Below are 57,671 nucleotides of genomic sequence, written 5' to 3' on the forward strand. Positions count from 1 at the left end.
CGCGTTTTGAAGCGTCAATACCAAGTTCTGCCATCTCATCGGCACTAAGCAGATTAGATAAGCTATTACGCAAGGTTTTGCGGCGTTGGTTAAAGGCTTCTAAACACACTGTGTTCAAGATTTTAGTGCTTTTAGCGGAAGGTTGCTCCGGCTTTTTGGGGATCAAACGAATAACTGCTGAATCGACCTTTGGAGCTGGTTTAAAACACTCTGGTGGCACGTCGATCACTGGCATTGCATGGCAGTAATATTGCGTCATAACACTTAAACGGCCAAATGCTTTCGAATCAGGGCCTGCAACCATGCGTTTAACCACTTCTTTTTGAAGCATAAAGTGCATATGCTCAACGTGATCCGCAAATTCAAATAAATGAAATAACAGCGGGGTTGAAACGTTGTATGGTAAGTTACCAAATATTTTAAGCTTTTCATCGCCATTGATTAGGCTTGAAAAGTCAAATTTCATGGCATCTCCCTGATGCACAGTCAGTTTTGGTCCCATAAATGGGTGGTGCACAAGGCGCTCAGCAAGATCTTTATCTAGCTCAACAACTGTCAGGTGACCACTTAAATCAACAACAGGTTCGGTGATTGCACCAAGGCCCGGACCAATCTCAACTAGATTGTCGCTCGGTTTTGGGTCTATGGCTGTGACTATCTTATCGATGATCATATCATCGTTTAAAAAGTTTTGGCCAAAACGTTTACGGGCTCGATGTCCCAAATGTACTTTGTCTGTCATGAACTCTGTGCTTTTTCAGTGGCGAGCTTAATCGCTTCGCGTATCGCTAAATCAAAACTACCCACCTCAATCTTATTTGTTGCCGCTAAATCTAATGCGGTACCATGATCAACTGAGGTGCGAATAAAGGGTAATCCAAGGGTTATGTTTACTGAATTACCAAATCCTTTATATTTTAACACAGGTAAGCCTTGATCGTGATACATAGCGAGCACAGCGTCGGCATTATCTAAATATTTTGCTTGAAATAGGGTGTCGGCAGGTAATGGGCCAATAAAGTTCATGCCTTTTTGGTTAAGTGCATTGAGGGTTGGCGTAATGGTATCGATTTCTTCTCGACCCAAATGCCCATCTTCACCAGCATGAGGATTAAGGCCGCATACAAGTACTTTCGGATGTTCGATCCCAAACTTGTTTTTCAAATCATCATGCAAAATAGAAGCGACTTTGCTCAAGCGTTCTTTGGTTACCGCTCTAGAAACATACTCAAGTGGTATATGTGTCGTAACGAGTGCCACTCGTAGCCCTTCTGTAGCCAGCATCATCACGACATCAGATGTACCCGATTGCTGCGCAAAATATTCAGTGTGGCCGCTAAAGGATATACCAGCTCGGTTAATAATGCCTTTGTGTACAGGCCCAGTAACAACGGCATCGAACGTACCGTCCATGTTTTTTTCTGAGGCTAAACGCAGAGTTTCTAGTACGTAATGGCCATTTTTTTCATCCAGTACGCCAGGGGTTACATCAACCTCTTTATCTACTTGTAAGTAGTATAAACAACCTGCGGGAGCAGGTTGTGGCGCTTCATCTGGATTAAACGCCAGCAAAGTGATACTGAGTCCAAGTTCTTTGGCTCGTTGCTCCATCACGGTTTTATCAACAACCGCGATGAGCTGTACAGGCCAACTTTTCTGCGCCAACTTAATCACAAGATCTGGGCCTATGCCTGCCGGTTCACCGGGTGTTATTGCAATTCTTAAACTCATAATATGTCTACTTACTCGGCCGCAAAAATATCAATATGGGCCTGCTCTCTAATCTCACTTTGCCATTTAAAGGCTTCTTCTTTAAATTTGCGATTATACAGTAGGCCGTGAGCTCTATTTAATTTTGCTTGCTCAGTTTTATCAGCAACACGTTTACCTAGCAGCTGTACAATATGCCAACCGTAGTTTGTTCTAAACGGTTCGCTAATTTCATCTATTTCTAGTGACATTAATGTGTCTTTGAATGCAGGAACATAGGTCGTAGGATCCGTCCAGTCGTATTCACCGCCTTTTAATGCAGAACCTGGGTCTTCAGAATGCTCTTTGGCTAACTCACCAAAATCAGCTTTGCCATCACGTAAGTCTTTGGCAAAGCCTGCCAGCATTTCTCTGGCTTTCTCTTCACTGAGAATAATTGAAGGTTTAATAAGAATGTGTCTTGAGCGAACTTCTGTTGTCTCAACAACTTGACGACCACGTATATCTTGAACTTTCAAAATGTGGAAGCCCGCACCTGAGCGTACAGGGCCAATAATCTCATCTTTTTTCTTACCCTTTACGGCCTCTGCAAATAGCGATGGCATTTCATTAATGCTCATCCAACCTAATTGTCCACCTTCCAGGGCTTTAGGGCCACTTGATGATGCTATTGCGATACGCTTAAACTCTTTACCTTCGTTTAAAAATTCGATTACTTTGTTGGCTCTGATACGCGCATCTTCGATTTCTTCAGGGGTCGCCTTACTTGGGATCTTAACTAAAATATGACCTAAATCGAACTCTTCTGCACTTCCTGTTTGTTCAGCAAGAATCTTTTGTAAGTTAGTAATTTCACGAGGGCTGATGTACACGCGGCGGTCGACATTAGCGCGCCTAACTTGGCTGATAGTAATTTCTTTACGAATTTGCTCACGGTACTCTTGGAAATTTTCTCCGCTTGCTTCGATTGTCTTTCTTAAATCAGCGATAGTACCACCTTGCTCAGCGGCAATACTGGCTAAGGTTTGATCCAACTGCGCATCAGAAATTTCCATGCCCATACGTCCAGCAAGCTGTAACATTAATGTCTGGTCAACCAAGCGATCAATCGCCTGAATACGTAAAGTTTGATCTGACGGCAGTTCAGTATTTTGTTGTTTGGCTTGCTCTTTTACACGGTTAATTATCTGGTCAACTTCGCTTTGCAAAATAACGCCGTCGTTTACCGTGGCGACAACTTTATCGATAAGCATTCGCTCTGCGAAGGCATTTTGGTGGATACTTAGCCCCAGTAGGGCAACCCATAACAGCTTTTTAAAATTCATAATGTTCTAATATTTATTAATTATTCAAAAAATAAGGTCGACGATAATTAAACAAACCCTGTTGCAGCACTTGTTCAATATCATAATTTGATTTTCCGCCTAAGCCTTTCAATACAAAACTAATGCCTATGCTTGAATCAAATTGCGCGTCATCTTGGTGTATTGTGCGATTTAAGTCGGTTTCTATTTGTCTTTTACCGGTTAACTGAATAGCCCAACAGCAGCTCTCATAACGTACTCCGGCGAATACTTCAACGCTGCGCCCTGTGGTCAAATCACGGTGATAGCTGGCAACCATTTGCCAGTTGTCGTTAATTGGTAAACTACTGAATAAGCCGACTTGATCGATTTCATACCCTGAGACATCGTTTGCATAACGATGGTTCAATTGTACGAGCTTATTGTTGTCACCTTTGTAATCAAGTGTGGTGTGTGATTCAATTAATTCTTTCGCATCTGCGTCATACTGTATGCCAGCAGAGAAGTACCAACGTCTGTGCCAATGTACCATGGTTTGTGCCGCAAACAAGGCATTATAGTTTGTTCTGTTATCAAAACTTTGTGCACTGGGTTTTACATCATCTTCAAGATAAATAATTTGTCCGGCACTAAAATTAAAGCGTTCTTGGTTTTTGCTATCAAAAAGCCGAGTTGTAGCACCCAAAGTGATTTGATTCGCTTGGGCTATTCTATCTACACCTGAAAAGCGCTGCTCTCTAAATAAACCATAAAAGTCATCTTGCATTTTGGTGGTATCAAACAAGCCAATGCTTTTTTGGTCGCGCTCAGGAGTATATAAATATTGAACTTGGGGCTCTAAGGTTTGTGTACCACCCAGTGCAAAAAATTGTGTATCTCGCTCAAAGTTCAGTTGCCCGTGCAAACGTACTTTGGGTAAGGTGCGTGATACGTCTGATTGATAATCGGTGCCTGCAAAGTCGCCTTTTTGCTCATAACGCGTATGCAGCAAGCTTATTTCACTCAAAAATGACCATGCGTAGTTATTAATACTGACACTGGCTTTTGGCTCAACATGGAAACGAGTCGCTTCAGTTATCACTAAAGTATCATTACTAAAATGACTAAACTCGCCTTGTAAATTAAAATCGATTCCCAGTGCAGAGTAAGCTTTGCGGTTGCGCCAAGTAATCTGTGGCAGTGCCGCATAGGACTCTGTGTGGTCGCCGAGAACTTCAAAATTTTGCAACTTAATGTCTGATATCCAATACTCTCCGAGGTAACTGAGCACTGCGGTTCTATCAAGTTGAGTGCCTGTTTCATTGGCATAGCTAGAATTCAGATCAGTCAGGTAGTTATCATCACTGACGTTAGTTATATCAAAACTTAAACGCCAGTTATCACTGAGATAACTTTGTTGGTTCCAGTGAACGAGGTATCGCTCTTTAAGCTGTGGTTCTGAATCATCTTTTTCTAAAAATTCAACCCCGAGTAAACCTGAGTGTTGCTCGGTTAAATAGCGAAACTCAGTGATTAATTGTAAGCCTTGGTTTGACATATAACGCGGAGAGAAGGTTGCGTCATAATTAGGTGCAATATTCCAATAATAAGGAATGACCACTTCCAAGCCATAACGACTTGAAGGTTCAATTTTTGGCATCAACATCCCAGACTTGCGCCTATCGTCGATAGGAAAAGTAAAGTATGGGATATATAAAACGGGTGTATTCAGTATTTTTAACACCGCGTTATGGGTTTCTCCCCATCCTTCATGCTTGGACAGGGTGATATTATCAGCTTCAAGTGCCCAAAAAGGTTGCTCTGTGGGGCAAGTGGTAAAGCTGGAATTTATCAACGATATTTCGCTGTCCGATGCCGAGAGCTTTTCTGCGCCGCCATGACCCAGCTGTTGTGTTAACTGATAGTCAGCGCCGAGTAAGTTGATTTCAGTATTATCGAGGTCTGCGTATAGTGCGTTAGCATTTACGTCGCTAAAGTGGTCTTGATAGCGTAAGGGGCCAGTCGCATTAAGTAGACTCTGCTTTTTATCAATCAGAGCGCTACTGGCAAAGAGCGACATTTTATTGGTATTGATGACAACATTGCCTGAAAACTCAGCGCTATCTTTGCCTTGCATCTCAACATCATCAGCTTGAATATCGATGGCATTTTTAGGTAATGAGCTCAGAGGTTGCCACGATATAGGTTGTAGGTACTGGCTACATAGCTTTGGTGTAGACTCTGATGCAGCTATCGCGTTGCTACTGATCAGTGTGGCTGCGATAACCCCCCATGTTTTGCTCATTTATTAACCTTGAACGCCGTTGTTTATATATAAGCAATACATGATAAAGTAAAACTTAGTGAAATACAGTAATTAAGAGTGGAATTTTGTGACAAACAAGCAAAATAGACAAAGCTTATTTGAGGGCTTTTTGCGATCGTATTTCGGTGACGAAGATATCAAATACAATGCCATTACAAGCGACGCGAGTTTTCGTTGTTACTATCGAGTCATGGTCGCTCAAAAAAGCTATATTTTAATGGACTCAGACCCAAATAAGCTAGATAACCAACCCTTTATTGAGCTTAACACCAGCTTTGCTAAACAGGGTTTAAGAGTGCCAAAAATTCTGCTGTTTAGTGAATCAAAAGGCCTAATACTGCTAGAAGACTTAGGTGGTGAGCATTTGGCGGATAGATTGAGTTCAGACTCTCGGTATCAAGACTATCGCGAAATATTGGCTCTTTTACCTAATATTGCTCACACCCCCGTGTCAGCATATATGAAACCCTATGACGCTGATTTTATTGCAATGGAAATGGATATTTTCTGGCAATGGTTGATTGTTGAGTGGTTAAAGCTGGAAAATGAGCAATTGCCCAAGCAGCAATGGCAAACGATGAAGTCTTTGTTGGTTGAAGCGATGACATCTCAGCCGCAAGTGACTATGCATCGCGATTTTCACAGTCGCAATATAATGCGAACACAAGGGCAGTGGGCGCTCATTGACTATCAAGATGCCGTACAAGGTCCGGTTACTTATGACGCGGTGTCGTTACTTCGTGATTGTTATTTTAATCTACCTAGCGAAGAGTTTACTCGGCTACGCCTGCACAGCTTTGAAATATTAAAAGAGGCTGATTTGTTATCGGGTATGTCTTATGAACAGTACTGTTATTATTTTGACTTAACTGGATTGCAACGTCATTTGAAAGCTGCGGGTATATTTTGTCGATTGTTGCTGCGAGATAATAAGGCTGGGTATTTAAATAACATTATGCCGACACTGCAATATATTGAGGATGTGGCAAATTGTTACGAGCCATTTCAGTGGCTTGCAACTTGGTTAAGGCATGACATAATGCCAAAAGTTGAAGCTAAGTTGAGTTGTAGTACACGATGAAAGCCATGATCCTTGCAGCTGGTAGAGGCAAAAGAATGATGCCACTTACCGCTAATTTACCCAAGCCGATGCTTAAAGTGGCTCAACGCCCTTTGCTTGAATATCACATTTTGCGACTCAAACAAGCTGGTATAGTCGATATTGTGATTAATCTTGCATGGCAGGGGGAGAAAATAGCAAATCACTTTGGTGATGGTTCTCAATATGGAGTTAATATTCACTATAGTCGAGAGCCCGAAGGTGGATTAGAAACAGCGGGTGGGATCATTCAAGCGTTAGAACATTTGTGTGACAGTGACGAGCGGTTTATTGTCATCAATGGCGATATATATACTGATTATGATGTGAGTGCACTGACGCAATTAATGCTGAACCCTGGCGAAGCACATATTGTTTTAGTGGAAAATCCTTCTCACAATCCGCAGGGAGACTTTCGTCTCGCACATCAAACGATAAATGAACAATGTTATACGTTTGCTGGAATTGGGCTGTACCACAAAAACTTTTTTGAATCTTATGAATCAGGGTTTATTCCCTTAGGACCTATGCTCAGAAGTGGCTTAGAGCAAGGTGTTGTATCAACCGAACTTTACTTAGGTGTGTGGAGTGATATCGGCACTCCTGAACGTCTAGCAGAAATAAACCATAAGCAGGAGCAATAAGTATGTGGGGTAAGTTACTTGGAATCTGCTTTGGGTTTATGTTTGGCCGCTGGATTGGGGCGATACTCGGCTTTTGGCTTGGACACATGTTTGATAAAAGTCTCAAGCAGAATTTTGACAAGGTAGGTGGCTTTCAAGGCTTTTTTAGTGGAGATGACTTACATCAACGCCAAGCATTGTTTTTTTCCAGTTGCTTTGCCGTGATGGGGCATATTGCCAAGTCGAATGGCCGAGTAAGCGAAATACATATTCAAGCTGCTACTGCGTTTATGGACGAAATGGGCTTGCATGGAGAAAATAGGCAAGAAGCGCAAAATGCGTTCCGAGCAGGTAAAGAGCCTGAGTTCAAATTAAAAGAAGCGATTGTTGATTTTAAAGAGGTGTTTGCACGCCGTTATGATCTGTTGCAGTTGTTTTTGGAAATTCAAATACAGATGGCATTTTCTGATGGTCACTTAGCTGCACAGGAAAAACAGTTATTACAAAAAGTCAGCCAATATTTAGGGATTTCTGCAACCCACTTTCGCTTTATTCTTAAGCGCTATCAAGCAGAGTTTAGTTTTCGCCAACAGCAGCAGCGTTTTCAACAAAGCCAACAAAATCACTATCAGCGAAAAGAGCGTGCACAACCTGAGCCTGAATTTTCTAAAACTCAAGCGCTTGCGGTATTGGGGTTGCAAAGTGATGCCAGTGAAAAGGATATTAAACGTGCTTATCGAAAATTAATGGCGCAGCACCATCCAGATAAGCTGGTGTCTCAAGGTTTACCTGAACATATGATGGAAGTGGCTAAGCGTAAAAGCCAAGACATTCAATCGGCCTATGAGTTTTTAAAAAAGGCCAGTTAAAGGCTTTATTAACGACCAAGTACATTGTTCATTTTTGGCGTTAGCTTTAAAACCCAAGTGCGTTGTTTTAAAGCTGCCGTAAAAAGCCATCTAATTCTTTTCTTAAACGTTCATGCTGCCTAGGTTCTGTACTTAGCCCAAACAACTCTCTTTGACGATAGTCATATTTATTATTACGTAAAACCCAACGTTTTCTTTGCTTAGCATTGTGATGAATAGTGGGATTGTCTAATGAGTAGATAATGTCCAGCAGCGGTGGACTGACTAATGATAAAACGGCTGGTAAATGTTTGTTTCTGCTTATATTTGGTAACTGTGCACTAATGGCAATAAAGGCATCAATATTGATTTTAGGTAAAGACGCTAAATATTCAGAAAATACGCCAGCACTGACACCTTGTGCAACGACAACAACTTGGTCTTGATTGGTAATGACTAATTGCTGATACAAAGCATCGAAACTTGAGAGCAGTTGTTCTTTATAATCATCTAGCATTGCTTCAGACCAAGGACCTTCATAAACTTGTTCCTTATCTGGTGTTGCTGGTTCGATATTAAATAAGTCTGCTTGCCAATTTAACTCTGGCGTTTGCAGTGCATAAGTATCAAAACCATCGTCTGTGAGAGCTTGAGATAAATAACTTAAACCATGTACAGACAAGGGACCATGACCTGCACTTGGAAGCAGGATCACGACGCCTCTTTTGCTGCTACTCATGTAGGGAGAAAAAAGCGTAGTGACTTTACCATTATCTGTCTCTAACTCAATTAACTTATCCGAAAAGTATTTGGCTAAGTCTTGCTGCTCTATCTTAGTACGTGGTTCTGGCATTATAAAAGGCGCAGAGGCTGCCAAGCTATTAAGGCTAAAGATCAATAACACACAGTACAGAACAACTCTTAAAAAATGCATGGCGACTTAATCATTAAATGGAACGATACTCCGTTATCGGCAACTAGCGACTTTTTTTTAATAAAAACTTACTTTTAGGAGGTGAAGGTGCTTGCAATGCTGTTTGCGAGAAATCAATTAAGTTAAACTAGCCGAAAGTGATAAATGGAGTAAAAATAGTGACGCACCAGTGTGATTCAAAGCGAGACTACATATGGTTCTTTTTAAAAGGAGCAGGCATGGGAGCAGCCGATGTTGTGCCTGGGGTCTCAGGGGGAACCATCGCATTTATAACAGGGATATATTCGCGTTTTTTACATGCACTTAAAAGCTTTGATTTGGATGCATTGGCTATTTTAAAAAACAATGGTTTTAAAGCTTTTTGGTCGCATGTTGATGGATATTTTTTATTGTCGGTATTTGCGGGTTTGGTGACAAGCGCTGCATCGCTCGCTAAATTAATCACCTACCTATTAGCGCACCATCAAATTTTAGTGTGGTCATTTTTCTTTGGTTTAATCGTTGCGTCATTTATTCATGTTGCAAAACAAGTAAAGCGATGGCGCTGGCAAACGATACTTAGCTGTATCGTCGGCGCATTCATGGCTTTTGTCATCACGACCATAGCACCTTCTGAAGCAGTCCCTCACTGGTGGATGTTTTTTGTCGCCGGCGCGATAGCGGTTTGTGCAATGATTTTACCAGGTATTTCTGGAAGCTTTATATTGTTGTTACTGGGAATGTATGGACATGTCCTCAACGCGGTGACAGTACGAGACTTTGCACTCGTTGGTCTGTTTTTAGCTGGTTGTGTGGTTGGTTTAATGGTTTTCTCGCGGTTTTTATCATGGCTATTAGATAAATATGAACAAGTGACGTTTTCTTTGTTAGCCGGCTTTTTGATTGGGTCTTTAAATTTACTATGGCCTTGGAAAACGGTGGTTTCAACGTATATAAATTCACATGGCGTTGAAAAGCCACTCATACAGCAAAACGTTACCCCTATGGAGTTCGCCAGTGTGACGGGGATCTCACCTCAGACAGGTTTATGCATCGCTTTGGCATTGGCTGGTTTACTACTTATTTTGGCGGTAGAAAAACTCACCGAAAGCAAATAGCGTGTCATAGCAACAAATCTACACTCGCAACTAAGGGGAGTACCCCTTAGTTGCTGATAGCCACAGCTGTTTAATCTGGTAATTTCCTGCCTGTATCCGTGGAATTATTAACTGGCTTCACGTAACAACTCCCCCCGCGAGTATGCAACTCACCAAAACCTTTCAATTAGGTTATCGACCTTCATTGTTTGCACGTATCAAATTTTAATTTATATGATTACAAAGTGTGCTATGTTTTTTATATGTATCGAAAACCCTTGAGTTATAACAATAAAATATTAAGGTAAAAATATGGGTGCACTTAACAGCAAGCTTGGCTTGTTTATTCTACTTTTAATGGGGTTTACCGCGCCAGCATTGGCCAGTGAAGAAAAAATAGACTTAACAACTTCTACTGTAGGGATAATTTGTGTAGCCATTTTTGTTGTTGCATATGCGCTCGTTATGCTTGAAGAAAAACTACACCTGAGAAAGTCCAAACCGGTATTGGTGGCGGCAGGGATAATCTGGGCCCTCATAAGTCTCTATTATGTCACCCATGATATTTCTCACGTTACAGAGCATGCATTTAGACACAATTTACTTGAATACGCGGAGTTGATGCTCTTTTTGCTTGTTGCAATGACATATATCAATGCCTTAGAAGAGCGCAAAGTATTCGATAGGTTACGAGCGTGGATGATTCAAAGAGGTTTTAGCTACCAAAGTTTGTTTTGGATAACAGGTTTCCTCGCATTTTTTATCTCTCCGATAGCAGATAACTTAACCACCGCATTGCTGATGTGTGCGGTAGTAATGAAAGTTGCTGAAGGTGATAAACGCTTTATCAACATCAGCTGTATTAATGTTGTCATAGCGGCTAACGCTGGCGGTGCATTTAGTCCTTTTGGCGATATTACTACGCTGATGGTCTGGCAGGCGGGACTGGTACAGTTTAACGAGTTTCTGTCTTTATTTTTCCCTTCACTTGTAAATTATATGGTGCCAGCGGCCATAATGAGTTTGTTTATAGAAAAGAAAAATCCTTCTGCGGTGTTTGCTCCTGTTACTATGCAGCGAGGTGCTAGACGTATTCTCATCTTGTTCTTGTTGACGGTGTTAACGGCTGTTTTGTGTCATAGCCTGTTACACATGCCACCTGTGATGGGAATGATGATGGGGCTTGGTTATCTGCAGTTCTTTGGTTATTACTTAAGAGTCACTTTGAAACGGCGTCAAACGAAGGCGCAAAGAGAAGGAGACCGTCGGCGTATCGATATGTTAGGAAGCATGGTGCCATTTGATATTTTCAATAAAGTGGCTCGCGCTGAGTGGGATACGCTGCTGTTCTTTTATGGGATTGTAATGTGCGTTGGTGGTTTGGGCTTTTTAGGTTATTTAAGCTTACTATCAGAAGTGCTTTACGGACAATGGAGCGCCACAAGCGCAAATGTGTTTTTAGGTATTTTATCGTCGGTGATTGATAATATTCCAGTGATGTTTGCTGTGTTGTCTATGCAACCTGAGATGTCGCATGGCCAGTGGTTACTGATCACATTAACCGCAGGGGTAGGTGGTAGCTTGCTGTCAATTGGTTCTGCAGCTGGTGTTGCTCTGATGGGCCAAGCGCGAGGGTATTATACATTTTTTGGCCACTTAAAATGGGCGCCTGTTATTGCGTTAGGATATATTGCAAGTGTCCTAACGCATCTTTGGCTAAACGCAGAGTTATTTTAAGTAATGTGTTAATTGCCTTTGGTGAGCTTTCACCCAGTGACTGCTCACCGGTTTTGGCGTGTTAATCACGTCCTCTAATGCAGTGGCAACAACAGTGCCAGATAATTTGCCAATCATCACATTGTCTTGGCCATCTAAGATCGCCTCAATTGACGCAATTCCCAGTTCTGTCGCGAGGTTTCTGTCTTCAGGCACTGGACTCCCTCCACGTTGAATATGGCCTAAAATACACAAAGCACTGTCAACTTGACCTTGTTCGCTTAAACTTGCTTTTAATGCATGAGCACCGCCAGGCCACAAGTTTTCAGCCAATACGATTAAAAAGCTGCCATGAGTGCGTTTTTGTTTTTCAACACCTTTGAGTATTTCTGCGACTTTGCTGCTGGCTTGATCTGGAGTGAAGTTTTCGAAAGAAATGATGGCTTCTGCGCCTGTCGCAATACCGACATTAAATGCGATATGGCCACTGTGTCTACCCATTACTTCTACAATAAAAATTCGTTCGAATGCATTGGCAGTATCGCGAATCTTATCAATAGCATGTGTTGCTGTTGTCACAGCGGTGGCAAAGCCTATGGTAGAGTCGGTACCGCTTAAATCATTATCAATGGTACCGGGTAAGCCGATTACAGGTTTTTCCCAGTGTTGTTTGATCTCTTTTAGACCTTTTAAGGAGCCATCACCGCCAATCACTATCAGTGCATCGATATCATGCTTTCTTAATGTATTACAAGCTTGCATGACGCCTTCTTCAGTGAGCATAGCTTGGCATCGTGCGCTTTTTAAAATTGTTCCACCTTGTTGTAGCGCAGAGTTAATATCAAATTGATGCATATCGACATGTTGATCATTAATAAGTCCATTATAACCGTGGTAAAAGCCTGTACATTGTAATTGGTGATAGTGACAACTTAAAACGATTGCTCGAATTGCTGCATTCATTGCTGGTGAGTCACCACCGCTTGTGAGTACTGCGACTTTTTTCATGATATTCCCTCTTTAAGACATGTATTTTTGATTATAGATACAATCACGTATAACTTAATCAATTTCAAGGTGCTTTTGGAGTGTAAGGGAGGGGAGGTAGATATGAAAATAAAGAAATGGCCCCCACTTTTGAGTGGGGGAGGCCAAACTTTACCAAATTATTTGTTTAGTGTACTTGCAATTTTTGCAAGTTCTTCTTTTTGTGCAGTTGGTAAGTTATCAACAACGATATCATATGATTTATCAATCATTTCTTTGATTTTATCATCAGGCACTGAGCCATCTAAGATAATCGTGTTCCATAAACGTTTGTTCATATGGTAACCGGGCACAATAGCAGGAAACTCATCTCGAAGTAGCAATGCTTCATCAGGATCGCACTTCAAATTAAGCCACCAGACTAACTCACCGTTAGCATCAACCTGACCTTCTTTACCCTCTGAAAGGGTAGCGAACATCTTATGTTGCACTTTGTATACATCAGTATCTTGTGCAAATGGTTGTGTAATAAACGTTGCAGGTTTACTCTGCAAATAGTCGTGTACGCTTTTATGATCCATTGATCGTGTCCTTGACGTAACTAAATAATTTAAAACAACATGATTTAATTTTAGCAGCTATTGTAAAAATACGATAATCACCGAGCTTTAAATGCACAGCTAAAGTGCATCATAACTCAAACTTCCAAACAAAGAGTTTACCTTAACCAAGGTATTAAACTTAAATAAGTTCAATTTGTTTGTTCAAGAGTACAAAACACTAATGATATGTATCACTCCATTTGTTCTTAAGTATGAACATTCCGGAGTTTTGTCATGATGCATCATGGCAACGCTAACAGCGCTGAGTAATGCAAAAGACATTCTGCTAAGAAAAACCATACCTCGTAGTTTCAATTTACAACACAGTGTAGATAACAATTAAATAAATTATTTAATAATCAACTGAGTATCAAAAAAGTATGAATTTTTTTACTTATCAAACACTGAATTGTGGTGCTATTAAATTAAATAATGCAATATTTTGCAACAATTAATGTTTGATTGTACAAAAAACATTCTTTTTGTTATGATGCGCAACCTTTCAATAGGCCTCTAGGTTTGCTTTAGATATGGTGTGGTTTTTGTTGTCGTTGTTAAGTGCTGTGATTCTTTATGTGGAAGCCGTGCGTAAAGGTATGCCGATTAAGCGTTGGGTATTTGCGGGCCTTATGTGTGGTCCTGGAGCTTGGTATTTATTTAACGTGCATCATCGTAGAGCGTGGCTTCGCAGCCAAGTGACAACGTACTGCATTTGGAAAGCATAGCCCTACCTAATTAACAACTTTTAATTGTGGCTGGTTATTATTTTCGCGCTGTTTTTGTGCTTTTAGAAAAGCAGTAAATTCACTGGCTGATAGTGGCTTCGAGTAAAAGTACCCTTGAATGGTTTGACAGTTAAGCTGCTCTAACGCGGCTAATTGCTCTGCTTTTTCTACGCCTTCGGCCACAACATGTAGGTCTAGGTTGTGAGCAATTGTGACAATAGAGTCAACCATATTTCGACCTCTTTCAGATACCATGTCATCCACAAACGCTTTATCAACCTTAAGCGTGTTAAGAGGAAATTGTTTTAAATAGGCGAGTGAGGAATATCCTGTACCAAAGTCATCAATGGCAAGGTGTATTCCACGAGCACTGAGAGAGCGCATGATTGAAATGGCTTCTTTGGGATCATCCATGATGGTCCCTTCTGTGATTTCTAGCTCAAGAAAATAAGAAGGTAGCTGATTTTTTTGTAAGATAATATCAATTCTAGTCGTCAAATCTGGCAGACTGAATTGTTTGGCGGATAAATTCACGGCAACACGACCATCAAACAGATCTTGGTCTATCCAACGTTTTACGTCTTTACATGCCTTATCTAAAACAACTTCTCCAATTTCTATAATCTGTCCTGTTTCTTCGGCAATAGGAATGAAAACGCCAGGACTAATTATGCCTTTTTTCGGCGTTATAAAACGAACCAATGCTTCCATGCCAACTAAGCGGCCCGTTTTTATATCCATTTTAGGTTGGTAATACACAACAAAATGGTCTTCTTTGAGGCCAAAGCGCATCAAGTTTTCTATTTGTAATCTTTTTACTGCTTGTGCATTCATTGAATCATTGAAAAACAAGTAGTGGTTACCCTTTTGCTTGGCGTGATACATTGCTGTATCGGCATTTTTTAGCAATATTTCAGGAGTGGAGCCATCTTCTGGAAACAGTACAATACCGACCGATGAGGTAATAACAAGCTCATGATTTGCCATTTTAAAAGGCGTCGCAATCGCAGCGAGAAACTGTTTCGCAGTACGGGTAATAGTATGAATATCATTGGTGCCAGACATCACTAACGCAAATTCGTCTCCGCCAAGACGATATAATGTATCTTTTTGCCGTACTAATTTATTTAGCCGCATTGCCAACTTCGCCAGTAAACTGTCTCCAAGTTGGTGACCTAGGGAATCATTAATTTTTTTAAAGTTGTCTAAGTCGAACACCAACAGTGCGTGATGGGTATCTTGGCGTGCTAGCTTTTTTAGATTAGTAAAAAACAAGTTGCGATTGGGCAGGCCGGTTGTTCTATCTCTATTCGACAGGTTGTGTAATTGTGATTCAGCTTTCTTCCGTTCAGTTAGATCAGAATAAACAACAACATAGTTTGTAATTTGCCCATGAGAGTTCTTGATTTCATCTATGGTAACTTCAATTGGGAGCAGAACGTCGTTGTGGTTGCGAAGTCGCAGCTCTTCTTGCCAATGATCGGTTTCTCTAAGACTTGTTTTGACCTGATTAATATAACGCTCATCATAGCCCGGCAAGCTAAACATTTTGCCAATATATTGACCTCTATTACCACCGAATAACAATAAATAACTGGGGTTTAAATCTACAAGACGAAAATGGTGGTCATAAATAGCAATAGCATCTGTGAGGGACTCGACACACTTAGCGAACAGGTTTAAGCGCTCTTCAGTGCTTTTTAGGTGACTAATATCCCTCACAGTTCCCGTCATTCTTATTGGGTTTAAGTTACCGTCTTTTTCAATTATCTTGCCTCTATCAAGCACCCAGTGATATTGATCTAAGTTATCTTTGAGTCGATAGCTGGCCTCAAAAAAAGCGGTTTTTTCAGCGAAGTGTTGTTTTAATAACTTATCGACAAGGGATAAGTCTTGAGGATGAATACGATGTGAATTAGGAATAAAGTGGCTTTTGCTACTTTTATGCATCATATACTTATCGTTAATACGAACTACTTCGCCTGTTGCAATATTCCAGTCCCAGAGTGTATCGCCACTTCCTTCAACCGTACTTTTTAATCTTTGTTCAGAGAGCTGTAATGCGGTCTGTGCGCGTTTAAGCTTTTTATTGCTGTAAAGTAAATAAATAGAGAGGGTGAAAAAAGTTACACAGATCCCAGCCCAGAGAGGTTCTAGGTGGTTTAGCTGTTGATTAAGGTTAAGTGCTAATAAGGGGGCGCTAAGCACTGAGTTCAACAGCATCATGATGATTATTGCTTTTATTGTTTCTTTTATCATAGATGCACAACTCTTTTTCGCACACCCTAATCTAAATGAAGCGAGAGAATGAGTCAAAGGTATTTATTATATTTGTGTCTTTTTTAGGTCCCTAAGTTGATATTTGATTGATATTTTTGCAACGTTGAAATGGGAGTGCAGCGATTTATTGTCAATCGAATCGATAAGCCAACAATCCATTCGTTCATTAGGGCTGCATCAGCAACCCAATCCACCTTTAATTACAACGTAGTGCAATTTTGGGATAGGAAGGAGAAAACACCTTATTTACATAGCTAATTAGCTGCTCTTTTTGTAAGGAGTCGAGCTGCTTAACTAACCTTTTTTGCATGTTAAATTGGTGGTCATCATTGGTAATTGCTATCCAAAATCGCTGTGCTCGTAACCGTAAGTTTTTATCTTTTTCTGCAATTTGCAAGCGCAGTGCTCGTTTGGCATCACGCCAAGCTTCATCATCAAGTGAGTCAAGTTCACTGATGAATTGCGTGATAAACAAGTCATGTTTTTTCTGAAGCTGCTCAGCATCCACATTAGGTGATTGGATATAAAATGCAACACCAGCTCTGGTATTGAAAGGTGCATAGCCTGCACCTACCAAATAGCCCAGCTGTTGCTGAGTACGCAGTGTTTCGAAATATTGATTGCTAACGAGTTGGTTGAGAGTCATTAGCGCTACCTTTTCAAAGACATCTTCTGTTTGTGCTTGAATATAGTAAACCAATGCATGCTCACAGTTCGGTTTGTCAATGCAATGTTCTTGGTAATTATTTAATACCACCAGCGGTCGTTTTAAGTCTTCTAGTATTTCGCTATTAGTAAACAGTTTACGTAGCTGTTTTTGCATGTTGTGCGCGTGTTCTTGTTGCCAGTTACCGTGCAAAAAAGCCTTGATATGAATTGAATCAAAAAACTGACTTCGGAACTGGCAAAACTCATTGAAACTTATGTTTTTCAGTGCTTTTGCTAAAGCCATTGGTTCTGGGTTCCATGGCATCAGTTTGGCACCTAGTACGCTGAAAAGCTCACTGACCGGTTTATTGTGGTTATGGTTCTTCCAATGTCTAATTAGCTGCTTTTTGTACTCTGCAAAACGAGGCGCGCTAATGACTGCCTTGAGCATATGTTCAAGTAATTGAAGCGCTAAAGTTATTTGATTTCCTGACAGCCCAGCAGTGTGCAGGGTGAGTCCGCCTTGGTGTGAGTTTATGTGGTAATTAAGCCCCGCAAGTTCAGCTGGGTAATATTGTTCAGCCATGCTGTCCATTAATAAATCCGCAAATAAGCGAGTCATTGCCATATGCTTAGTATTTTTTATGCTCAGCAAAGAATCAATTTCTATGTAGAAATGGCCTTTGGTGACACGAAAAGTGGCGTCTTGTTTAAACCAAAAAGCAAAGCCTGGCTTATCTTTAAGTAAATCGGGGATTTGGCTTTGTTGTGTAACATCATATAGTTCGTTTTCAACTTGCAGATAGGGGTTGACCTTGGGCAATAGCATTTCAGGCAGCGGCGTATCAATATTATCTAATGCATTTAGCCACTCGTTACTCAGTTGTTCAACTTGATAAGGGGTGTGATACCACTTTGCCTTTAGTTGGGCTTCAACATCAGGGTGAATGAGTACGATACGCATATTTTGAGGGGTTAAATAGCCGCATAGGCGAGTATGTAAAGCTTCATCAAAGCCTTGCATTATATAATCACCGTATAAATAGTCTTCACTTTCATAGTGGTGCATATTTACACTGATGGTGCTAACCCACTCTAATAAGCGACTTGGTTCTTGGTTATTAAAAGCGATATCCAATAAGGTTTTTTTATCTTTATAAAGTTGTGGTAAAGATGCTGTGTTTGACTTAATTAAGGCGATATATTCAAACAGCATTTCAACAATGTCTTCATAATAGTCTATGCCTTCATCGGTTAACGCAAAACTGATGTTGAAGTCTTTAAAATTACTACCACTGATCCCACCACCTGCGGAGAGTGCATTAATCCACCCTTGTTCTTTTAAAATAGAATAAAGAGACCCTTCGCCTTCGTAACCGAGCAAGTGTGCTAAAAAGCTGGCGCATTTATGTTTATATAAGTTGTCGATACCATTCATAGCGAAGCTGACAATGAGCTTTTGCATGTGTTTTCTTGGTGCAATGTGCAGCAATAACCCTAAGTCTTGCTTTCTATAAAGTGGCGCTTGAATTTGCGCTTTGGGTGTTTTTGATCCTTTCACAGCACTAAATAGCTCGCGTGTATGTGTTTCGAGTTCAGCTAAAGAGTGAGGGCCGGCAACAACGAGGGTCATCCATTGTGCTTGATATTGCTTTTCAAAAAAATCACGTACTTCTTGAGCAATACACAGATCGCGATTTTCTAAAGTTTCTTTATTACCCACAGAAAATTTGGAAAATGGATGCGATGGGTTAACTGTTTCTTTATGCACTTGATAAATTCGTCTGCCGTCATCTTTTACCTTCATTTTAAATTCGGCATCGATGGCATTTCGTTCGTTTTCGGTTTGTGAAACATCTAACAGAGGATCAATAAAAAACTCTGAGAATAACGAGAGTGCACTAAAAAATTGTTGTTGAGCACAGTCAAAAAAGTAGCAACTATGCTCAGTGCCAGTCCAAGCATTGCTTTGTCCACCTGATTGACTAATAAATTGTGAAAAATGACCAGGCTGTGGGTGTTGCTTCGTACCCAAAAATAACATATGTTCTAGAAAATGTGCCATGCCTTGGCGATCTATTGGATCATCGAAGTGGCCGGCATTAACTGTAAGCGCTGCGGCTGATTTATCGCTCGAATAATCACTAACTAGTAAAACTTGTAGACCATTGTCGAGTTTGAGCTGGTGATATGTGCGATTATCATTATTACTAACTTTCAAATTGTTGCCGCCGATATAGAAAATGTGAGCAAAGAGACAATAAGTGAACTATCTATATGGTGCCACTTTACTTTAAGTTTAAGAGTCGTTTGTTTTAATATAGCGAACAAACACGGTAATTAGCTACTGGTTATCTGGCAAATTTAACAAGAATATTCGAGAGTGCGATGAAAACTATTCTAATTATGCGTCATGGCGAAGCAGCACCAGTGAAGGTAAATGATGAATCGCGACCACTTACTGGCCGAGGCGTTAACCAGGCGAAAGAGATGGCGTGGTGGTTAAAGGGGCATTACAAACCACAAGCGCTGTTGGTAAGTCCGTATACAAGAGCACAGCAAACGGCACAACAGGTGCTAGCCATTAACGATGTGACGTATGTAGAAATATGCAAGGATATTGTCCCAACTGGCAACGCCGCATTTGCGATTGATTACCTTGAAACCTTAATTAGCCTAAATACAGAGTTAGATGTATGGCTTATCGTTGCTCATATGCCCATAGTGAGCTATTTGGTTGAGCAACTGTGTCCAGAGCAGTTGCCGATTTTTAACACGGCAGCTGTTGCTGTCATTGAATACGACGAAGTTACGCAAAAAGGGGATTTTAAGAGCATGAATTCTCCGTCTCTATAGTCATATTGTGCTTGAAGTTTACTGAGTTTTTACTCTGTCTCTAAATTGTTAACGGTTAGATTTCAAAAGTAGGAACACGGAACCGACGCCAAACATCGCGGTTGCTTTGATGCAAGGACATATGTCCGCACTGGTGGCTTTTTTTGTTGCTAAAAGCTGTAAACGTCCGGCTTCTTGTTGCTAAAAATTCAAAAAACACTATTTTTTGTTGTTGGCTTGGCAGTAATATTTTAATTTGCTGCTATAATGTGGGCGTCACGTTCAGCCTTGCAGGTTCGCTTTGCACTCTCGGTTGCAAGGTCCGCGTAAAATAATTTACAAACGCGAAAAATTGAACGTACCACGCCAAGGTGATACGGCGACCATACTACCGTTGAACAAAAAGAGTGCATATAAAAGGTTAAATCCCAACATGAAAGCAATGAAAAGATCTACGTTAGCTACTTTAATCAATGCAACGTTGTTCTCTGCTGTAGCAGGTACTTCATTTTCTACTCTCGCCGCTGAACAAACCCCTGATGCGAAAAACAACCAACTAGAAGTGATTCAGATTACTGCGCGTAAGCGTGTTGAAAACGCACAGGAAGTTCCGGTAAGTGTATCTGCGCTGCAAGGTGACAATCTTGATGCATATAGCTCTGCGGGTATGGATATTCGCTTTATGAATGCGAAAATTCCGAGCTTATCTGTAGAGTCTTCTTTTGGCCGTACATTTCCGCGCTTTTATGTTCGTGGACTTGGTAACACCGATTTTGATTTAAATGCCTCTCAGCCGGTATCACTGGTAGTTGATGAAGTTGTTCAAGAAAACCCGATTCTAAAAGGTTTCCCTGTATTTGATATCGCTCGTATTGAAGTACTTCGTGGTCCACAGGGAACACTATTCGGTCGTAATACTCCGGCAGGTCTTGTGAAGTTTGATTCAGTTAAGCCAAGCCAATCGTTTGATGCTTACGGTGCTGTTTCTTACGGTAGTAAAGGTGCTGTTGACTTTGAAGGTGCTGCGGGTACTGGTTTAACTGATCGCTTATCTGCGCGTGTCTCTGTACTTTGGCAAGATAAAGAAGATTACATCGATGTTAAAGCGCCTGGATTTGAAAAAGAAGATTCACTCGGTGGCTATGATGAAAAAGCAGCACGAATTCAATTCTTGTACGAAGGTGAGGATTTCACTGGTCTATTAAATTACCATGTGCGTGATTTAGACGGTCGCCCGATTGCTTTTCGTGCCAACTTAATCGAAAAGGGCAGCAACAATATCAACCCGATTTACGATAACGATGTTGTTTATCATGATGCCGCTTCTCGCTCTACTCAGCAGGTAGACTCTCAAGGTCTTAACCTGAAATTAGAGTGGGATTTAGCTGAGCATACTGTTACCTCGATTACCGCTTGGGAAAGTGCAGAAATATACTCTCGCGCGGATGTTGATGGTGGTTATGGTGCTGCGTTTATTGGTTTCCAAGGTCCTGGTATTATTCCTTTCCCATCAGAAACCGCAGATGCCATTCCTGATCATGATCAGTACACACAAGAGCTGCGTCTATCAAGCAACTTCTCTGGAGACTTCAATTATCAAGTTGGTGTGTTCTTATTTGAAGAAGATTTAACAATAGAAAGCTTCTCTTACGATACATTAAGTTATGATGCTGCTGCGAATAACTATGGCCTGCAAAATGGCTACGCAGTACAAAATCAAGATACCTCAGCTTGGGCTTTGTTCGGCTCATTTGACTTCACTGTAACTGACGACCTTAAAATTACAGCAGGTCTTCGTTATTCAGATGATGATAAAGAGTTTTCAGCAAAACGCACTAAGAGCCCTGTGGGTGCTGCAGATCTGTTAGCCAAGACTGCGAACCCAAGCGACAGCCATGTAAGCTGGGATTTAAGCGCAGCATACAAATACAGCGATGATATTAACTTGTTTGCACGTATCGCTAATGGTTTTAGAGCACCAAGTGTTCAAGGTCGTATCTTATTCGGTGATGAAGTAACTGTTGCACAGTCAGAGACGACGAACTCAATTGAAGCGGGTATCAAATCAGATGTACTTGATGGTCAAGGTCGTGTAAATGCGACTGTATTCTACTATCAAATGGATGATCAACAGCTTACAGCTGTAGGCGGTGGCGCTAACTTCAATCGTTTAGTTAACGCTGATAAAACAACAGGTTATGGTTTTGAGCTAGACACAGAGTGGGTTTTAACTGATGAGTTAAATGCTACTTTCAACTTAAGCTATAACAAAACAGAGCTTAAAGATGATGCTCTAGCTGTTGCTATCTGTAGCCAATGTACTGTGACAGACCCTACGTACGAAATCCAAGGAGCTTTTGGTCCTGAGAAAAGAGCTATTTTAAACGGCAATAGCCTTCCACATGCTCCAGAGTGGATTGCTAACGCGACACTTCGTTATACCAAAGAGTTAGCTGGTGGTGACTTCTTCGTATATGGCGATATGTCATATCGTAGCGAGATTGATTTCTTCTTGTATAAATCAGTTGAGTTTGAAGGTGAAGCACTTTTTGAAACCGGTATTCGTACAGGTTACATGTGGACATCGGGTGACAATGAATATGAAGTGTCGGCATTTGTTCGTAACTTATTTGATGAGCAAGTGGTTATTGGCGGCGTAGACTTCAACAATAACACAGGCATGTTGAATGAAGAGCGTTTCATTGGTGCTGAGTTCAAAGTTCGTTTCTTCTAAAACAGTCTGAAATGATAATTCATGGTGAAAAAACCCGCGTTTGACGCGGGTTTTTTATTGCCTGTAATGAAAAGCACAGCGAGAGCTGATAAAGTCATACAAATCATCTAATGAAGAGAATAACTATGTCTGGATTTTGGAATTATCGCGTGATCTTTTGCGAAGCAACAAAAGATGAAGAAGCGCTTTATCAAATTCATGAGGTTGAATATAACCTAAATGGAAAAGTTACCAACTGGTCAGAAACAGGTGCTGCGCCTTTTGGACGCACAATTGACGAGTTGCTTGCGGATACCGAACGTTTAAAATCAGCATTTGAAAAACCGATTTTGAAAGTTGTTAGAAAGCCAAGAGGCTACGAGCTTGTTGAAGTTGAGAGTGGCTTAGAAGCAAGTGCTGAGCCACCTGCAGGACTAAGCCAATAATTTAAATCTGTTCAAGGAGCGGGTGATGAGTTTACGAGCCATTTTATTTGATTTTGATGGGACCCTAGTGGATTCTGAAGCGCTCCATTTCCAAAGCTGGATGCGAGTCTTAGCACCTTGGCAAGTGAGCTATGACGAGTTAGCGTTTTGTGATGAGTTTTCAGGTGTACCAACCTTAAAATCCGCTGAAATACTTAATCAGCGACATAAATTGAACACACAAGCACAGCTGCTAGCAGAGCAGAAAAATCGTTTATTTGTTGATGTTGCTGCAACCATGTTACCGAGCCTGATGCCTAACGCGGACGAAGTGCTCAAACTAGCAAGTAAGCAATACATTTTGGCTCTAGTAACGGGAAGCACGAGAGAAGAAGCATTACCTGTACTTAAGCACTATGCTCTCGATAGTTTGTTTGCTTGTATTGTGTGCAAGGATGATGTTACACATCCAAAACCACACCCCGAACCATATTGTAAAGCGCTTTCACTACTGGGTCTTAAATCGAGTGAGGCGATAGCAATTGAAGATACGCATACCGGGTTAAGTTCAGCAACATCAGCGGGCTTAAAGACAATCGTTGTACCAAACCATCATTCCAAAGAGCAAGATTTCTCACAAGCTTCTTATAATGTAGAAAACCTACAAGCTGCTTGGGAGACGCTAAAACAACTCGCATAACCTAGCTTTTAGACTACATTTTAAGGTTCAAGATAAGTGCAAGGAGCCTTAAAATGAAAATATGGATATCGTTTATACTTACCTACCTATGGGTTGTATCGCAAGTTTTTGCGCAACCTCTACCGCGTATTGAGCTTGCTAATCAATATCACGAAAACATTTTAATTTCAGATTACTTAGTGAGTGAAAAATTTGATGGCGTCAGGGCAATTTGGGATGGTCAATCGCTGCGGACAAAAGGAGGTCATAAAATAGCGGCACCAGCATGGTTTTTGGCGCCGTTGGGTACATCACCACTTGATGGCGAACTTTGGTCAGGCTATGGGCAGTTTGCATTTGTAAGCAAAGTAGTACGATCCAAGCAAAGCACTGACGAACAGTGGCGACGTGTACAATACCTCATCTTTGATTCTCCGAACAAGACTCAAGCATTTGTTGAGCGTTATCAAAGCTATAAAGCCGAAGTGTTGGAAATGGGTGCTGAGCATATCAAAGCAGTAACACAGTGGCAGTTTTATAATAATCAGCAACTAAATGAATACTACCAGCAGGTACTTTCTCACCAAGGTGAAGGTGTTATGTTGCATCAAAAAAGTGCGTTACATGTTGCTGGGCGTTCAGATAGGGTTCTAAAGTACAAACCATTTCAAGACGCTGAAGCGGTTGTTGTGGGTTATTCGCCAGGGCGAGGAAAATATACCGGGATGATGGGGGCGCTCAAAGTGGTAAACGAACAAGGTGTACCGTTTAAAATTGGAACGGGCTTCAGCGATGAGCTTCGTAATAACCCGCCTCCAATTGGTGCTCAAATAACCTATCGACATCAAGGGTTTACAAAGTATGGAAAACCTCGATTTGCACGCTTTTTAAGAGTGAGGCCGATACTCTAAATTGGTTAATTATTTGGTATTTAACCTCAATTAGGAAAATTTGCATATTCAAAGCGGAGGTTATTTAAGTTGAGTTTTTATAATTGGCTATGATAATCTGCGCGACCTTTTTTAGTCGTATGAGGTCGCTATGATTGTTGGTTTTGATTATGGAAGTTCAAATTGTGCTATAGGTACACTGGCGCATGGGCACCAAGTACAACTCGTTGAGCTGGAAGCTGGCCGTTACTATTTACCCTCCACACTCTATGCGCAACACAATGCGTTGGTGGTTGATTTTGTGGCAAATAAGCTAAAAGGTAGTGACCTTGCTGAAGCCTATCTGAATGCTCGAGCAAGTTTACTCAAAGGCGTGCCTGCAATACGCAGAGACCTCGATTTAGGCAGCGGTGAAACAGGCTTGCAAATTGGCACCGCAGCCATTGAAGAATACATCGATTTCCCTGAAGAAGGCTATTTTGTTAAGTCACCTAAATCATTCTTTGGTGCAATCGGGCTTAAACCTCAGCAAATTGCTTTTTTTGAAGATATTGCCAGTGCAATGATCATGCAAATCAAGCAGCGCGCAGAGCAGCAACTTCAACGAACAATCACACATACGGTAATAGGACGCCCAGTAAACTTTCAAGCCGTCGGTGGTGAACAAAGCAATCAACAGGCCATTAATATTTTGACGACGGCTGCAAAACGGGCTGGGTTCAAAGAGGTGGAGTTTTTATATGAACCACTTGCGGCTGGGATTGACTATGAATCAAGATTACATGAAGACCAAAAAGTCTTGGTCGTGGATATCGGTGGGGGGACCAGTGATTGCTCCTTTGTACAGATGGGCCCCAGTTTTCGTGGCCGTAGTGTACGGGATCAAGATTTTTTATCACATACAGGTAAACGCCTTGGTGGCAACGATCTAGATATAGCAATGGCTTATCATAACTTTATGCCACTTTGTGGTTTAGATTCTACCCTTAAATCAGGTCTGCCAATGCCAAATCAATTGTATTGGCAGGCGTGTAAAATTAATGATCTTCACTTGCAAAGCGAGTTTTACTCACAGGCGAATGGCCGCAATCTAAAAGCGATGTTGCGAGATGTGAGTGAACCGAATAAATTAGCCAGATTATTAAAAATCCAACAAAGTAAATTGAGTCATCAGGTAGTGCGCCAAGGTGAGCTGAGCAAAATCTCATTATCGAGTGATGCTGAGTATATGGCAAAGCTTGATTGTATTGAACCACAGCTATTTAAGGACGTCACTCATACAGACCTTAAAGAGGCGGTTACTGATAGCTTGAAACAAATATGTGAGCTAGCACAAGATGCGATCACGAGTGCGCAAACACAACCGGATGTTATTTATTTAACAGGTGGAAGTGCGCAATCACCACTTTTAAAAGCAGCCCTTAATCAGTCCTTGGGTGATATTCCTATGCTCAACGGTGACAACTTTGGTAGTGTTACCGCTGGGCTAACTAAGTGGGCACATCAAATCTATAGCTAATCAAGCCGAGTAGCCAGATAACCTTGGTAATCTGGCAGGCTGCGGGTTATTTCTTGCGCCATGCAAGGGGAGCTGATCAGCAAGTCAGCAGTGACTTCATTACATGCAACTGGAATATTCCATACTGCAGCAAGTCTGAGTAGAGCTTTGACATCGGGATCATGGGGTTGTGATGCCAGCGGGTCCCAGAAAAATATCAACATATGGATCTGGTGTTCGGCAATTTTTGCGCCGATCTGCTGGTCGCCACCCATCGGACCACTGAGTAGCTTTTCTACGCTTAAGCCAGTCTCTTTTTCTATGACATGTCCAGTAGTACCTGTGGCATAAAGCTTATGAGTTTGTAGTATCGACTCATGAGCGAGGCACCATTTTTTGAGTGCGGCTTTTTTACCATCATGAGCAACTAGTGCAATGTTTTTAGTAATTGGTAAAGTCTGTTCAGTCGTTTGCATTGTTCTTACACTATTAAATTTACGGCTAAGGCAATAAAAATGAATCCTGATATTCTATCTATCCATATCGGGGCGTTTGGGTGGCGGCGAAAGTAACCGGCAATTTTATCTCCGCCATAAATATAGGCACAGTCTATCGGAAAAGCGAGTATTGGGTACAAAAGGCCAAATATAGCCAGTTGCAACGTTGCGCTTGAGAGGCTCGGATCTACAAACTGAGGAATAAACGCAATAAAGAATAACGCAACTTTTGGGTTGAGTACCTCGGTCATCATTGCCTGTACAAAGACGTTTCCCGATTTTTTTGTACTTACATGCGGCTTGTCTTCGCACGCAATCTGTTTTTTAAAGGTGTCTTTGAGTGTTATTACACCCAAATAAGCCAAATATGCTGCGCCAAGGTAAAGCACTGCGTTATAGGCACTCTCAGAGGCTTTTAAAACAGCTGATAGGCCAACTACAGCAAAAATGGTATGTATTACTCCTCCTGCAGCGAAACCTAACGCGCTTTTCATTCCTGCCTGACGTCCATGCGTGAACGTCTGCGCCATTAAAAATGCATTAGAAGGGCCCGGTGCCACAGCGATAACAGCGCTGGCGATTAAAAAGGAGATAACTGATTCAGGATTGAGCATTATTAACTAGTAGAACAACAACAGTGTCAGTCAGTCTAAGCTGTTTTGAGGGGAAAATAAATGGATATAAGGAATAACAAAAAGCGGGCTATGCAGCCCGCTTAAATTAGGTTGGGTTTTTAGAACACAACAGTTTGAGTATCAGAACAAACAGTCGTACTGCCTTGCTCGCATACTTGGTAGATGTAGCTACCGCCGCCCTTGCCACTGATGCTGTCCGTGTAGCTATTATCGTTTGCAGTTGTGACAATATTACTACCGTTACGATAAATATCTACTTGGCTGGTGCTAGCGCCTTGCCAGTTAAGGTCAACGTACTTACCACCTTTTTGCTTGTAGCCAGATGCTGTAAGGTCGATGCTGCCATTACCTGGGTCACCACCATTATCACCACCAGAACAACCGTTTGCAGTTAGGTAAGCATCAGCATCAGCTGCTTTAACAATACCGTAACCGAAGTATACGTCTTTACCAGCTGCGCCAGCATCTTCTGCAGTTGCTTTAAGTGCTGCACGGATCTCTTGACCAGTACACTCTGGGTGATTTGACCATACAAGAGCTGCTACACCAGAAACTGCAGGCGTTGCCATAGAAGTCCCGCTCATGAAACCGTAATCGCTTGTGCCAATGTTTACAGTTGCAGTACTTGCAGCCATAAGTGTTGCTCGGTCTTCAAGTGCTGCCCCTACAGCTGGGATACTTGTAGTGTTAGTATCACCTAGTGTGCCATATAACATGCCAGCTTCGTTGTTTACGATAATCGCACCGATACCACCAGATGCTTCACAGTTTGCAACTTTGTCATGGAAAGAAATATTACCACGGTCGATTAAACATACTTTACCAGCAGCGCCAGCATCAGTTGCTTCAGCTGTACCCATGAAGAATAGGCTGCCAGTTACAGTGCCAGAGTTTTCCATAGCTGAGCTTGCAACAACATTGCCATCTACGTTTAAGCTTGCTGATGTTGCCATACCCGCTGGGTAAGTTGAAAGCGTATCTACGCCACCGGCTGTTACTTCAACACAGATAGTTTCGTCTTCAGTTGTATTTTTACCTTTACCACTAGCGCAGCTTGGGAATTGTGAGAAATCAGCGATTTGGTTGTTCGCATCGTTTGCACCGATCATCATTACTGAAGGGTAACCTGCTGGGTATGAACGTACATCGTTACCATCGTTACCAGCGGCAGCGACCACTAGACCACCTGCAGCGTTAAAGTTAGCAAATGCGTTTGATTCAGTGTTATTTGAACCACCACCGCCTAAACTCATGCTGATGATATTAGCGCCCGCTTGAGAACAAAGGTTTGCAGCATGAGCTAGGTCAGAAGAATAACCCCAACCTTCAGCGTTAAATACTTTGATGATATGCATGTCAACACCAGGTGCCATACCAACAACACCTATGTTGTTATCTGCAGCACCAATAGTACCTGCTACGTGAGTACCGTGAGGACCACCATTATCGTACCAGTTACCTGTACCTGAGTCGTTATCACCGGTGATGTTACCCCAGATGAAGTCAGGGTTAGAGCTATCAAGACCTGAGTCGATAACACATACTTTCATGCCTGCGTTGGCGTTGAAAGTAACTTGGTCAGCTTGTGATTGGTAAACAGCATAGGGTGTAAGTTGCTGTGTCATTGCATCTCCAGCATCATCATTGTAGATGCCAAGAGGAACACGTTTGAAGTCTTGCTCAACTAGTTTTACGTGTGGGTTGTTAAGTAAGCCTCTTACTTGAGATAAGTCTTTACCAGAAAATGTTGCTGCGATAAATCCGTCGCCATCGACATGAAGTTGCGCACCCAACTGCTTTGCTAACGCTTTTACAACGCCTTTATTATTATTTTCAACTTGAATGATGTAACGGTCATCTGAAGCCTGTGCGCTAGCAGCTGCACACATACCGGCAAACATTAGTGCTGAAGTGAACTTGTTTAGTTTCATTATTATTATCTCTAGTTCGTTAAAATGAGTGAAGCGATTGTTAAACTTGATTGTTAAATAAATAACAATTGATTAACGGGGAAACAGAGTAGATCGAAATGGCTAGTAACGTAAAGAATAATTTATTGCTTTTTTTATAAAAATTTAGAGTATTTAATTATGTGTATATACGATTATAGTATTAGAGGAAGTCTAGCAGGTTACATGGTTTACTATTATAGATACATGATTTACAAAGGAAATGATAAGTATGTTTATTTGAGTACCTAAGTGCGGTCTAAGCCGCACTGTGTAGAGTTTGTTTATTTTTACCTAATAATGCAAATAAAAATGGCGTGACTAACAGAAGATGCAGAGCCAACTGGTAGGGGGCTGTTAAATGTAGCTGTTGTGTTAATAGGGCCAAAATTCCAGCACCGCTCATTTGCATTACGCCAATAAGTGCAGAGGCCGTACCTGCTTGTTTGGCAAATCCAGAGAGTGCTTTACCTGCGGCAGAGCCAAGAGAAAATGCAAAGCCAACAGAGGCAATATACATAGGCAGCATAAAAGCAGCAGGATGTTGATAACGTGTTGCGAGCAGCATAGTTAGACCACCTATTGTAAATAGGGTTAAACCCACGACTAAAGCGAGTCGACTGTGGCGTTTTATGAGTATCGGTGCGGTAAAGCTGGCGACGATACTTAAAATGGCATTGCCTGTAAACCATGCTGTAAACATAGAAACTGAGCCATGTAGTTGATTCATTATCCAACCAGGTGCGGTTGTCACAAAAACGAGCATGGCTGCCATGCCCAGCATGGTAATGCTAGCATTAAACATAAACTCGTTGCTTTTTAGCATCGGCTTGAAGCGGCTGAAGTTGAGAATGTGTCCCTCATAGATACTATCAACAGGTTTCGTTTCACGATATAACCACATAAGTAATAGTAAACCGATAACCGCGAAGCCTGATAGAAAGGTAAAATTACTGCGCCAGCCGAACTCTAATGTTAACCAAGCACCAAGTAGGGGAGCTAATGCAGGAATGAAGCACACGATACCATTGAGATAAGTGATCATTTGACCACTTCCTTTATGGCCAAAGCTATCTCTGACAATCGCAAAAGCCGCGACAAATGTGGCACAGGCTCCAAAACCTTGTAATGCTCTAGCCACCATCATCCATGTCCAGCTATCAACCAGCGATGCTATCACAGCGCCCAACATAAACAGTGTGATGCCAAAGCTTGAGACAGGTTTTCTACCGTATTTGTCAGCCAGTGGTCCTGCGATTAACTGCCCTAAGCCAACGGTGAGCATGTAGACACTAATGGTTTGCTGAATTTTTGACTCAGATACAGCCAAGCCCTGTTGCATGGCTTGAAAAGCCGGTAGGTATAGATCAATACCTAGCGGGCAAAAAATCACTAATAAAGCTAGGATAAAGATAAGCGTTTTGCTAGTTAAATCAGATTGTGGCATGACGACTCCTTTTGGCGGCTATTCTAATGCGCGAAAATAAAAAGAACAGGACAAAGCACCGGATCATCAAAATAAAAGCGTAAAAGCATGCTGAGTGTATTCTCCAAACAGGTCGGATGTGTTAATTTTGCTTAACAATATTGTTTTACAGAGGTATTAACTGTGTCAGCCCCGTTACTAAAGATATATAAAAGAATGCAGTGGCTTCCATTTGGACAGTGGCTCTTTAGCAAAGCCGTATGTCGTAAGGCGCCTTATTTTGGTTCAATTAAGCCAACTATAACGAAGCTTGAACCAGGGTTATGCTGTGCCACAATTCCCAAACGCAAAGCCGTGTTCAACCATATTGGAACTATTCATGCGATAGCGCAGTGTAATCTAGCTGAATTGTGTGCCGGCGTAATGGTTGATGCAACAGTGCCGCATAAAACACACCGTTGGATCCCAAAAGGCATGACTGTGCAATACCTAAAAAAAGCTGAAACAGATTTGGATGCAGAAGCTAAGATTGCCTTGCCCAGACAATGGCAAGACAAAGAAGATTTAATTGTACCCGTAGAGATCTTTGATAAACAGGGAAACAAGGTATTTCACGCTGATATCAATATGTACATTACTGCGCGTTAGTCTTGTCTTTACTCGTTGCTTTGTCTTTAAAGGAGGTGATATTTGTCACCTCTGTTTTATGAGTAAGCTTACCCTCAATTAAAGCACCGGCTTCGATACTGAGCGTGTCATGCATGACGTCACCATGTACTTTGGCGGTTGGCTCTAGCATCACTTTATCTGCATCGATGCTACCATTGACCGTGCCTTTTATCCGAATGCGATGAGCCTTTACATCACCTTCAATCACACCATGCAGACCAACAATGAGGGTATTCACTACCAAGTCACCGATTACCTTACCGTCGATTTGTAACTCACCTTCGCAGCGAACATGGCCTTCTATGACCGTATTGGGAGAGATCAGCGCCGGAACGCCTGATACCGATTTATCGTTGCCTAATAAACTATTGAACACGATTGATCACCTTAGTTAACTTGATAGGGTTAATATGTTTGCCGTTTTGCAATACTTCATAATGTAAGTGAGTGCTTGTACTTCGTCCAGTACTCCCCATCAAAGCAATCACTTCAGATTTTTTGATTTGTTGCCCTTTTTTTACTTTGATTGTGTGCAAATGGCCAAATCGAGACACTAAGCCGTGCTCATGTTCAATTTCGATAAATTTGCCGTAGCCGCCATTACGTCCGGCTCGAACGATCGTGCCTGCAGCAGGGGCGATAATTTCTGTTTTATGCCAACCAGCTAAATCGACACCTTTATGGTAAGCGCGTCGACCAGTAATAGGGTCTTTACGAAAACCGAATTGGCTCGAAATATAATAATCATCTTTAGCAACTGGCATAGAGTCTGGCAAGGTGGTGATCACTTGCTCTAAGTTATTTAACGTAACCAGATTATCTATCGCATTGAGGTAATCTTGAGGCAGTTCCTCTAGCTCTAATTGGTGATACGGACCACCTTGAGCTAGTGCTGAGTTGTGTTTTGGGGCGATGCCAACTTCTGCCAGACCACTACTTAGTGTTGCTGCACGATTTTGAATGTTGTCAGAGATCAGACTAAGCAATTGTTGCTGATGAGAAGCCAACCTCTGCGCCTGCGTACCAAAGTCTCTTTGCTGCTCACCTTGTGACACTTCGCTTTGGTTAGGTAATAAGCTATCTGAATTAACTTGTTCGGTCGTTTGTTGCGGGTCATCTAGCTGTTCTAAATGGACGTCTGTATTATCCGTTGGCGTTTGTGTGGGCGCATTTTCCGCTTCATTCAATGGCTCAACTAGTGAACTTGGTAAGGCATCGACTAAGCTTTGCAGCATGAGTTGCTTTTCAGTGAGTTCGTTAAGTGCTTGCTGCTGCTGAGCAAGCTGAGCTTGCATTTGCTGCTTTTCATTTAAAAAACGCTGCTTGTCTTCATTGGTTTGCGTGCGCAAAGAGGAAATTGTAGTTTTTTGTTGCGTCACAGATTGTGCATTTATCACAGCCCAAGCCACAGCGCCCGATGCTAATGTTAACAGCAATGGTTGAACCCAGCTTGGTAAGGTGAACATATAAATTTCACCGTTTTGGCGTATTAAAATTTGCCTTGGCTGGAATAATGTCTTAAATAGGCGATTGATTAGCTTCAACATACTTATAAAATTCTTAAACAACACTTCACAATAACAAGATTAATACAAAAATCCAGCTAATTTGTATAATAAAAAGGTGTGCAAATGCACACCTTTGATTTTTATCTGCTTTTAATTTGGGATTATTTAGCAGGTAGAACCGTGCCTTCAACAGAGCCAAAGCCAATGCGATTGAAGCCATCAGCTTCACACCAACCACGCATAATTACTTTGTCGCCGTCTTCTAAGAACTTACGTTCTTCGCCATTTGTTAGCGTAATCGTTTCTTTACCACCGCGAGAAAGCTCAAGTAAAGAACCGGCTTCTTCATGCTCAGGGCCCGATTGTGTACCAGAGCCAAGCATGTCGCCCGGTAGGAAGTTACAGCCGTTTACTGTGTGATGCGTTACCATTTGCGCTACAGTCCAGTAGCTGTGTTTGAAGCTAGACTCAGACAGCTTCGCTGGGGTTTGCTGTTCTTCGCGCATTTTAGCGGTTTCAAGCAATACATCCATTTGGATATCAAAAGCGCCAGCTTCACGGTTGTGAGATGACTCTAAGTATTCCATCGGCTGAGGATCGTTCTCTTCACGATGCCACTGAGTGCGATATGGTGCGAGCGCTTCCGTTGTTACAATCCATGGAGAAACTGTAGAGGCAAAGTTTTTCGCTAGGAATGGACCTAATGGTTGATATTCCCATGCTTGTAAATCACGTGCTGACCAGTCATTGAATAGACAAAAACCAAATACATGGCTTTCAGCATCTTCAATCGCGATTTGCTCACCTAGCTCGTTTCCATTACCTAAATAGATACCAAGCTCTAGTTCATAGTCAAGGCGCTTACAAGGACCAAATGAAGGAGTATCAGCATCTGGTGCTTTAGTTTGGCCTTTCGGGCGATGGAAAGCTTGGCCAGATACATCGATAGAAGATGAGCGACCGTGATAACCGATTGGCACCCATTTGTAGTTTGGTAATAGTGGGTTATCTGGGCGGAATAGCTTACCTACAGCAGTCGCATGGTAGATTGATGTATAAAAGTCAGTGTAGTCACCAATGTGACATGGCATTGAGTACTCAACATCGGCTTGTGCAACCAGCGCATTTGCAAGCACAGCTTGATGTTCTGAGCCTTCACGTAGAGCGCGAGATAACGCTAAACGTAGTGCCGACCAGTAAGCTTGACCCAGTCCCATAAACTCATTTAAAGCTTGAGCGTTGGCAGCTTCAAGTGCTACTTGCGCTTCACCTGAAAAAATACCAGCACTTGCTACAACTGCAAGATCTAATACTTGATCACCGATAGCAACACCGCCACGGAACTCTTCATTGCTGCCTTTGCGACGAAATACCGCAAATGGTAAGTTCTGGATTGGAAAATCTGTACCAGCCTGGTTTGCACTTGCTACCCAGCTTTTAAGATTAATATCATGAGTTTCGTTAATAAAAGACATTGCCTTTCCTTTTTACTTTTGGTTAGTGCTATTTTGCCCTAACTAAAATGGAAAAAGCAGCTTTTAAAAAGCTGCTTGTGAAAATAATAACGTATATAAAGCTTAGATTACGCCGCGACGTTCTTGATCACGCTCGATAGACTCGAATAGCGCTTGGAAGTTACCTTCACCAAAGCCGCCATCGTCAACACGTTGGATCATTTCGATAAAGATTGGGCCAAATAAGTTTTTCGTAAAGATTTGTAGTAGGTAACAGTTCTCACTTTGGCTATCTACTAAGATCTGGTGCTCTCTGATCTTCTCTTTATCTTCTTTAACCCAAGGTACACGGTCGAAGATAGTGTCATAGTAGTGTTCAACGATATCTAACGTAGCGATTGTGCTCTTATCTAGCTGATCAAGTGAGCCTACTAGGTCGTTAGTTAAAAATGCTAAGTGTTGAACACCTGGACCATTGTACTCATCTAGGTACTCATCGATCTGGTTGTTGTTGTCGTCTTTACCTTCGTTAATTGGAATAGAGAAGGTGCCACAAGGCGACTTAAGTGCATAAGATAGTAGCGCTGTTTTTTGACCTTTAATGTCGAAGTAGCGAACTTCTTCAAAACCAAATACGTCTTTGTAGAAGTTAGCCCATGTTTCCATAGTGCCTTTGTAAACGTTGTTAGTTAAGTGGTCAATACGGATAAAGCCCTTATCTTTAACAATGTTTTGTTCTTGAAGGTCTACAAAGTCATTGTCGTAGATTGAACCTTTGTCGCCAAATACGTCGATGAAGTAAATTAGGCTGTCACCGATGCCGTAAATTGCAGGGTAAGGTAAGTCTTTATTGGCAGAGTCAGTCGCTGGCTTTGCACCACGCTCAACAGCAACTTCAAACGCTTTTTGAGCGTCTTCTACACGCCAGCCCATTGAACAAATTGCAGGGCCATGGCTTTTAGCGAAAGCTGCAGAAAAGCCTTCACGCTCGTTATTTAGTAAAAAGTGAATGTCGTTTTGGTTGTAATAAACGATATCTTTGTCTTTAAACTTTTTAAGTTTTGAGAAACCAAAATCGGTGAACACTTTATCCATATAGTCCGCATCTGGTGTTGCGTACTCGGTAAACTCGATACCAACTAAACCTAGTGGATTTTTTACTTCACTCATTGTCATACTCCCGCAATTAAGCAAATTGGGTTGCTTGTTAGATTATGTTTTTCAGTAGGTGGATGATTAATCAAAAATGCGCAAAGAGGAAGAGTCGGCCCCTATTTAGCAGACAGTGCGATTGTAAATTAAGTTGCACAAACACACGAAAATATGACGGTAGCAATGACACACACAAAAAGCGTGCAACTAAGGTGATGGCGAGCGCAGGAGATTTGAAGCTTGAACGGTGCTTTTAGAAGTGTGTTTTTATTTAACGTTTTGATTTATAAAGGTTTTTGTTTTTTGTGTTGTTACTTAGTTAAGCAGCATATTTTTAATTTACTCTTCTCTTATTTCTTGCTTTAGGTTCAGTGTTTGTAAACTTTTGTTTACTGATGGGCGGTCATAGACGTTTAAATACTAAAAAACCGCATGCCAAGGCATGCGGTTTTATCAAATACCTGATTGGGTAATTATTGCTTTATAGCTGCAACTTCTAGCTCTTCAGCCAGAATATGTTCTTGTGTGTGTGGCTCATGTTGGCCTTCTGCACCGTGCATCCAATCAACAAGCTTATCACTTAGTAAGTACATCGCAGTTGCTGATAGCAAAGCGGTAGCGCCTAAGCCAATAAAAATACCCATTGCGTTGTTAACTGCCTCATGACCTTCGCCGATGAACGAGCCAACTAAACCTGCAATCTTGTTAGCAATTGCAGTACATAGGAACCAAATACCCATTAATAGTGAGGCTAAACGCAGTGGCGCTAATTTACTCACCATAGATAAGCCTATTGGTGACAAGCATAACTCGCCCAGCGTGTGGAACAGGTAAAATAGTACTAGCCACATCATGCTAATTTGCATTGTACCTTCACCAGAACCTTCAGTGATAAGTGCAAGCATCATAGTTAAAAAGCCAAGTGCTAAAAAGACCAATGCAATAGCAAATTTAACAGGAGAGTTAGGTTCGCGCTTATCAAGCTTTAACCAAATCATGGCAACTAGAGGTGCAAAGATAATAATAAAAATAGAGTTTAGAGATTGGAACCAAGATGCTGGTACCTCAAAGCCCATTAGCATACGATTAGTGTAATCGTTAGCGAAGATATTCATTAAGCCGCCAGCTTGTTCAAAGCCCATCCAGAAAATGATGCTGAATACGCTCATGGTGAAAATAACTTTAATGCGGTCTTTTTCAACGTTAGTTAGAGGTTCTTTTTTACCTGTACTTGATTGAGCTGCAGAGAGTTTTGCAGCAGGTACAACCCCGATATCGCCTAGATACTTTTTGCTCAAAACTAATTGCATTATTACAGAGATAACCATACCAATACCAGCAACGATAAAACCCGCTTGCCAGTTGAACAATGCAGCAACACCGCCTGCAGCAAGTGGCCCTAGCGCACCGCCTAAGTTGATACCCATGTAGAAGATGGTAAATGCACCATCACGACGTTTGTCACCTTCTTGGTACAAGTCGCCAACCATAGTAGAGATGTTAGGTTTAAATAAACCATTACCTATACAAAGTAGTGCTAAGCCCAAATAGAATACGTTTTCTTCCATACCTGCAACAGCAGCATGAGGCACACCCATAATAAAGTGACCAGCAGCCATTAAAATACCGCCAATGATAATGGCTTTTCGCTGACCTAACACGTTATCTGCTAGCCAGCCTCCAAATAATGGCGTTAAGTAAACAGCCATGGTAAATGTACCGTAAAGGCTAAGTGCATCAGCATTAGACCAACCAAAGCCGCCATCTTGTGTAATAGCGACTAGGTACAACACTAAAATGGCGCGCATGCCATAGTAGCCAAATCTTTCCCACATCTCTGTGCCGAACAACAGGAATAAACCCTTAGGATGACCTAAAAACTCTCCTGAATTAGGTAATGAACTCATATGTACTTCCTAATTAAATCAAATGTGTTGTGAGGCCTTATAATAATCATTACGTGCAAATAGTTATGTAATTTGAACGGGTGGCCAAAGTAAGTAATTACGCACTATTGAGCGCTTAAACAGCGACTAACTATGCATCTAAAGTGCGTCAGTATACCCATATGGAAACGTTTGGGGAAGTGGTTAGCTATTAATGGGGTGGTAAAATGTTAAAAAAAGGTGATTGAAATATACTTTATAATGTATTCACATTAATATTTAATGTCCTTTTGTGAACGAGTATTTCTTTATTTATTAATGATATAAGGTTTTTTTTAAAAAAATTCTAGATTGAGTTGAATATCCTGATCAGCGCTTTTTTTGCTTTGCTATGAGCCAGCCAGACTTTTGGCTTTGGCTTAACCTTGAAAGTACATCTGTTGCGCGTTCAATGGTAATGTGCTGTGAGGCAATATCCTTATAAACTTGCTGAGCAAGTTTTTTTCTTTTTACTGCGGCACCCGCTTCTAAAAAAGACTCAATGACTTGGTAGAAAAATTGCTTAACTGGACTTTGTGCTTTTTGTTTGCTGTTGCTGTGCTTTTCAGAGGCACTATCAGCCAATTTATTGAGTAAAATTTGTAATTCAGCTTGGCTTAACTCACTTTGAGCATGCGATACGCTTAGCAGGGCTTGGGCAGTTTGCGCAATCAAGCTGACCTCCAAAAGATTAAAATTAGTTTGATGTGCTAATAAATTTAGCGCTTGCCTAAATTCAGTACTATTGATTTTAGGGTCCAGTAATTGCTCACAGACTTTTTGGGTTTTTTGCCATTGCTGCCAACTTTGCACATAGCTTATGCCAACACCTTTTATATTTTGCATACCTACTATCAGTTGATGCTGATCTTTACACCCTAATTTGGCAATTGTTTGGGTCAGACTATTGCTGCTTATATGGACATCTTCAATGAGCACTAGTTTACTATTGAGGAGACTTAGGCAGGTTTGCAAAATGTTGTTTGCATGCGCTGTTAAGTCATCAATAGCTATGATCGCTTGCCCCTTTTGCCAGAGTGAGTAGTGTTTTAGTAGTATGCTCTTTTGGTGGTCACATAATTCATTGTTACTGCACAAGGCTTGTTCAAGTGCCTCATATGAGCTGACTTGTGTAATTGTTAAAGGGCATGTTTGTAACGAGATATTCATTGCTGCCAACAATGACGCTATATCGTCATTGAGTTTTATCTGCGTTATAAAGTCGCTGATGGATTTTTTGTCTTTATTTTCAATCGCTTTTATAATTCTTTGTTTTACTGCTTCTTTGAGGTAGCTGGCAAAACCACCCACATTACTTCCTACTACCACTATATGATCAAAACATAAGTCTTCTGCCATGATATTGGCAAATACTTTAGAGCGCGCGACTCTATCTTCACGATTATTTATCAGAGCTATGGTCTGCACATGCGGCTGTTCGCTCATTTTAAATAATTCTAAACGTTGCCAATTCTCAATCGTTGCCAAGCGCTCGTTTGCGGACATACTGTTGACAAAAGATTGTGATAGGTCGCCGACCTTGGCCGCGAAAAAGTGTTGCAGTACACCGATATCGGGCACAATGCGTTCAGCGGTTGCTTTGAATACGAAATCTTTATTGATACCGATATATTGAGCCATTTTACATACTAGAGCGATGTTGTCGGGGTGTTCATCATATGGATATAAGGCCCTTATATCTGGGGTGATTTGAAAGCCATCTCCCCAGTGTACTTGGATAAGCGTTGAGTTCTTTTCTTTTGCCGCACTTTCTAAAAAGGGGGCCATAGTTTGTTCACTGGTAAATACTTGTGTGTCTTCACCAATGAATGCCGACATTTCTCTTGCAACATCAACACCACTGGGACCGAGTATGTCCTCATGATCCGGATAGGCATTAGTTATTGTGATAAAGTTATCTTTCATCCAGCGGCGTAAGATTTTTACATAGCGGGGAGTTAGTCCCATGCATTCCCATAGAAACACATCGGCATTGACCGACTTTGCAAATTCTAATACATCACTTTGCTCCCAAATGGTTGCTTTGTTAAAAGGTCTGAAAATGGGAACTTCGTACTGCTCCCCTGTAATTTTGCAATAAATCATCATCGCCTCACAGCCTGTTGTTTTGGTGATGCAGCGCAGCGCTAAGGCACTAAATAATGCCGCTTTTAAGCGCTCAGTGCCTGATTTACCACGCGTTCCCCAGCCACCAATACTCACCGCAATAGCTTGACGATTGCGGATAATTTTACGACTGATATATAAATGGCGGCCCCAGAAATAGGCGCTAAAGCTCACTACGAAGAAAACCAATTGCGAGAGGGTATTTTGATAGACAGAGTAAGCGTATTCTTTAAAGCTTGACCAAATTGCTATCACACTTGGAGCAAGGCGAAAATGAGAAAATAGACTTTCAATCCCAGGCTCAACAGGAAATGCGCAGTTAAGTACATTTCCATAAGCTTTAAATTGTATTTTAAAACCAAGCTTGACCAGTTCATTAAGATATTTTTGCTGCTCGAATTCTCCGCCTTTTCTTAGGTTGTCTAACTGTTGAAAGTGCAGGCTAATATAGCAGTAGGCATAAATTCTTCGGGTGAATGAAGCCGGTTTCGTTATCTCTAAAATACCGTCTGGCGAGTAGCTAAATACCGGACTTGCAAGTTGGTCTTGGCTTAATATTGATAGTATATAATCTAGCAGGGGCAGGTAGGGGCGAGCACTGTGTTCATGCAAATGATACAGTGGCTCTCCAGGAACATTGGTTTCGCTTATTTCTGCCACGGTACAGCTTGGAACATGGAGTTGTGCACTTGGCTTTCTTGCGGTTGTGTGGCTAAAACCTGGGCGCTTGTCAGTGCTGCTATGGCATAACTCATGGACCACTCGCCAAAGTCGCCTTGCTATATTGTAGCCCTCGTGGATGTGCCACTTTCCTCTTGATAGCTTGCCGTTAAAGCCAACACGTTGTTGTGCTAGAAAACTCAAAGCTCTACCTAGAGTATGTTGGTCCGTTGAGTTATTGGGCAATAGCACGGTATTACCATAAGCCAGTTGCGTATTGATATCAGCTATCAGCGCTTGATTATAAAAACTCGTAAGCTGCTCTCTAGTTCGAGTTATATATCTTTTAACGGCAACGGGTTGTGTTTGTAAGAGCACTTTATTGAGCACGTTAATAAAGCGCTCAAATATGGCGTTTTCTGAGTCTTGGTTGAGCTGCATATTCAGCATGATTCTGGCACTTTGCTCTAGCGCTATGCGCTTTATTGGCAAAGTATATTGACCGAAAAGGGTTTGTTGCCAAAGCTCGAAGGCGAATAAATCCTCACAGAAACGCTCTGCGGTAAGCTGTTTTATAAGAGTAAACCGCACCGCATCAACTTGTTCGTTTGCAAACCGATCTAAAATGATTGTTTTGGCAATGTCGTCTGGGAGACTGGCGGTTTGCTCTATTAGAGCTTGTCTTACTCTTGGGTAGTCATGCTCTGACAGTTGCTCCAACAAAGTAATATCCTTTGCTGTTATGTTTTGCTGCTGGGTTATGACTCTTGGCAGTGCCGCCAGAATAAACAATTGATTATTATCTATTTGTTGCTCATCAGCAAATAGCGCTGCCCACATGTGGCCACGCACAAAAGTAGGACGTTGGTGAATCAATATCTCAAGAATATCAATGATGGCGGTATAGGGTGTTTGTTCATCATCTAGTAACTCAACTAAGCGCGCAATAAGCTCAGAACTTAGCTGGGTGTCGATGTTATGTTCTTGAATAAGTGCGACCTGATTCACAAGAGCGCGAATAATGCTATGACGAATAAAGGCGGTTTGATTTTGCTCTAACAAACTCAAAAAGAATGGTTGTAAGTCAAGGGTACGCCAAGTTTGCTCTAACTGAGCGTGATTAATCGCAAGATAGTTTTTACTCAACGTGCCTAGTCGGGCAATTAAGAATTTAATACCTTGCTCTATTTCTGCCACTTTACTTTGATATCTATCTCGCATTGCACCTTCATCAAACCAGCGAGCAAAAGCGGCCTTGTCTGCTTTGAGTTGTTTGGCTGTGGCGCCGAGTGTTTCTGCATAATTTAAAATATGCTGCTGTTTTTCATAGTCAATTTCACTTTTCGATAATCGAGTCATAAAAAGCTGATATGCATTACGCAGCTGCGAGATCTCTGCTTGCTGCTGTTCAATTTTATGGCGGATAAAGCTAATAGAATGCAATAGCAACCAAGGAGATAAAGGTTCGGTTTCAGGTTTATTCATCAACAGTGGCCACTCACACAACTCATCAAGCAACTGTTGATATTTATGGTGATAAAGGTTTATCCAAAATCGCTCGGTGTTGGTGAATAGCAAGTCTTGTAAATGGGCTTTTAGTTGGTGTTTATTCATTACTCACCTGCTGCATTAGTTCAAGCTCTGACAATGTTTTAAAAGGTTGTTCAGCGTAGCTAAAAGGCGTAAAGCCTGTACGAAGCGTGTTGCCTATGCTTAATTGCAACGCGATGATATGTTGTTTATCACGCCAATTTTGCTCCCAGCTTAGAGAAAACGAGGTTGCTAAATTGTGGTTAATTGAAAATTGTTTATGCCATTTCAAACGGGATAAATATTGCCACTGTGACTGGCGTCGATGTTCGTCGTTAAATGCATACCTGCCAACAAGTTGCCCTTCGAATATGTGACCTTGATAAAATTGGCGAGCTGAAAAGGTAACGCGTGTATTGTCAATTGTTTGCCAATTTTGGTTGCTGGCCAGTTGCGCTTTGACACTTAGTTGTTGATCAGCATGATTTTGATACCAGTATTGATAGCCTGCGCGCCAGCCATGACGGTGATTGTCTTTGTATTGGCTTAATATGTCAGGGTTTAATCTTGGTAACGCCAGCTCACTTGACTTCGCGCTACTGTCAAAGTAGTGCGGTTGCAACCACCATTGATGGCGGTGTTGTTTGTTAAATAGCCATCTTTGGCCCAGAGTAACTGACATCCTAGTCGATATTCGACTTGCAAGCGCCGTTGATTTTGGCTGCCAAAAACTTTGTAACTGAGCCGCAGCAAACCAGTCATTTTGGTCTGACAACCAATCAGTGCGGCCACTCAACTGATAAGTGGAATGATAAGTATCATTGAATTGTTTACTAAACCCGAATTTGTACCAGTTATTTTGTGTTTTGAATCGCAGCAATGCACCTACATCCGTTAGGTTCTGCTGTATTACTTGCTCGTCGAAATTACTGGGCGAGCGCCGCGTGTGATTAATAAAGCCTTCATAGTGAAAGGCGTTGGGCATGATATAAAGTGACGGCACAGGGGAGGGGGCACTGACAGCAGGAGTGTTTTTTTGTTTCTCGACAACGATGTATTTGGACTTATTTTGAGAGAAAAAAGAGACTTTTTGGTTGCGATATTTAAGCTGCCACTTAAAGGCGCGCAGCAACGGTGCATTTTTAATGTAGAGAGAATGAACACCGGCTGAGTAAAAGCGCTCTACTTGCTCACGTTTATCATCTTCTAGATACTCAATTTTTATTAATGCGTCTTTTTCTAAATTTACACGCAGGGGCTGCTGCTCATTGGCTAAATAAAAACGTAGTTTTGGCGTCAACGGTATTTCTTGCCACTGCTGTTGGTTGTGTTCGAACAGTTGTACACTGACCATTTGTGATATAAATGGTTGTTGCCAAGATACATTAACAACTCCTTGTTGAATGTCTTTGTCTGTAAAAACGTGCTCAATGGGAGTCGTGCTTTGCAGTGTATATTCGCGCTGTTGCTGATTGACAGTCAGTGTAATGTTGGCGGTCTGCTCAATACCCAACTCGGCAGGTGAAAATGCAATACGAAGTTTGTTTTTTAATGCTTGAAATTGACTAATATCAAGCGAAAAAGAGTGATATGGGCGTATCTGCAATCCCGACAGGTCAGAAGCTTGCGAGGTGTGTCTGGTAATTTGCTCTGCTTGGTTTAACTGCAAGGGGCTTTGTAACACAACCAATTGTGTGCCCAGATAGTCGATATATTCATTTATGATCTGCCAATGACCAAATTGCTTAATTCGCTTTAGCAAAGAGACCTCACTACGTGTTAACGGATCAGACGTAAAATTACCAAGCAATGTGATGTACTCTTCATCGAGCATGGTTTGTGTATCTAATCTGTACAGAGCATTATTTAACAGCGTTTTGACGTTGAGGGTTTTATCGTTGAGCAATGTTTTGAAGGAAGGGTGACTTATGTAGGCAGTGACGCTATTGTCAGTGAAGCGTTGCTCATTTTGTGATGCTTCTGAAACAGTAATATAGCTTACACTGTCACTACTAATACTGATTGATTCGCCTGCTTTTAAATTAATGTATCCATTTTGTGCAATAGACAGTGCTTGCTGTGCATCATTGAAGGTGTTTGCAGCAATATCCGTAAAAATTGGCAGTATAAATTGCTGTGTATTGTTAACGAGTTTAAGCCAATTTATTTGCTGTTTTGCTTCATTGCTTGCTATACCTCGGGCATTAATGTGCAGAGTAACATCATGCGATGTGGAGACTGTGAGTAGTTGAGCGGGAGTAAGCTTAAGTGCCTGATATTGCTTATTTGTTGACGTTAGCTGCGCATAGCCAAAGTGGCTCAATGTTAAAGAGGGGGCTGCACTTGATTTGTAATTGCTTAATGTTTGGTAATTCAGTGCACCATATAAAGCATCGCTATTAGGCAATGTTGCTTGGTTATCATGGCCAAGCCATAGCGCAAGATGTTGCTTGTTTTGAGCACTATACAAGGAGGGCGCGAGTATTTTGCATTCGCGTAATTGTGCAGCCATATGAGCGCACAATCCTTGAAGTTTGTACTGAGAATTAGTTTCTTGATAGCGCTGCAGAAGTGCGTTGGCCGAAAATTCTGTCAGAGCTGGACTGCCTTGCTTTAGTAGCCCTTCAAGGTAACGTTGGCTATGCGTTTGTTGGTCTAGTTTGTCTAAAGCGTTTATGCGCATTTTCCATGCCGCTAATCTGATGTTTTCATATGGGCTAGTAGTGAGTGACTTTAAGGGTGTTAACACTTCATTTGGCTTGGTATCTAATAATGCTGCTATTCGGGCCAATGACAGCGTTTGTTCTTCGTATGTTTGCTGTAGGTTTACCACTTTTTTGGCGCTGAAAGAGGGTAAAGAATCAAGATAATCAGAGGCAATTTGCACCGTGTGGCGTTCTAGCAATGTGCTGATTGTTTTTGATTTATCTGCTAATTTCTTTGGCTGCATATAAAGCAATTCATTATGCACCACCGGTGCTAGTTCAGGAATTTGAACCGCCACATCTACTGGTTGTTGGTCATTTGACAAAGCGAGTATAAGAGTATCTGCGTCTACTCGGTTACTCAGTTCAATGCGCTGCGTAGTGTCGCTTGCTCTAAATTGCAAAGTAAATACTTGCTCGCCTAAAGTTGCCGTCATCATACCGTCAGCAGTTGCTTTAATAAAAAGTGTGACAGCATGCTCGGTAGTCGTATTTGTACCTAAATTAAACAACAACTTATCTTTGAGTGTGTGGGTATGCAGTCTCTGTTTAGTCTGCATTTGGTAGACACGCCCATTAACATCTCTAAGCCCTTGTGTAATAGGCGTTTCTGTATAGTTTGAAACAAGTTTTTTTGGCCAGACGTTTGGTAATAAAAAGCGTCTTTGCGTCACCATGTTAATGAGTTGCTGATGGCGCTTTCTTTTTAATGGCGTTAATGGTGGTTGTGCAATGGCGGTTAAAGCATAGTTGCCCTGATTATGGTAAATGTCATTAAGTAAATAATCTAGATTATTAGTCCAATATGGATTTTCCAGTGAGTCTAGTTGCTTTTGTGGGCTGTCTTGATCTAAAAATGGCTGTTCTGCACGTTCTATTTTAATTAAGGCATTACCGTAACTTTTTAGCGTAAGTCGACTATTTTCAGCGACCGCAACATAGTCATTGTGAGTAATACTCACATGCTGGTTTTGATACTCTGGTGCTTGGCTATTACTCAAGGGCAATATGCTCACAGGGCGTTGATTTTCAAATATATATACTTTGTTATTGTCATTTTTGGCGCTGAGAAGATTTTTAACTGAGATTTTTAGTTTTACAGCCAGCTTGATAGGGATAGACACCTGTTGGCCTGCAGGCAAGTTGTAATATTCTTCATAGTGGTGTGAATGATATAAAGTCACTTTATCTAAGGGCAGTGGCAGCTGAGTGTAGTATGGATCTTGATACGTTTGATAGTGATGCTGCCACAGCGTTAAATTTTGCTCTGAGTTACTTTGATTTTCAATGATGATAATACGGTTAGCACTATCGGGTGGCACCTCACAGCTTTGCTGCTCGCAGCGTAATTGGCTTGGCAATATATCAACTTGGCTATGAAAAGTGAAAGCTTGCCAGACTTTTATCGATTGAGGGTCAAATGGTGCTAGCGCAAGTGTGCTGTGGGTTCTGAGGTACAAGTGTTTTTGTTCATACGCCCTTAACTTTATAGTGGGAGAGCTGGAGCTCAACAATACTTCGTCATTACCATGCTCTAGCCACTGAGGGGGGCTTGCCAATTGATGTGTGAGGGCTGTTACCGAGCAAATATATAAAAGCGGTAACAAAGTTATAAGACGTAGCGCAAGCATAGAGTAAGCTGTTCCATTAAATGGTTATGTTCAATAAGTTGTTGGCGCATCGTCCGGCTGATCTCAATGTGGAAAAAAGTATCAGGGGTCAGTGCTAATTGGTGCATCACATTTTTTGTACCTCCAAGCTCGTTAATTTGCCTAGGGTAGTCATAACTTGCTGAACTGATCTGACGTAAACACACTGATAATTGCTGTATCTTCTCGGTACTATACTTTCCTTGGCTAACAATGAAGTCTGCATTTTTACCTGTCAGTGTACTGCGCTTCTTTTTACTAAAACCATGGATTTGCAATATTTTCGCCTCAGGGTAGCTCGCTTGATAGGCTAAAATTGCATTATGGTGCAAGCTACTGGCTCTTTTGGACAGGTCCATTGTTTGCTCATCTATCTTATCGCTATATCGATGATGGGAGTTACTGACCATAACTTGGCATAAATTTGCATAAATTGCTGTGCCAATAGGAAATGTATATTGGTCAAAAAACTGGTGAAGAACAGAGACAATACAGGGCTTTCCTGCGGGTCGGTACCACAGATGACTCCCCCCTAAGGTTGCACTTTGAGCAACTAGACGATATTGACTGTTTTCGACTTTATACTCCCAAGGGGCAAGTGCATAAGGCTTATCAAACCAGCTTTTGAGGGTGGATACACTGGGGAGCGGTTCATTTGCATAGCTGGGCCAACAAGTGGTCAGGATAGCAATGTAAAGTAAACTAATTGTCTTCATTTAGCCACCAGTTAAACGTGGGTGAGTGTTCTTCGAACTCTTCAATAACACTGAGCCATATGTCTTTATTTGATTTTAATATCAAGCTGTTAAGTTCGCTAATATCTGAGTCAATTAGTACAGTCATACTTGGATATGCTACCAATTCACCTAGGCTCGGGTGGAGCATGAATGCACGGGTTGTTGAGCTTGGATATAGCTGCGTACGCTTATTTTCAAAACTGTATGTTTGATTTATCTGTGTTTTAAATTGGGCATCTATTTGAGTTGAAAGCTCTAGAGCAGTTGTAAACGAAGATGTGCTATATGCTTTTACAACGACACTATACGGGGTCTTTTGGTAGTTAAGCTTCAATGCTCTATTCGCGTCAAGTTTATACAAGCGCTGCTTTGTCCAAGGTCGGCTTGTGCCAACATTTGCAAACAAGCGTTGATTATTGCTGAACAGCATCCCGTTGCTGCTACTTGCTAGTTGTCGCGTATCAAACTCGCGTACTAATGGTGGGTGATTAGATTTTACTATTAAGTTTATCGGAGTGGGCGGCGCACGATTGAGAAGCTGTTGCGCAAATTGCATATCAACCTCAGCGTAATGATAAGTTTCAAATGCGTCTTTTGGTAAGTAATAAGGTTTTGGGGAGTTGATTAAGGCTGTATTGGCAATGGCCAAATCATTTGATAAGTCTCTACTTACATAAGCTGTCTTTTTAACGTCTTGAGCTGGTGGCGCTGAGAACAATCTGACCGTTATCGTTTTGTTTTGCGACATCAATTGATAATCATTGTCGGCTTTTTGTGGATACCATGGAGGAATGTCAAAAAGCGCGCTGTTTTGTTTATCACATGACGTATCACATAAAGTTGAATGAGTATGGTATGACGCTTTTCTGGTATGGAGTTTAAAGGCCATCAAACCATCGCTTTGTACCATTATATAGGCGCTATTTGATGGCAGCTGATGCAGGTACAATAAGCTGCTTTCGCTAATTGGTGTGCGTTCAGTATCGTCATTTAAGGCCCTATCAAACTCAGATTTATGCGCTTCTAAGTGAGTATTGTAAGTCTTGATTAGACTGTCTTGTTCATCATAAATATTGACTGTTAAATGTGTGCTTTTCGCTGGGCGAATATCCAGTTTTATCTGGCTATCTGATGTGACGCTATATTTGATAGCATCTTGTTTGTTAACTTGATAATACAGGCTATGTAATGGGTCTATCGGTTGTTTGTTAGCTAAAAACCATTGAGATAAAACCGCTGTATCCGATTTTATAGTGATCATTCCTCTGGAGACATTGGACAGTTTGTACAGCGTGTCGGTGTTGGTTTTAATCGCTGTCAATTCTTGTGGTGGTGACCATTGATTATAGTCATACCATCTAAAAGTCAGTGCTTCTGGGGCTGTAGTAGAAAAATAAATGTCTTGTGGTTGTGTGACATTTACAGAGGCCGAAAGGGAATGATCTGTGAAAAAACCATCTAAGCTGAGTTGCGAAGTTGAAAAATCATAACTTTGAATATGATAAGGCAGAGTTTCGTATAGAGTGTCTGTTGTAAAATCAACATTAGGTACACCTTGAGGTGCTAATTTTCGCCAATCATACTTTACTGCGTTGAATATCTCTTGTTCGCTTAATGCATTGCCCCCTAATGTGTGATAGTTGCTAATGCGTGCACGCCAAGGTAGAGGATATCTAAGCCAAGCACTGTAAATATCTGTCGGGCTGCTTTTTTCCTTGCTGTGTACTCTTAATACCACGCCTTTAAGTAATGGATTTTCAAGGATTAATCTAAACGCAATTGCCGTGGCATTTTCAAATTGGCTATGATTTAAATAAAACGATTGACCTGTGGATACCGCCAAACTTTGGCGGTTTTCTATGATTTGCTTTACTTGCTGCTGTTGCTCATCAAGTGCCAGTTTTGAAGTGTGATGATAAACCGCTTGGGTTATTGCACGTTGGTCAGCATCTAACATAGTGTACTCGATGGCATAGTCAGCAGGTTGCTGATAATCCGGTTGACTAAAAATCGCATTAGATAACACCCGAATTGAGTCGGTCTGGGATGCTGTAAAGGTATAAATTAGCGGTTTATCCTGGGTTAGCCAATGTACATTTGAGCGGGTTTCTGAGCTTTGTTTTTCTAGCAAGGGTTTTGCACTACTTAACCAAGTAACGAACTGTCTTACTTGAGTGAAAGAAAAAGCGGCAAGGCTCATTGTGACACCTAAAATGATGGCCCATCTAATGTAAAACATGGTCCCCCCCTTGCGCACTATTCGTATAGTTTTGTTTGTCTAACAACGTATGTCTGGTTGGTAAGTAGATTGCAATCAGATGTTTGTTTTTTCTAACTAGCAGGGCAAATTCATTAAGGTCTTCAATGTAGGCGGTCTCAAGATAACAGTCAGGTTGTTTATTACACAACTTACTAAGGTAAGGTAAATGCAGTGTTTTTGAGTATTGCTCGGTGAGCTTTTGAAGCGCAGTACGCTGCATTATAGGCAAATCTAGCCATACATTATCGTCAATGTCTTGCATGCTCATTTTTAATATTGATGTGCTTGCCGATATGGCTGCTAAGCGCTGTCGTAGAGTATCGTTTGAGGTGGCAAAGTGTCGCTTGTAATCAGATGCTAACCAAAGAGCAGCTAACTCACTATTAGATGTAAACACTTCATACCCTGTTTGAGCCGAAGAGCCTATTTCTAATCCGCGAGTTGCTTGTTGACCAGTCACAATCTCATACTCTAACCCGAGTTTGACTAAGGCGTTATGTAACTCAGCAAGCAGGTGCTGATGGCTATTACTTGGCGTTGTATTGATAAAAGATAGCGCTGTGGGTCGCACTTGTGAAGGCGCACTGTGACTACGGATCTGTAAATTGAGTACGGGTTGTGCTTGGTAGTAACGTAATAGGCTTTGATGAAAAACGTTAAACAACGACGTTGTATTTGTTGGTTTCATAACGTTCGCAGCTGGTGATGCAAGAGGATGAGCGCCAGCGATCATCAGTGATTTAGAGTGAGTTGAACGGTATAGCGAGCCGGAAAACTTTAATGTATGGCTTTCAAAAAGAGGTCGAGGGACTTGAACATTGGTTAGATTTGCTTGCCCTATACGAATGAAGTATAGGCCTTGGCCAAGATGAAAATAGCGAGGCTCAGGACGAGGAGAAATCATCAAATAGTCACTGTGCATGTCGCTAATACGCGTAACCTGGTAGCCTTTTGAATGGGCCGTTTTATTTATACTGGCTAGTTGGTTTGCGATATTTACATCCAGCGGATGTTGCGCTAGTTCATCCGATATTTGTAACAACGGTCTGAGTATTTCAAACTCCCACAGTGCAGCATCTTTGCGCGATAGCTCGGCAAAATGACCACTGCCCTTGGCGCTTATATGCGGTGCAAAGTCATCGATAGCTTGTACTACAGACAGATGACGATACTCTACAGGGAGTCTATCCTTACTTTGTATTCGCGACACCTGTGCTAGCAGCTGAATATAGTTGTCGTTGTTAATGTAAACTTCAAGCATATCAAACGGGTAGTTTGGATATGGAAGATTGCTTGGTAACACTAACCCAAATGAAAAGTTGTCACATGAAAGCAGGTTGTGTAACTGGTTTTGGCTAATAGAATCGGGAAGTTGATTAAAAACCCAAGCATGACAGGCATTGTTTATATGGTTGGCTGGGAGTGTTTTTTTACTTTGCTTGGTAAGCTCTCTGATTTGTAGCACTTCAGGTATATTGAGCGCTTCTATAAAAGCGTGATAATAGGCACTTTGTGGCACACTGAGTTCGCTGTCTAATGATGTTTTTGCCGTTCCAATTGCCAAAGCATTACTTTGCAAGTACTCAAATAACATACCAGCGGTATCGCTTGCCCTTCTCTCACTTGTTGGATAGGGTACTGTAACTATATGTGCTCTGGTTGGGTTTTTAGCTAATACAAAAAGCCCCCGGGGGGTATGTTCAGTTAAGTCTTGAATGTATAAGTAATGGTCATCTTGTTGTAATCTAAATCCTATTTCGTTAAATATCTCACTGGATCGTGTGACGTTTTCGAGGCTTTCTCTGTCGCTAGTCAGCAATTTAACGGCACTTTTAAATTGGTTTATATTCAAGTTATGCTGATACTGACCGATTGAGAATGGCTTCTGGCTGGCCGTATACAAAATACTCCTGTAATCACTTAATTGTGCCGATATTGATACTGGCGCGGCTGTTTCAGCGGCGGCTGTCGTTTTTTTTACGTCTAATAAACTAGGCAGGAACATAATCAAAAAGCCAATCACAATGGCTAGCGCACCGCCAAGAATGGAAGTTTGAAATGTCGCTCTAATAATCAGGCCCAGCGCACTTTTTTGGTAGATTTTCAATGCTAATAGTGTTGATAACATATAACCAAATGCAAATGTATCAGTCACTTTAACTGTTGGGTAAAAGTGAACCAGTGCGTAATTGAGTGCTAGCTTGTAAGCAAAACCAATATTAAAGAAAAATAGCAGTAACCTTGCACCTTCCAAATTAGCGTTTTTGAGTCGGGTAAAATGTAAGAGTCCGCCCCCAATAAGTAAAATAACAGCGGTTTCGATAAACGACGTTAGCAACTTGCTGGGCTGAAGCAGCTGCAGTGCCAGTAATGCAGGGAGTAAAATACCGTTAAACTCCCAGCCATATCGTAAATTAGCCCGAGAAGCGATAAATGCGGTCAGTACCAAAATAATATAGGCTTTTGGGGCCGCTACAATTGAGGCCGCGACGGCCTCGTACATAATCGCCAAGTTAGCAATACTAAAATTGGTAAATGGCATCAGAACATAGCGCACGACAAGATAGGTACTCAGCAGTTGTATGGCGGTGATTTTCACTCCATACTTAAAGCCGTGATTCCACATAACGTTAGCTGCTAAGGCTATGATCACCAGCCCTAAGCTGTGAAGATCTGAAGCGTAATCAAAACTGATATCCCATAACCGGAGCTCGTTCGCTATTATTGGCCAAAGCATGCTATCCATGGCTACGCGCACTAAAATACTTATTAAGATGATGGCAAAAAATCGGTCTCGGCCAAACATCTCAGCATAACCAAGCTTTTCCATGAGCAGTTGTGCGCTTAACCGCATAACCCAGTACACGACGATGGCTTCAATAAATATCACTATGGCAGAAGTAGGGCTGACGATTAATAGCGGCACGATGTAACCTGGCACCACAAGACCTGTTAAAGGAAAACCAAACCTCAGGTTAAAAAAGCAAACAATTGCGATACCAACCCAAACGGTTGTTATCACAGACTGGCTGAGTCCGCTGCCAGTGGGAAATAAAGGGAGCACCCAATCCATTACAGCGAATCCCAACTGTCATCGTGGTTTTGGTCAGTGTTATCTGTGAGTTGTTTAAGCAATATGTTGGGGATTTTTAAGCCACTCAGTAACTCGGTGATATCAACAAACTCAAATAGAATTCCAGAGACCGAAAATGGTGTGTCAGACTCACTGCTATTGGCGGTTTTATCGATGCTCGACACGCGTAATACGTAATAACGCTCAGACATTATAACCAATAACTTAAATTCGCTTTTGTTGAGTGTCAGGTATCGCAATTTGCCTTTTGCTTCGCTAATAGATAATTCACTGACAGACAATAAAAGGTCTAACGAGTTCATAGAAAATATTAGTAGGTTTTGACGCTTAGCGAGTTGCTCAAAAGCGTTATTGAGCTGCATAACTTGCCCAAATAAGTTAAACGCAACGCTTGCTGTGTGTTGCTTATCTACGATGTGTTCAAGCGTTGATAGCTTTTGCTCCATAGCGGCCACGGAAGAAGAAACCTTCTTACTTAGTGGCTCTGACAGTCTAAGAGTAAGGGCCCTAGTTATGGTCTGTTTGTTTGCATTCTGTTGGGCTGTATACATTCTAAAGTGATATAGTAGTTCGCCAATTTGGCTAGCAAATCGGTTTACATTACGTTTAAAGGCTTGTTCGATGAATTGTTTGTCTTGAATGATTGTTAAAGCCCAAAAGCCGCGTATATCGCCGGCATACATTAAAGGCGTAATATACTGAAACTCATTTGTGCCGAGCGCTTTAAAAAATGGGCGTGACACCTTTACAACACCGAGCTCTTTGATGGCATCGCTGTACGGAGAGCGCTCATAATCACGTCGTAACTCCAATATATCGCTCAATTGGCAGTTTACAGCATGGATTTCTCGTAATCGATGATCGCCCTCTACACGCGCAAGGAAAATGCTTTTTTCTAGACTAAGTTGTTGGTTTATCAGCTTGATGATTGCCTCCCATGGTGAGGCATTTTCGATAATCGATTTGGGGAGGTAACGGCCAAACATACGTTGCTCTACATCATCTACAAGCCGCACTAAACTTTGTTCTTCTGACCATTTACTGTGAAAGAAAACCCACAAAAAAGCCAGCCATGTGCTGATTAGTAGCTGGATGGTAGGAATAAGAAGCTGCAAATATTGCACAGTAAAGTAACTTATTAGTAGCCATGTTACGCTCAGTAATACCGCCAGCTTTAAATTAAAGCTAAGGGTACATTTTTGATAACAGGCAACTAACACAAAGAGTAGAACCAGCAATGTGAGCATACAAACATAATTGGGAACTATGCTCACCAGAGTTTGTTTATCAAGATTGTGTGCCAAGTAGGCATATAAGTACACTGGGTTCGCTAAGCTCTGCAAGCCAGGTGCATTTAAGCTATGACTGTAGTTGTTAGTCAACTGGCTAATAAATATAATCTTATCGTTGACTTGTGTACTGAACAGATCGCCTGATAACACTCTTTTACTGGTAAATTTTGGCAAACTGGTAATGGGTAAACTGAAGTCAATAAGTTGCTTTGCTTGCAGTGGCTGAAATAGGGTATTGAGCCAGCCATTGCATCGCGTAGCGTTAGGTTCAAAAACAATATCTATCCCAAGCCATGTCGAAATTGGCTTTTGACATGAGGAGTCATTAAAACCGATGTAAAACACATTGTTTGCTGTGTCAGGTTTATCTAGCTGCTCGTTAGAAAATACAACAATTGCTTTAGGATTATATTGCGAAAGTTGCTTAACAAGTGGTGTGTGCTCCAAACTTAATTGTGTGCTTTCAACGAGCACGATGTTACTTTGTTGATTACTATCAAAGCGATTGAGTAAGGTGTAAGTGACAGCATTAAGTGGTTGAAATAGGCCTGCGTACTGAGCTAACAGTATGAACGACGCTAACATAATTAAAGACCAAAAAACGGTACTTTTTTGAACGGACTTGAGCTGTTGTATGACCGACACTTACTACCTCATGCTTAGTATTATTCTACGAAAGGTAATTTCGTTGCCAAAAGGTGTGCACATTTTGACGGCGACTTATGTTTGTATGGTATTAAGAGTAGGATAAAAAGTTAAAAAAATCATAGTGCTATCAGGACATTTAAATGAATTTTAAGAAACTAGGCTAGATTAAGTCATATCGTGTATGTAAGTGCTAACAAATACACATTTTTAGCCTAAGTTGTTCTTTGGTGCGTTAAGAAGGCTGCGTGAGATGTAACGGCAATAATAAAAATTGAACGCGTTAAGTTTTTTTAAAGTTCATCCTAATTTATTATTAAATCATAAATGAACAGTATTTTTACTGATTAAATCGGCTGATTTGTGCAAAATAGTTTACATTATTCTAGTCCAGTAGCTATTCTTAGAGTATGATCCCATTAAGTTGTGCTACCCCCTTTTGAGGAACAAATGCGTCTTGAAATTCATTGTGCAGACCGAATTGGTATTGCCCAAGAAATACTTAACATATTGGTTAGTTATCAAGTTGATTTAAAAGGTATTGAAGTCGATTCGGTAAACTGTCGAATGTATGTGAGCTTCCCGCCGATAGAATTTGAACAATTTCAAAAAATAATGCCAGAAATTAGATTGATAGATGGCGTTGAAGACGTTAGAACCACTGCATTCTTACCTTCTGAAAGAGAACATAACGAGCTTTATACTCTGTTGAGTGCTTTGCCAGACGGAGTGATATCGATAGATGCAAAAGGGTGGGTTCGTCATTGTAATGATGCCGCAAGCAAAGATCTCAACCAGCCTGAGTCTGAGATTATTGGTGCAAACATCAATAATTTACTGAAGGGGTTCAACTTCACACGTTGGCTCGAAGGTAAAGAGGTCTTAGGCCAAACAACCCGCGTAGAGGTTGGCGGGGAAGATTATATTGCCGATATTTTACCTATCTCAGTGCCGCAAGGAGATGAACAAGATGTTTTAGCCGGAGCGGTAATCAATATCAAATCTCAAAGCCGACTTGGACAGCAAGTAAGTGCATTTCGTCGTTATGGTCAGGAAAGTTTCGCTACCATTCACAACCATAGTACGGCAATGCGTCGAGTTGTGCGTGAAGCAAGAAAAATGGCCCAACTCGAAGCGCCTATTTTGATCACTGGTGAAACTGGAACAGGTAAAGAGCTTTTAGCGAGAGCTTGTCATTATGCTTCTAACCGTTCTTTAAAACCGTTTATTGCCTTATCTTGCGCTTCGTTACCGGATGATGTAGCTGAGTCTGAATTATTTGGATACGCAGGATATGAAGAAAACACCGCACCAAAACGTGGTGTATTGGAACAAGCCGATGGTGGTACTGTATTTCTAGACGAAGTAGGTGAAATGTCTAGGCAGTTACAAACTAAACTACTTCGATTTTTGCAAGATGGCACTTTTCGAAAAGTAGGCGATGAAAATGAAGTAAAAGTAAATGTGCGTATTGTTGCTGCCACCCAAAAAGACTTACCGGCGATGGTGCAAGAGGGCAGCTTTAGGGAAGACCTATATTATCGTATTAACGTATTAACGTTAGAAATAGCGCCTTTGCGAGACAGAAAAGCAGATATAGGTCCATTAGCTGAACACTTTATTCAAAAGTATGCGCAGCAAAATGGACATCCTGCTCCAAAGCTGTCTGAGGAATGTTTAGAGTTTTTAGAGCAATACCCATGGCCTGGTAATGTTCGCCAATTAGAGAATTCTATCTATCGTGCTGTCTCTTTGCTTGATGACCAAGAGCTGCGCGTCGAGCATATGCAATTACCAACGTTTACACATGACTTAGGCTATTTAGAGTCAGATTTTGAAGGGTCTTTAGAACAAGCAGTAAAACGCTTTGAAGCCACGCTGTTGAGAAAGCTATATCCGGCTTACCCAAGTTCAAGGCAGTTAGCTAAACGCTTGGGACTTAGCCACACAGCGGTTGCCAATAAGCTAAGAGAATACGGTATTAATCGTAAAACAGTAAAAGTTTAGTTTAAAATACAAAGACATGGCGTTAGTTCTTAATGCTCATGTCTTTTGTTACCCCATCAAGTTTTACATTCGCTATGCCGCTTTGAGTAAATGACACTTCAATACTGATATTTGGTCTTGCTAAAAAGTAATCTACTTTATTAAACGTTAACAGGTAACTACCAATTACATTATCGTTATAATCCTGTTTTCTGAGCCAAATTTTATGGTTGCCTATTTGCCACTCAAATCCTTCAATAAATCCTTTGTTGAATTCTTGCACCCACACTTTATCTTCGTCTTTGCTTAGGGTAATCGCAATTGAATACGACTCTGGCAACTCAGACATCTCATAGCTTTTATCGCCAATCCGAAACTTTTTGGTGCTCGTTTGCCAACCAAAGCCAAACTTAAAATCTTTTTCTACGCCAGTTGGATAGCGTAAGGTCCCTTCGCCAGTATAGTCGAAATCAGCCAAGCTGACGCTTGAAAAAAACAGGCAAAAGCTACTAAAAAGCAGTGTTAAGTTATTCATGTTCTTCATTGTGATCAATTCGTTAGACTTTATCTGAAGCCTAGTTTAGCACTAGTTAGATGGCAAGTATTTGTTGTTCGCTTAGTGTTCTATGTTAGACTCGGTGGAAACTGTAGACTGGTTGGACCAATTGACATGAATTTGTATTTTCGTTTGCTATTGTTATTTTGGAAAATAAAAAACAATAAGCAGTATCAAGCACTTTTAGAGCCTATTACCTGTGACTTTAAAGTGCTGCCAAGTGATTGTGATATTAATTTACATCTAACTAACTCTCGATACTTAGCGTTTATGGACTTGGCCAGAACTTGGATGACAGAGCGCATAGGTTTATTTAGTGCCGTGATGAAGAAACGTTGGTTTCCGATAGTCAATGCAACGGCCATTACCTACATCAGAGATATAAAGCCTTTTGAGTCATTCACGGTGACCACGCGTTTAGTTGGCTGGGATCATAAGTACTTTTACATTGAGCAGAAGTTTCACTCGACACGAGGGCTTCACGCGATTGCCTATGTACGCGGTGTATTTCGTAAAAAGGGTGGGATTGTGAGTGTCGAAGAGATGCTCGAGGTTGCCAAGTTTGATGGTGAGACACCAACGTTGCCAGCTGAAATAGTGCATTGGAAAGCAATGTTAGAAGAGAAAAAAAATAGTAATCAATAAATAAAAGGCCGCTTTGATAGCGGCCTTTAAGGCTGAGTAAAGTAACTGTATTTATAAATTAGAACTTATATTTTACGCCGAACATTGCAACAACAGGGTCTAGCTCAACATCTGACGTAAGTGCTTTAGTACCATTTGCATAAACAGTTGCATCGGTGTTGATATCTATTTTAGAGATCATACCGTGTAGTCCCCATTTCTCATTCAAGTCGTAGTTAAAGCCAACTTGTAGAGCGACACCAAATGAGCTGTCTAAATCCACTTTTACATCGTTTGTACCTAGTGTCGTGCGTAGCGCCTGAGTTGCCTCTTCATCAAAAAATACGGTGTAGTTTAGACCCGCGCCCACGAATGGACGAAACGCAGAATCAGCACCAAAAAAGTGATATTGAGCCATCAATGTTGGTGGTAAGTGCTTAACTTTAGCTATTTCAGCACCTTGCAAGCCGCCAGCACCATTAACTGTATGAGAGAAAGGGGTTGCCGCAATAAGTTCAAATGTAATGTTATCTGTGTATTGGTAGTCAAATGTTAGACCCAACTGGGTATCTGAATCTGCTACTAGTCCAAGCGCTTTGTTTTGCTCAATATGAGACGCTGTATTGCTTGGATTAACATTAATTGCACCAACGTTTACGCTAAACTGTGCTTGAGCAAAAGGTGCAGCTACGAG

41 protein-coding genes (2 of these 41 cut by a window edge) are annotated in these 57,671 nt (G+C 41.3%); 15 read left to right on the forward strand and 26 right to left on the reverse strand.

Annotated elements, in window-relative coordinates:
• The 4 genes in view from rsmA to lptD are tightly spaced (at most 16 nt apart) and all read right to left on the reverse strand, a layout consistent with a single transcriptional unit that may run on beyond the window.
• Nucleotides 1-742, reverse strand: the 5' portion of a protein-coding gene (gene rsmA / locus HG263_RS17960) for a 16S rRNA (adenine(1518)-N(6)/adenine(1519)-N(6))-dimethyltransferase RsmA (RefSeq protein ID WP_171627473.1). It extends 65 nt beyond the left edge of the window; 742 of the gene's 807 nt are visible here — the first part of the coding sequence; the start codon lies at nucleotides 740-742; the stop codon falls past the left edge of the window.
• On the reverse strand, nucleotides 739-1,731 hold the full coding sequence (gene pdxA / locus HG263_RS17965) for a 4-hydroxythreonine-4-phosphate dehydrogenase PdxA (RefSeq protein ID WP_171627474.1): 993 nt from the start codon (nucleotides 1,729-1,731) through the stop codon (nucleotides 739-741). Before pdxA ends, rsmA begins: the two co-directional genes overlap by 4 nt.
• Before the next feature lie 11 nt (nucleotides 1,732-1,742).
• Nucleotides 1,743-3,035, reverse strand: a complete 1,293-nt coding sequence (gene surA, locus HG263_RS17970; protein ID WP_171627475.1) for a peptidylprolyl isomerase SurA — start codon at nucleotides 3,033-3,035, stop codon at nucleotides 1,743-1,745.
• Nucleotides 3,036-3,051: 16 nt separating this feature from the next.
• Entirely contained in the window at nucleotides 3,052-5,298 is a 2,247-nt protein-coding gene (gene lptD / locus HG263_RS17975; RefSeq protein ID WP_171627476.1) for an LPS assembly protein LptD, read from the reverse strand.
• 88 nt (nucleotides 5,299-5,386) lie between these two features.
• Between lptD and HG263_RS17980 the strand changes: the two genes are divergently transcribed.
• The 3 genes from HG263_RS17980 to djlA are packed head-to-tail and all read left to right on the forward strand — an operon-like array spanning nucleotide 5,387 to nucleotide 7,910.
• Nucleotides 5,387-6,400, forward strand: a complete 1,014-nt coding sequence (locus HG263_RS17980) for an aminoglycoside phosphotransferase family protein (RefSeq protein ID WP_343044016.1) — start codon at nucleotides 5,387-5,389, stop codon at nucleotides 6,398-6,400.
• Entirely contained in the window at nucleotides 6,397-7,062 is a 666-nt protein-coding gene (gene murU, locus HG263_RS17985) for an N-acetylmuramate alpha-1-phosphate uridylyltransferase MurU (protein ID WP_171627477.1), read from the forward strand. The genes HG263_RS17980 and murU overlap by 4 nt, the downstream gene beginning before the upstream one ends.
• A gap of 2 nt (nucleotides 7,063-7,064) precedes the next feature.
• The gene (gene djlA / locus HG263_RS17990) at nucleotides 7,065-7,910 is read left to right on the forward strand and encodes a co-chaperone DjlA (RefSeq protein ID WP_171627478.1); all 846 of its coding nucleotides are present in this window, start codon (nucleotides 7,065-7,067) and stop codon (nucleotides 7,908-7,910) included.
• A gap of 67 nt (nucleotides 7,911-7,977) precedes the next feature.
• Here the strand turns inward: djlA and HG263_RS17995 are convergent, their stop codons facing one another.
• The gene (locus tag HG263_RS17995) at nucleotides 7,978-8,823 is read right to left on the reverse strand and encodes a DUF3530 family protein (protein ID WP_171627479.1); all 846 of its coding nucleotides are present in this window, start codon (nucleotides 8,821-8,823) and stop codon (nucleotides 7,978-7,980) included.
• A gap of 218 nt (nucleotides 8,824-9,041) precedes the next feature.
• Here HG263_RS17995 and HG263_RS18000 point away from each other — a divergent pair, with 218 nt between their 5' ends.
• Together HG263_RS18000 and nhaD are read left to right on the forward strand one after the other, a co-directional pair.
• Nucleotides 9,042-9,920 carry a DUF368 domain-containing protein gene (locus HG263_RS18000; RefSeq protein ID WP_171627480.1) on the forward strand — a complete coding sequence of 293 codons (879 nt, stop codon included), beginning with the start codon at nucleotides 9,042-9,044 and terminating at the stop codon, nucleotides 9,918-9,920.
• Nucleotides 9,921-10,211: 291 nt separating this feature from the next.
• Nucleotides 10,212-11,636: a sodium:proton antiporter NhaD gene (nhaD, locus tag HG263_RS18005; RefSeq protein ID WP_171627481.1), complete on the forward strand. Its 1,425-nt coding sequence runs from the start codon at nucleotides 10,212-10,214 to the stop codon at nucleotides 11,634-11,636.
• On the opposite strand, the gene HG263_RS18010 is transcribed toward nhaD, so the two are convergent.
• Nucleotides 11,628-12,623: an ATP-dependent 6-phosphofructokinase gene (locus tag HG263_RS18010; protein ID WP_216628496.1), complete on the reverse strand. Its 996-nt coding sequence runs from the start codon at nucleotides 12,621-12,623 to the stop codon at nucleotides 11,628-11,630. The genes nhaD and HG263_RS18010 overlap by 9 nt on opposite strands.
• A 158-nt stretch (nucleotides 12,624-12,781) precedes the next feature.
• Entirely contained in the window at nucleotides 12,782-13,183 is a 402-nt protein-coding gene (locus tag HG263_RS18015) for an MmcQ/YjbR family DNA-binding protein (RefSeq protein ID WP_171627482.1), read from the reverse strand.
• A gap of 551 nt (nucleotides 13,184-13,734) precedes the next feature.
• Here HG263_RS18015 and HG263_RS18020 point away from each other — a divergent pair.
• A complete protein-coding gene (locus HG263_RS18020) occupies nucleotides 13,735-13,929 on the forward strand; it encodes a hypothetical protein (RefSeq protein ID WP_171627483.1) in 195 nt (64 codons plus the stop codon).
• A 6-nt stretch (nucleotides 13,930-13,935) separates the two neighbouring features.
• Here the strand turns inward: HG263_RS18020 and HG263_RS18025 are convergent, their stop codons facing one another.
• Together HG263_RS18025 and HG263_RS18030 are read right to left on the reverse strand one after the other, a co-directional pair.
• Complete coding sequence (locus HG263_RS18025; protein ID WP_171627484.1) at nucleotides 13,936-16,188, reverse strand: putative bifunctional diguanylate cyclase/phosphodiesterase; 2,253 nt, start codon at nucleotides 16,186-16,188, stop codon at nucleotides 13,936-13,938.
• A gap of 217 nt (nucleotides 16,189-16,405) precedes the next feature.
• Nucleotides 16,406-19,078: an insulinase family protein gene (locus HG263_RS18030; RefSeq protein WP_171627485.1), complete on the reverse strand. Its 2,673-nt coding sequence runs from the start codon at nucleotides 19,076-19,078 to the stop codon at nucleotides 16,406-16,408.
• Nucleotides 19,079-19,245: 167 nt separating this feature from the next.
• Here HG263_RS18030 and sixA point away from each other — a divergent pair, with 167 nt between their 5' ends.
• The 6 genes from sixA to yegD all read left to right on the forward strand — a co-directional run bounded on the left by sixA (nucleotide 19,246) and on the right by yegD (nucleotide 25,918).
• Nucleotides 19,246-19,713: a phosphohistidine phosphatase SixA gene (sixA, locus tag HG263_RS18035; protein ID WP_171627486.1), complete on the forward strand. Its 468-nt coding sequence runs from the start codon at nucleotides 19,246-19,248 to the stop codon at nucleotides 19,711-19,713.
• 412 nt (nucleotides 19,714-20,125) lie between these two features.
• Complete coding sequence (locus HG263_RS18040) at nucleotides 20,126-22,426, forward strand: TonB-dependent receptor (RefSeq protein ID WP_171627487.1); 2,301 nt, start codon at nucleotides 20,126-20,128, stop codon at nucleotides 22,424-22,426.
• A gap of 125 nt (nucleotides 22,427-22,551) precedes the next feature.
• Nucleotides 22,552-22,851 (forward strand): hypothetical protein, encoded by a 300-nt coding sequence (locus HG263_RS18045; RefSeq protein ID WP_171627488.1) that lies wholly within the window; start codon nucleotides 22,552-22,554, stop codon nucleotides 22,849-22,851.
• Nucleotides 22,852-22,876: 25 nt separating this feature from the next.
• Nucleotides 22,877-23,530: an HAD family hydrolase gene (locus HG263_RS18050; protein ID WP_171627489.1), complete on the forward strand. Its 654-nt coding sequence runs from the start codon at nucleotides 22,877-22,879 to the stop codon at nucleotides 23,528-23,530.
• 53 nt (nucleotides 23,531-23,583) lie between these two features.
• The gene (locus HG263_RS18055) at nucleotides 23,584-24,420 is read left to right on the forward strand and encodes a DNA ligase (protein ID WP_171627490.1); all 837 of its coding nucleotides are present in this window, start codon (nucleotides 23,584-23,586) and stop codon (nucleotides 24,418-24,420) included.
• Between the two features lie 130 nt (nucleotides 24,421-24,550).
• On the forward strand, nucleotides 24,551-25,918 hold the full coding sequence (gene yegD / locus HG263_RS18060; RefSeq protein WP_171627491.1) for a molecular chaperone: 1,368 nt from the start codon (nucleotides 24,551-24,553) through the stop codon (nucleotides 25,916-25,918).
• Here yegD and HG263_RS18065 read toward each other — a convergent pair.
• From HG263_RS18065 to HG263_RS18080, 4 genes are all read right to left on the reverse strand, one after another.
• Nucleotides 25,915-26,373, reverse strand: a complete 459-nt coding sequence (locus HG263_RS18065) for a methylglyoxal synthase (protein WP_171627492.1) — start codon at nucleotides 26,371-26,373, stop codon at nucleotides 25,915-25,917. The genes yegD and HG263_RS18065 overlap by 4 nt on opposite strands.
• Before the next feature lie 5 nt (nucleotides 26,374-26,378).
• On the reverse strand, nucleotides 26,379-27,008 hold the full coding sequence (locus HG263_RS18070) for a LysE family translocator (RefSeq protein ID WP_171627493.1): 630 nt from the start codon (nucleotides 27,006-27,008) through the stop codon (nucleotides 26,379-26,381).
• 119 nt (nucleotides 27,009-27,127) lie between these two features.
• Nucleotides 27,128-28,960, reverse strand: coding sequence for a S8 family serine peptidase (locus HG263_RS18075; protein WP_171627494.1), 1,833 nt, complete (start codon nucleotides 28,958-28,960; stop codon nucleotides 27,128-27,130).
• A 277-nt stretch (nucleotides 28,961-29,237) separates the two neighbouring features.
• Entirely contained in the window at nucleotides 29,238-30,425 is a 1,188-nt protein-coding gene (locus HG263_RS18080; RefSeq protein ID WP_171627495.1) for a multidrug effflux MFS transporter, read from the reverse strand.
• A gap of 162 nt (nucleotides 30,426-30,587) precedes the next feature.
• Here HG263_RS18080 and HG263_RS18085 point away from each other — a divergent pair, with 162 nt between their 5' ends.
• Nucleotides 30,588-31,052, forward strand: a complete 465-nt coding sequence (locus HG263_RS18085) for a hotdog fold domain-containing protein (protein ID WP_343044017.1) — start codon at nucleotides 30,588-30,590, stop codon at nucleotides 31,050-31,052.
• Here HG263_RS18085 and HG263_RS18090 read toward each other — a convergent pair.
• The 11 genes from HG263_RS18090 to HG263_RS18140 all read right to left on the reverse strand — a co-directional run bounded on the left by HG263_RS18090 (nucleotide 31,039) and on the right by HG263_RS18140 (nucleotide 53,751).
• A complete protein-coding gene (locus tag HG263_RS18090) occupies nucleotides 31,039-31,449 on the reverse strand; it encodes a bactofilin family protein (RefSeq protein ID WP_343044018.1) in 411 nt (136 codons plus the stop codon). The genes HG263_RS18085 and HG263_RS18090 overlap by 14 nt on opposite strands.
• Nucleotides 31,439-32,620 carry a M23 family metallopeptidase gene (locus tag HG263_RS18095; RefSeq protein WP_246240024.1) on the reverse strand — a complete coding sequence of 394 codons (1,182 nt, stop codon included), beginning with the start codon at nucleotides 32,618-32,620 and terminating at the stop codon, nucleotides 31,439-31,441. Before HG263_RS18095 ends, HG263_RS18090 begins: the two co-directional genes overlap by 11 nt.
• A 122-nt stretch (nucleotides 32,621-32,742) precedes the next feature.
• Complete coding sequence (gene fahA, locus HG263_RS18100) at nucleotides 32,743-34,056, reverse strand: fumarylacetoacetase (RefSeq protein WP_171627496.1); 1,314 nt, start codon at nucleotides 34,054-34,056, stop codon at nucleotides 32,743-32,745.
• A gap of 102 nt (nucleotides 34,057-34,158) precedes the next feature.
• Nucleotides 34,159-35,205, reverse strand: coding sequence for a 4-hydroxyphenylpyruvate dioxygenase (gene hppD, locus HG263_RS18105; RefSeq protein ID WP_171627497.1), 1,047 nt, complete (start codon nucleotides 35,203-35,205; stop codon nucleotides 34,159-34,161).
• A 455-nt stretch (nucleotides 35,206-35,660) separates the two neighbouring features.
• Complete coding sequence (locus HG263_RS18110) at nucleotides 35,661-37,094, reverse strand: peptide MFS transporter (RefSeq protein WP_171627498.1); 1,434 nt, start codon at nucleotides 37,092-37,094, stop codon at nucleotides 35,661-35,663.
• A 348-nt stretch (nucleotides 37,095-37,442) separates the two neighbouring features.
• Entirely contained in the window at nucleotides 37,443-41,513 is a 4,071-nt protein-coding gene (locus HG263_RS18115; protein ID WP_171627499.1) for a poly-gamma-glutamate synthase PgsB, read from the reverse strand.
• Nucleotides 41,506-45,765, reverse strand: coding sequence for a hypothetical protein (locus HG263_RS18120; protein WP_171627500.1), 4,260 nt, complete (start codon nucleotides 45,763-45,765; stop codon nucleotides 41,506-41,508). Before HG263_RS18120 ends, HG263_RS18115 begins: the two co-directional genes overlap by 8 nt.
• Entirely contained in the window at nucleotides 45,744-46,499 is a 756-nt protein-coding gene (locus HG263_RS18125) for a hypothetical protein (RefSeq protein WP_171627501.1), read from the reverse strand. The genes HG263_RS18120 and HG263_RS18125 overlap by 22 nt, the downstream gene beginning before the upstream one ends.
• Entirely contained in the window at nucleotides 46,486-48,759 is a 2,274-nt protein-coding gene (locus HG263_RS18130; protein ID WP_171627502.1) for a hypothetical protein, read from the reverse strand. Before HG263_RS18130 ends, HG263_RS18125 begins: the two co-directional genes overlap by 14 nt.
• Nucleotides 48,746-51,853, reverse strand: coding sequence for a poly-gamma-glutamate biosynthesis protein PgsC/CapC (locus HG263_RS18135; RefSeq protein ID WP_171627503.1), 3,108 nt, complete (start codon nucleotides 51,851-51,853; stop codon nucleotides 48,746-48,748). Before HG263_RS18135 ends, HG263_RS18130 begins: the two co-directional genes overlap by 14 nt.
• On the reverse strand, nucleotides 51,853-53,751 hold the full coding sequence (locus HG263_RS18140; RefSeq protein WP_171627504.1) for a hypothetical protein: 1,899 nt from the start codon (nucleotides 53,749-53,751) through the stop codon (nucleotides 51,853-51,855). Before HG263_RS18140 ends, HG263_RS18135 begins: the two co-directional genes overlap by 1 nt.
• Nucleotides 53,752-54,261: 510 nt before the next feature.
• On the opposite strand from HG263_RS18140, the gene tyrR reads away from it, so the two are divergent.
• Nucleotides 54,262-55,818 (forward strand): transcriptional regulator TyrR, encoded by a 1,557-nt coding sequence (gene tyrR, locus HG263_RS18145; protein ID WP_171627505.1) that lies wholly within the window; start codon nucleotides 54,262-54,264, stop codon nucleotides 55,816-55,818.
• 22 nt (nucleotides 55,819-55,840) lie between these two features.
• Here tyrR and HG263_RS18150 read toward each other — a convergent pair whose 3' ends face one another.
• Complete coding sequence (locus HG263_RS18150; protein ID WP_171627506.1) at nucleotides 55,841-56,332, reverse strand: hypothetical protein; 492 nt, start codon at nucleotides 56,330-56,332, stop codon at nucleotides 55,841-55,843.
• Nucleotides 56,333-56,467: 135 nt separating this feature from the next.
• Between HG263_RS18150 and HG263_RS18155 the strand changes: the two genes are divergently transcribed.
• Nucleotides 56,468-56,998, forward strand: coding sequence for a thioesterase family protein (locus HG263_RS18155; RefSeq protein ID WP_171627507.1), 531 nt, complete (start codon nucleotides 56,468-56,470; stop codon nucleotides 56,996-56,998).
• Nucleotides 56,999-57,056: 58 nt separating this feature from the next.
• Here the strand turns inward: HG263_RS18155 and HG263_RS18160 are convergent, their stop codons facing one another.
• Nucleotides 57,057-57,671, reverse strand: the 3' portion of a protein-coding gene (locus HG263_RS18160; RefSeq protein WP_171627508.1) for an OmpW/AlkL family protein. The gene runs 36 nt beyond the window's last position; 615 of the gene's 651 nt are visible here — the last part of the coding sequence; its start codon lies off the right edge, out of view — the gene reads right to left on this strand; the stop codon is at nucleotides 57,057-57,059.

Source organism: Pseudoalteromonas caenipelagi, from assembly GCF_013140855.1.
In the GTDB taxonomy this organism is placed as follows: domain Bacteria; phylum Pseudomonadota; class Gammaproteobacteria; order Enterobacterales; family Alteromonadaceae; genus Pseudoalteromonas; species Pseudoalteromonas caenipelagi.

Excerpts from the sequence above, each read along its gene's own strand:
- pdxA (WP_171627474.1), bottom strand. The coding sequence starts at position 1,731 with ATGAGTTTAAGAATTGCAATAACACCCGGTGAACCGGCAGGCATAGGC.
- surA (WP_171627475.1), bottom strand. The coding sequence starts at position 3,035 with ATGAATTTTAAAAAGCTGTTATGGGTTGCCCTACTGGGGCTAAGTATC.
- lptD (WP_171627476.1), bottom strand. The coding sequence starts at position 5,298 with ATGAGCAAAACATGGGGGGTTATCGCAGCCACACTGATCAGTAGCAAC.
- murU (WP_171627477.1), top strand. The coding sequence starts at position 6,397 with ATGAAAGCCATGATCCTTGCAGCTGGTAGAGGCAAAAGAATGATGCCA.
- djlA (WP_171627478.1), top strand. The coding sequence starts at position 7,065 with ATGTGGGGTAAGTTACTTGGAATCTGCTTTGGGTTTATGTTTGGCCGC.
- HG263_RS17995 (WP_171627479.1), bottom strand. The coding sequence starts at position 8,823 with ATGCATTTTTTAAGAGTTGTTCTGTACTGTGTGTTATTGATCTTTAGC.
- HG263_RS18000 (WP_171627480.1), top strand. The coding sequence starts at position 9,042 with ATGGGAGCAGCCGATGTTGTGCCTGGGGTCTCAGGGGGAACCATCGCA.
- nhaD (WP_171627481.1), top strand. The coding sequence starts at position 10,212 with ATGGGTGCACTTAACAGCAAGCTTGGCTTGTTTATTCTACTTTTAATG.
- HG263_RS18010 (WP_216628496.1), bottom strand. The coding sequence starts at position 12,623 with ATGAAAAAAGTCGCAGTACTCACAAGCGGTGGTGACTCACCAGCAATG.
- HG263_RS18015 (WP_171627482.1), bottom strand. The coding sequence starts at position 13,183 with ATGGATCATAAAAGCGTACACGACTATTTGCAGAGTAAACCTGCAACG.
- HG263_RS18020 (WP_171627483.1), top strand. The coding sequence starts at position 13,735 with ATGGTGTGGTTTTTGTTGTCGTTGTTAAGTGCTGTGATTCTTTATGTG.
- HG263_RS18025 (WP_171627484.1), bottom strand. The coding sequence starts at position 16,188 with ATGATAAAAGAAACAATAAAAGCAATAATCATCATGATGCTGTTGAAC.
- sixA (WP_171627486.1), top strand. The coding sequence starts at position 19,246 with ATGAAAACTATTCTAATTATGCGTCATGGCGAAGCAGCACCAGTGAAG.
- HG263_RS18040 (WP_171627487.1), top strand. The coding sequence starts at position 20,126 with ATGAAAGCAATGAAAAGATCTACGTTAGCTACTTTAATCAATGCAACG.
- HG263_RS18045 (WP_171627488.1), top strand. The coding sequence starts at position 22,552 with ATGTCTGGATTTTGGAATTATCGCGTGATCTTTTGCGAAGCAACAAAA.
- HG263_RS18050 (WP_171627489.1), top strand. The coding sequence starts at position 22,877 with ATGAGTTTACGAGCCATTTTATTTGATTTTGATGGGACCCTAGTGGAT.
- HG263_RS18055 (WP_171627490.1), top strand. The coding sequence starts at position 23,584 with ATGAAAATATGGATATCGTTTATACTTACCTACCTATGGGTTGTATCG.
- yegD (WP_171627491.1), top strand. The coding sequence starts at position 24,551 with ATGATTGTTGGTTTTGATTATGGAAGTTCAAATTGTGCTATAGGTACA.
- HG263_RS18065 (WP_171627492.1), bottom strand. The coding sequence starts at position 26,373 with ATGCAAACGACTGAACAGACTTTACCAATTACTAAAAACATTGCACTA.
- HG263_RS18070 (WP_171627493.1), bottom strand. The coding sequence starts at position 27,008 with ATGCTCAATCCTGAATCAGTTATCTCCTTTTTAATCGCCAGCGCTGTT.
- HG263_RS18075 (WP_171627494.1), bottom strand. The coding sequence starts at position 28,960 with ATGAAACTAAACAAGTTCACTTCAGCACTAATGTTTGCCGGTATGTGT.
- HG263_RS18080 (WP_171627495.1), bottom strand. The coding sequence starts at position 30,425 with ATGCCACAATCTGATTTAACTAGCAAAACGCTTATCTTTATCCTAGCT.
- HG263_RS18095 (WP_246240024.1), bottom strand. The coding sequence starts at position 32,620 with ATGTTGAAGCTAATCAATCGCCTATTTAAGACATTATTCCAGCCAAGG.
- fahA (WP_171627496.1), bottom strand. The coding sequence starts at position 34,056 with ATGTCTTTTATTAACGAAACTCATGATATTAATCTTAAAAGCTGGGTA.
- hppD (WP_171627497.1), bottom strand. The coding sequence starts at position 35,205 with ATGAGTGAAGTAAAAAATCCACTAGGTTTAGTTGGTATCGAGTTTACC.
- HG263_RS18110 (WP_171627498.1), bottom strand. The coding sequence starts at position 37,094 with ATGAGTTCATTACCTAATTCAGGAGAGTTTTTAGGTCATCCTAAGGGT.
- HG263_RS18115 (WP_171627499.1), bottom strand. The coding sequence starts at position 41,513 with ATGAATAAACACCAACTAAAAGCCCATTTACAAGACTTGCTATTCACC.
- HG263_RS18120 (WP_171627500.1), bottom strand. The coding sequence starts at position 45,765 with ATGCTTGCGCTACGTCTTATAACTTTGTTACCGCTTTTATATATTTGC.
- HG263_RS18125 (WP_171627501.1), bottom strand. The coding sequence starts at position 46,499 with ATGAAGACAATTAGTTTACTTTACATTGCTATCCTGACCACTTGTTGG.
- HG263_RS18130 (WP_171627502.1), bottom strand. The coding sequence starts at position 48,759 with ATGTTTTACATTAGATGGGCCATCATTTTAGGTGTCACAATGAGCCTT.
- HG263_RS18135 (WP_171627503.1), bottom strand. The coding sequence starts at position 51,853 with ATGGATTGGGTGCTCCCTTTATTTCCCACTGGCAGCGGACTCAGCCAG.
- HG263_RS18140 (WP_171627504.1), bottom strand. The coding sequence starts at position 53,751 with ATGTTAGCGTCGTTCATACTGTTAGCTCAGTACGCAGGCCTATTTCAA.
- tyrR (WP_171627505.1), top strand. The coding sequence starts at position 54,262 with ATGCGTCTTGAAATTCATTGTGCAGACCGAATTGGTATTGCCCAAGAA.
- HG263_RS18150 (WP_171627506.1), bottom strand. The coding sequence starts at position 56,332 with ATGAATAACTTAACACTGCTTTTTAGTAGCTTTTGCCTGTTTTTTTCA.
- HG263_RS18155 (WP_171627507.1), top strand. The coding sequence starts at position 56,468 with ATGAATTTGTATTTTCGTTTGCTATTGTTATTTTGGAAAATAAAAAAC.